This is a genomic window from Mangrovimicrobium sediminis, from assembly GCF_004745945.1.
Taxonomy (GTDB): domain Bacteria; phylum Pseudomonadota; class Gammaproteobacteria; order Pseudomonadales; family Halieaceae; genus Mangrovimicrobium; species Mangrovimicrobium sediminis.
Map to the genome: position 1 here is coordinate 229,753 of NZ_SRLE01000005.1, position 56,907 is coordinate 286,659.

General features: G+C 67.5%; 49 protein-coding genes (2 of these 49 cut by a window edge). 22 read left to right on the forward strand and 27 right to left on the reverse strand.

Going from position 1 to position 56,907, the window contains the following annotated elements; genetic code table 11:
- Positions 1-1,268, forward strand: the 3' portion of a protein-coding gene (locus E4634_RS05960) for a methyl-accepting chemotaxis protein (RefSeq protein ID WP_135441796.1). Its footprint begins 403 nt before the window's first position; 1,268 of the gene's 1,671 nt are visible here — the last part of the coding sequence; its start codon lies off the left edge, out of view; the stop codon is at positions 1,266-1,268.
- On the opposite strand, the gene E4634_RS05965 is transcribed toward E4634_RS05960, so the two are convergent.
- From E4634_RS05965 to E4634_RS05990, 6 genes are all read right to left on the reverse strand, one after another.
- A complete protein-coding gene (locus E4634_RS05965; RefSeq protein ID WP_135441798.1) occupies positions 1,265-4,312 on the reverse strand; it encodes an efflux RND transporter permease subunit in 3,048 nt (1,015 codons plus the stop codon). The two genes, E4634_RS05960 and E4634_RS05965, sit on opposite strands and share 4 nt — an antisense overlap.
- Positions 4,312-5,538, reverse strand: a complete 1,227-nt coding sequence (locus E4634_RS05970) for an efflux RND transporter periplasmic adaptor subunit (RefSeq protein ID WP_135441800.1) — start codon at positions 5,536-5,538, stop codon at positions 4,312-4,314. Before E4634_RS05970 ends, E4634_RS05965 begins: the two co-directional genes overlap by 1 nt.
- A 158-nt stretch (positions 5,539-5,696) precedes the next feature.
- Positions 5,697-6,764, reverse strand: a complete 1,068-nt coding sequence (locus E4634_RS05975; RefSeq protein ID WP_135441802.1) for a D-2-hydroxyacid dehydrogenase — start codon at positions 6,762-6,764, stop codon at positions 5,697-5,699.
- 7 nt (positions 6,765-6,771) lie between these two features.
- The gene (locus E4634_RS05980; RefSeq protein WP_135441804.1) at positions 6,772-7,269 is read right to left on the reverse strand and encodes a nitroreductase family deazaflavin-dependent oxidoreductase; all 498 of its coding nucleotides are present in this window, start codon (positions 7,267-7,269) and stop codon (positions 6,772-6,774) included.
- A 253-nt stretch (positions 7,270-7,522) separates the two neighbouring features.
- The gene (locus E4634_RS05985; RefSeq protein ID WP_135441806.1) at positions 7,523-9,493 is read right to left on the reverse strand and encodes an ankyrin repeat domain-containing protein; all 1,971 of its coding nucleotides are present in this window, start codon (positions 9,491-9,493) and stop codon (positions 7,523-7,525) included.
- Positions 9,490-10,794, reverse strand: coding sequence for an NAD(P)-binding domain-containing protein (locus E4634_RS05990; protein ID WP_206046811.1), 1,305 nt, complete (start codon positions 10,792-10,794; stop codon positions 9,490-9,492). The genes E4634_RS05985 and E4634_RS05990 overlap by 4 nt, the downstream gene beginning before the upstream one ends.
- A 172-nt stretch (positions 10,795-10,966) precedes the next feature.
- Here E4634_RS05990 and E4634_RS05995 point away from each other — a divergent pair, with 172 nt between their 5' ends.
- The 5 genes from E4634_RS05995 to E4634_RS06015 all read left to right on the forward strand — a co-directional run bounded on the left by E4634_RS05995 (position 10,967) and on the right by E4634_RS06015 (position 18,093).
- A complete protein-coding gene (locus E4634_RS05995) occupies positions 10,967-11,800 on the forward strand; it encodes a hypothetical protein (RefSeq protein ID WP_135441810.1) in 834 nt (277 codons plus the stop codon).
- 4 nt (positions 11,801-11,804) lie between these two features.
- Positions 11,805-13,367, forward strand: coding sequence for a cytochrome c3 family protein (locus E4634_RS06000; protein WP_135441812.1), 1,563 nt, complete (start codon positions 11,805-11,807; stop codon positions 13,365-13,367).
- On the forward strand, positions 13,355-15,538 hold the full coding sequence (locus E4634_RS06005) for a cytochrome C (protein WP_135441814.1): 2,184 nt from the start codon (positions 13,355-13,357) through the stop codon (positions 15,536-15,538). Before E4634_RS06000 ends, E4634_RS06005 begins: the two co-directional genes overlap by 13 nt.
- The gene (locus E4634_RS06010) at positions 15,531-17,270 is read left to right on the forward strand and encodes a tol-pal system YbgF family protein (RefSeq protein ID WP_135441816.1); all 1,740 of its coding nucleotides are present in this window, start codon (positions 15,531-15,533) and stop codon (positions 17,268-17,270) included. The genes E4634_RS06005 and E4634_RS06010 overlap by 8 nt, the downstream gene beginning before the upstream one ends.
- Before the next feature lie 100 nt (positions 17,271-17,370).
- Positions 17,371-18,093 carry an FHA domain-containing protein gene (locus tag E4634_RS06015; RefSeq protein ID WP_135441818.1) on the forward strand — a complete coding sequence of 241 codons (723 nt, stop codon included), beginning with the start codon at positions 17,371-17,373 and terminating at the stop codon, positions 18,091-18,093.
- 51 nt (positions 18,094-18,144) lie between these two features.
- Here the strand turns inward: E4634_RS06015 and E4634_RS06020 are convergent, their stop codons facing one another.
- Positions 18,145-19,002: a PP2C family protein-serine/threonine phosphatase gene (locus E4634_RS06020; protein ID WP_135441820.1), complete on the reverse strand. Its 858-nt coding sequence runs from the start codon at positions 19,000-19,002 to the stop codon at positions 18,145-18,147.
- 155 nt (positions 19,003-19,157) lie between these two features.
- Here E4634_RS06020 and E4634_RS06025 point away from each other — a divergent pair, with 155 nt between their 5' ends.
- Both E4634_RS06025 and E4634_RS06030 read left to right on the forward strand, forming a co-directional pair.
- Positions 19,158-21,686 carry a protein kinase domain-containing protein gene (locus tag E4634_RS06025; RefSeq protein ID WP_135441822.1) on the forward strand — a complete coding sequence of 843 codons (2,529 nt, stop codon included), beginning with the start codon at positions 19,158-19,160 and terminating at the stop codon, positions 21,684-21,686.
- Between the two features lie 61 nt (positions 21,687-21,747).
- Entirely contained in the window at positions 21,748-22,833 is a 1,086-nt protein-coding gene (locus E4634_RS06030; RefSeq protein ID WP_167854790.1) for an energy transducer TonB family protein, read from the forward strand.
- Between the two features lie 24 nt (positions 22,834-22,857).
- Here E4634_RS06030 and E4634_RS06035 read toward each other — a convergent pair whose 3' ends face one another.
- The 7 genes from E4634_RS06035 to E4634_RS06065 all read right to left on the reverse strand — a co-directional run bounded on the left by E4634_RS06035 (position 22,858) and on the right by E4634_RS06065 (position 30,717).
- On the reverse strand, positions 22,858-23,667 hold the full coding sequence (locus tag E4634_RS06035) for a LytR/AlgR family response regulator transcription factor (RefSeq protein ID WP_135441826.1): 810 nt from the start codon (positions 23,665-23,667) through the stop codon (positions 22,858-22,860).
- Positions 23,664-24,749: a sensor histidine kinase gene (locus tag E4634_RS06040; protein WP_240725103.1), complete on the reverse strand. Its 1,086-nt coding sequence runs from the start codon at positions 24,747-24,749 to the stop codon at positions 23,664-23,666. Before E4634_RS06040 ends, E4634_RS06035 begins: the two co-directional genes overlap by 4 nt.
- An 81-nt stretch (positions 24,750-24,830) precedes the next feature.
- Positions 24,831-26,642: an ABCB family ABC transporter ATP-binding protein/permease gene (locus E4634_RS06045; RefSeq protein WP_135441830.1), complete on the reverse strand. Its 1,812-nt coding sequence runs from the start codon at positions 26,640-26,642 to the stop codon at positions 24,831-24,833.
- A gap of 80 nt (positions 26,643-26,722) precedes the next feature.
- Entirely contained in the window at positions 26,723-27,160 is a 438-nt protein-coding gene (locus E4634_RS06050) for a hypothetical protein (protein ID WP_135441832.1), read from the reverse strand.
- A gap of 119 nt (positions 27,161-27,279) precedes the next feature.
- Positions 27,280-28,020: a fumarate reductase iron-sulfur subunit gene (locus E4634_RS06055; protein WP_135441834.1), complete on the reverse strand. Its 741-nt coding sequence runs from the start codon at positions 28,018-28,020 to the stop codon at positions 27,280-27,282.
- A complete protein-coding gene (locus tag E4634_RS06060; RefSeq protein WP_135441836.1) occupies positions 28,017-29,996 on the reverse strand; it encodes a fumarate reductase flavoprotein subunit in 1,980 nt (659 codons plus the stop codon). Before E4634_RS06060 ends, E4634_RS06055 begins: the two co-directional genes overlap by 4 nt.
- Before the next feature lies 1 nt (position 29,997).
- Positions 29,998-30,717, reverse strand: coding sequence for a fumarate reductase cytochrome b subunit (locus E4634_RS06065; RefSeq protein ID WP_135441838.1), 720 nt, complete (start codon positions 30,715-30,717; stop codon positions 29,998-30,000).
- Positions 30,718-30,867: 150 nt separating this feature from the next.
- Here E4634_RS06065 and lipA point away from each other — a divergent pair, with 150 nt between their 5' ends.
- From lipA to E4634_RS06080, 3 genes are all read left to right on the forward strand, one after another.
- Positions 30,868-31,860, forward strand: coding sequence for a lipoyl synthase (lipA, locus tag E4634_RS06070; protein WP_135441839.1), 993 nt, complete (start codon positions 30,868-30,870; stop codon positions 31,858-31,860).
- Positions 31,861-31,938: 78 nt separating this feature from the next.
- Entirely contained in the window at positions 31,939-32,805 is an 867-nt protein-coding gene (locus E4634_RS06075) for a DUF2971 domain-containing protein (protein ID WP_135441841.1), read from the forward strand.
- Positions 32,778-33,695 (forward strand): 1-aminocyclopropane-1-carboxylate deaminase/D-cysteine desulfhydrase, encoded by a 918-nt coding sequence (locus E4634_RS06080; RefSeq protein ID WP_167854791.1) that lies wholly within the window; start codon positions 32,778-32,780, stop codon positions 33,693-33,695. Before E4634_RS06075 ends, E4634_RS06080 begins: the two co-directional genes overlap by 28 nt.
- Before the next feature lie 65 nt (positions 33,696-33,760).
- On the opposite strand, the gene E4634_RS06085 is transcribed toward E4634_RS06080, so the two are convergent.
- The 3 genes from E4634_RS06085 to E4634_RS06095 form a co-directional block, all read right to left on the reverse strand.
- Positions 33,761-34,639 (reverse strand): zinc metalloprotease, encoded by an 879-nt coding sequence (locus tag E4634_RS06085; protein WP_135441846.1) that lies wholly within the window; start codon positions 34,637-34,639, stop codon positions 33,761-33,763.
- A 169-nt stretch (positions 34,640-34,808) separates the two neighbouring features.
- A complete protein-coding gene (locus tag E4634_RS06090) occupies positions 34,809-35,486 on the reverse strand; it encodes an IPTL-CTERM sorting domain-containing protein (RefSeq protein WP_135441848.1) in 678 nt (225 codons plus the stop codon).
- Between the two features lie 166 nt (positions 35,487-35,652).
- Positions 35,653-36,549, reverse strand: coding sequence for a DUF1853 family protein (locus tag E4634_RS06095; RefSeq protein ID WP_135441850.1), 897 nt, complete (start codon positions 36,547-36,549; stop codon positions 35,653-35,655).
- 40 nt (positions 36,550-36,589) lie between these two features.
- On the opposite strand from E4634_RS06095, the gene E4634_RS06100 reads away from it, so the two are divergent.
- Both E4634_RS06100 and E4634_RS06105 read left to right on the forward strand, forming a co-directional pair.
- Positions 36,590-37,474 (forward strand): NAD(+) kinase, encoded by an 885-nt coding sequence (locus tag E4634_RS06100; protein WP_135441852.1) that lies wholly within the window; start codon positions 36,590-36,592, stop codon positions 37,472-37,474.
- Complete coding sequence (locus E4634_RS06105; protein ID WP_135441853.1) at positions 37,474-38,334, forward strand: rhomboid family intramembrane serine protease; 861 nt, start codon at positions 37,474-37,476, stop codon at positions 38,332-38,334. The genes E4634_RS06100 and E4634_RS06105 overlap by 1 nt, the downstream gene beginning before the upstream one ends.
- A 27-nt stretch (positions 38,335-38,361) precedes the next feature.
- On the opposite strand, the gene E4634_RS06110 is transcribed toward E4634_RS06105, so the two are convergent.
- Positions 38,362-38,961, reverse strand: coding sequence for a TetR/AcrR family transcriptional regulator (locus E4634_RS06110; RefSeq protein WP_135441855.1), 600 nt, complete (start codon positions 38,959-38,961; stop codon positions 38,362-38,364).
- Positions 38,962-39,118: 157 nt separating this feature from the next.
- Between E4634_RS06110 and E4634_RS06115 the strand changes: the two genes are divergently transcribed.
- Complete coding sequence (locus E4634_RS06115; protein WP_135441856.1) at positions 39,119-40,318, forward strand: aromatic ring-hydroxylating oxygenase subunit alpha; 1,200 nt, start codon at positions 39,119-39,121, stop codon at positions 40,316-40,318.
- Complete coding sequence (locus E4634_RS06120) at positions 40,315-40,668, forward strand: hypothetical protein (RefSeq protein WP_135441858.1); 354 nt, start codon at positions 40,315-40,317, stop codon at positions 40,666-40,668. The genes E4634_RS06115 and E4634_RS06120 overlap by 4 nt, the downstream gene beginning before the upstream one ends.
- 111 nt (positions 40,669-40,779) lie before the next feature.
- Here the strand turns inward: E4634_RS06120 and E4634_RS06125 are convergent, their stop codons facing one another.
- Together E4634_RS06125 and E4634_RS06130 are read right to left on the reverse strand one after the other, a co-directional pair.
- Entirely contained in the window at positions 40,780-41,061 is a 282-nt protein-coding gene (locus E4634_RS06125) for an addiction module antidote protein (protein WP_135441860.1), read from the reverse strand.
- 54 nt (positions 41,062-41,115) lie between these two features.
- Entirely contained in the window at positions 41,116-41,367 is a 252-nt protein-coding gene (locus E4634_RS06130) for a type II toxin-antitoxin system RelE/ParE family toxin (RefSeq protein ID WP_135441862.1), read from the reverse strand.
- Positions 41,368-41,531: 164 nt separating this feature from the next.
- Between E4634_RS06130 and E4634_RS06135 the strand changes: the two genes are divergently transcribed.
- The 3 genes from E4634_RS06135 to E4634_RS06145 all read left to right on the forward strand — a co-directional run bounded on the left by E4634_RS06135 (position 41,532) and on the right by E4634_RS06145 (position 43,258).
- Complete coding sequence (locus E4634_RS06135; RefSeq protein ID WP_135441864.1) at positions 41,532-42,341, forward strand: SDR family NAD(P)-dependent oxidoreductase; 810 nt, start codon at positions 41,532-41,534, stop codon at positions 42,339-42,341.
- A 29-nt stretch (positions 42,342-42,370) separates the two neighbouring features.
- Positions 42,371-42,766 carry a nuclear transport factor 2 family protein gene (locus tag E4634_RS06140; RefSeq protein ID WP_135441866.1) on the forward strand — a complete coding sequence of 132 codons (396 nt, stop codon included), beginning with the start codon at positions 42,371-42,373 and terminating at the stop codon, positions 42,764-42,766.
- 81 nt (positions 42,767-42,847) lie between these two features.
- Positions 42,848-43,258 (forward strand): zf-TFIIB domain-containing protein, encoded by a 411-nt coding sequence (locus tag E4634_RS06145; protein ID WP_240725104.1) that lies wholly within the window; start codon positions 42,848-42,850, stop codon positions 43,256-43,258.
- A 92-nt stretch (positions 43,259-43,350) separates the two neighbouring features.
- On the opposite strand, the gene E4634_RS06150 is transcribed toward E4634_RS06145, so the two are convergent.
- Complete coding sequence (locus E4634_RS06150) at positions 43,351-43,773, reverse strand: MarR family winged helix-turn-helix transcriptional regulator (RefSeq protein ID WP_167854792.1); 423 nt, start codon at positions 43,771-43,773, stop codon at positions 43,351-43,353.
- A 239-nt stretch (positions 43,774-44,012) separates the two neighbouring features.
- Here E4634_RS06150 and E4634_RS06155 point away from each other — a divergent pair, with 239 nt between their 5' ends.
- Genes E4634_RS06155 through pepN form a run of 3 tightly spaced genes read left to right on the forward strand, consistent with a single transcriptional unit; the run spans position 44,013 to position 47,781 of the window.
- Complete coding sequence (locus E4634_RS06155; RefSeq protein WP_135441870.1) at positions 44,013-44,276, forward strand: YeaC family protein; 264 nt, start codon at positions 44,013-44,015, stop codon at positions 44,274-44,276.
- Complete coding sequence (locus E4634_RS06160; protein ID WP_135441872.1) at positions 44,273-45,109, forward strand: DUF2797 domain-containing protein; 837 nt, start codon at positions 44,273-44,275, stop codon at positions 45,107-45,109. The genes E4634_RS06155 and E4634_RS06160 overlap by 4 nt, the downstream gene beginning before the upstream one ends.
- An 8-nt stretch (positions 45,110-45,117) precedes the next feature.
- Entirely contained in the window at positions 45,118-47,781 is a 2,664-nt protein-coding gene (pepN, locus tag E4634_RS06165) for an aminopeptidase N (protein WP_135441874.1), read from the forward strand.
- Between the two features lie 86 nt (positions 47,782-47,867).
- Here pepN and E4634_RS06170 read toward each other — a convergent pair whose 3' ends face one another.
- Genes E4634_RS06170 through E4634_RS06195 form a run of 6 tightly spaced genes read right to left on the reverse strand, consistent with a single transcriptional unit; the run spans position 47,868 to position 54,832 of the window.
- Positions 47,868-49,562 carry a BatD family protein gene (locus E4634_RS06170; protein ID WP_135441876.1) on the reverse strand — a complete coding sequence of 565 codons (1,695 nt, stop codon included), beginning with the start codon at positions 49,560-49,562 and terminating at the stop codon, positions 47,868-47,870.
- Entirely contained in the window at positions 49,543-51,414 is a 1,872-nt protein-coding gene (locus tag E4634_RS06175; RefSeq protein ID WP_240725105.1) for a VWA domain-containing protein, read from the reverse strand. Before E4634_RS06175 ends, E4634_RS06170 begins: the two co-directional genes overlap by 20 nt.
- Positions 51,411-52,445 (reverse strand): vWA domain-containing protein, encoded by a 1,035-nt coding sequence (locus E4634_RS06180; protein ID WP_135441878.1) that lies wholly within the window; start codon positions 52,443-52,445, stop codon positions 51,411-51,413. Before E4634_RS06180 ends, E4634_RS06175 begins: the two co-directional genes overlap by 4 nt.
- Positions 52,442-52,924, reverse strand: coding sequence for a DUF4381 domain-containing protein (locus tag E4634_RS06185; RefSeq protein WP_135441880.1), 483 nt, complete (start codon positions 52,922-52,924; stop codon positions 52,442-52,444). Before E4634_RS06185 ends, E4634_RS06180 begins: the two co-directional genes overlap by 4 nt.
- Positions 52,921-53,862, reverse strand: a complete 942-nt coding sequence (locus E4634_RS06190) for a DUF58 domain-containing protein (protein ID WP_135441881.1) — start codon at positions 53,860-53,862, stop codon at positions 52,921-52,923. The genes E4634_RS06185 and E4634_RS06190 overlap by 4 nt, the downstream gene beginning before the upstream one ends.
- A gap of 13 nt (positions 53,863-53,875) precedes the next feature.
- Entirely contained in the window at positions 53,876-54,832 is a 957-nt protein-coding gene (locus E4634_RS06195; protein WP_135441882.1) for an AAA family ATPase, read from the reverse strand.
- A 206-nt stretch (positions 54,833-55,038) separates the two neighbouring features.
- Here E4634_RS06195 and E4634_RS06200 point away from each other — a divergent pair, with 206 nt between their 5' ends.
- Positions 55,039-56,907, forward strand: the start of a protein-coding gene (locus tag E4634_RS06200; protein ID WP_135441883.1) for an NAD-glutamate dehydrogenase. The gene runs 2,991 nt beyond the window's last position; 1,869 of the gene's 4,860 nt are visible here — the first part of the coding sequence; it begins with the start codon at positions 55,039-55,041; its stop codon lies off the right edge, out of view.

The following is a 56,907-nucleotide window of genomic DNA, read 5'->3' on the forward strand; positions in this document are numbered from 1 at the left end:
AGGCGGCGGATGTCGTGGCGCGCCACGGTGAGGGCACGGTGTTCTACATGTGGCCGCTGCCCGGTGAGGAGAAGCCCACCGAGAAGGTTTCCTACGTCAAGGAATTCGCGCCCTGGGGATGGATCATCGGTTCCGGCGTGTACATGGTCGACGTCAACCAGGCATTTCGCAGCGCGATCATCCTGCCCCTGTTAATCAGCGTGTTCGTGGTTGCGCTGGTCTGCGTACTGACGGTCCTGCTCGGGCGCTCGATCGTCCGTCCCCTGGTCAAAACCAGCGAGGCGATGGACGATATCGCCACCGGCGAGGGCGATCTCACCCTGCGCCTCGAAGTGGACGACGACTGTCACGACGAACTGGCGACCATGTCCCACAGCTTCAACCTGTTCGTCGCCAAGATCGAGGACATTATCATCCGCGTCACCGGGGCCACCGCACAACTGACCGCGGCGGTTGCGGAACTGCGCCACAACGCGGAGGAGAACGCCGCGGCGGTGAACGAGCAGACCCAGGAGTCGCACACCATCGCCTCGGCGGTGACCCAGATGTCCTACGCCGCGGCGGAAATCGCGCGCAACTCCGAGGGCGCCGCGGCCTCCGCATCGCAGGCCAACGGCGAGGCCGACCACGGCAAGGAAGTCGTGTCCGCGGCGATGGACTCCATCAACACGCTGGCGCGGGAAATCCGCAGCACGGCGGAAGTCATCAACCAACTGAACGCCAGCAGCGAGTCGATCTCCTCGGTGCTCGACGTCATCCGCGAGGTCGCCGAACAGACCAACCTGCTGGCGCTGAACGCCACCATCGAGGCGGCGCGGGCCGGGGAGCACGGCCGCGGTTTCGTCGTGGTCGCCGATGAAGTGCGCACCCTGGCGGCGGAAACCCGCGCGGCGACGGAGGAAATCCGCCTGAAGATCGAGGCGCTGCAGGGCAGCAGCGCCCAGGTGGTCAAGGCGATGAGCGCCGGTGAAGTCGCGGTGGAGGATTCGGTGTCGCGCTCGTCCCAGGCCAGCATGTCGCTGGAACAGATTGTCGGCGCGATCAACTCGATCACCGAGATGAACGTGCAGATTGCCAGCGCCGCGGAGGAGCAGTCCGCGGTGGCGCAGGACATCGACCGCGGTGTGGTGCGCATCAGCGAACTGATCTCGCGCTCGTCCACGGAGATCGAACGCACCTCCGTGTTCACCCGCGACCTCGAGGAACTCAGCCAGTCACTCTCCGGGCTGGTCACCCAGTTCAAGGTGCGCGAGGAGCAACCCGCCTAGTCGGCCGCCAGCATGCCCTGCGGGTTGCGCCGCCTGGCCACCAGCGTGTAGACCACGGGTAGCACGAACAGGGTGAACAGGGTGCCGATGCTCATGCCGGCGGTGATCACCAGGCCGATGTGGTAGCGGCTCACCGCCCCGGGGCCCGAGGCGATCAGCAGCGGCACCACCGCCATGACGATGGCCGCGGTGGTCATCAGGATGGGCCGCAGGCGCACCGAGGCGGCCTCGATGATCGCCTCCTCGAAAGCCACGCCCTGTTCCTGCAGGCGCCGTGCAAAGTCCACCATGAGGATGCCGTGCTTGCTGATCAGCCCGACCAGGGTGATCAGCCCGACCTGGCTGAACAGGCTCAGGGTGGCGAAATCCAGGCACAGGAAAATCAGCGCGCCGCACAGCGACATGGGCACCGTGACCATGACCACCAGCGGGTCGCGCAGGCTCTCGTACTGCGCCACCAGGAACAGGTAGATGGTCAGCAGTGACAGGGCGAAGGCGATCAGCAGGGTATTGCCCGACTGCAGGAAGGCCCGCGACTTGCCCGCGTAGTCGATGCTGTAGCCGGGCGGCAGGGTGCGCGCGGCGGTCTCGTCGAGGAAGTCGATGGCCTCCTGCATGGAAACCCCCGGAAACATCACCAGCGACAGGGTCGCCGCATTCAGGCCGTTGAACTGCTTGCGCGAGGCCGGCTGGCTGGTCAGCCGCGTCTCGACCAGGGCGCTCAGCGGGATCAGTTCGCCGCTGCCCGCGCGCACGTAGTAGCGTTCCAGCCAGCTGCGGTCCAGGCGCTGCCCGGGTACGGCCTGGGGCACCACGTCGTAGCTCTCGCCCTGGTAGCTGAAGCGGTTGATATAGCCCTCGCCCAGCAGCACCGAAAGCGTGGTGGCGATCTGCGCCATGGTCACGCCCAGTTCGCCCGCCTTGTCGCGGTCGATGTCCACCTGCACCCGGGGCTGCGCATATTTCAGGTCGCTGGCGGCGAAGATGAACTTGCCGCTGTCGCGGACCTCGGACAGGAAACGGTCGGTGACCAGGGCCAGGTGGCGGTAGTCGTCGGTGGTCTGGATGGCCATCTGTACCGGCAGCGAGGCGTTGTGGCCGGCGGGTGAGATGTCGATGATGAAGACGTTGGTCTCCATGCCCGTGAGTTTGTTGACCTTCTCCTGCAGTACCGGCACCAGGTCGAGGATGCTCACATCGCGCTGTTCCCAGGGCTTGAACTCGGCCACCGCGACCGAGGCGCCGTTGCCCAACATGCCCTCCAGGCGCAGCGAGCCCTGGTAGCCCGGCAGTTCCCGCATCACCCCTTCGAGCTGCTGCGCGACCTGCGAGTTGTAGTCCTCATTGAGATGGCGCGGGGTGGAGAACGCCATGTGCAGGTAGCCGGTGTCCTCGGAGGGCACCAGCTCCTGCTCCGAGAGCAGGAACAGGGCCGGAATGCTGCAGAACACCGCCAGCGCCACCAGCAGCCACACCGGGCGATAGCGCAGGGTGGAGCGCAATGTTCGTGCGTAGAGTCCGCGCAGGCTGTCGAAGCGCTCGTCCAGCCAGTGGGCGAGACCGCTCTCATGCTGTTTGTCGAGCATGCGCGAGCAGAGCATCGGCGACAGGGTCAGGGCGATGATTCCCGAGATCGCCACGGAACCCGCCAGGGTGAACACGAACTCGGCGATCAGCGCGCCGGAAAGCCCCTGCATGAAACCCACCGGCAGGAACACCGCGACCAGCGTCAGGCTCATGGCGATGACTGGCGTCATCACCTCGCGCGCCCCGGTGATGGCCGCCTGCATCGGCGTCAGCCCGTGCTCGATGTAACGGTGGATGTTCTCCACCACCACGATGGTGTCGTCCACCACCAGCCCGATGGCGATCACCAGGGCCAGCAGGGTGAACAGGTTGAGCGAGTAGTCCAGCATCCACATGATGAGGAAGGTGCCGACCAGGGACAGCGGGATGCTGATCAGCATGATCAGGATGGAGCGCAGGTTGCCGAAGAACAGCAGCGTGATCACCGCGACGATGGCCAGCGCCTCGAACAGGGTGCGCGTGAGTTCGCGCAGGGAACTGGCGACGAACTGCCCGAGATCGAAAAACACCTCGGCGCTGGTGGTGTCCGGCAACTTGTTCTGCAGTTTCGCGGTGGCGGCGCGCACGTTGCGGCTCAGCGACAGCGGGTTGGAGTCCGGGGTCATGGAGACGCCGATCAGCAGGCCCGGGTCGCCGTTCACCCAGCCCTTTTGCCGCTGCGGCTCCGAGGCCAGCTCCACCGTGGCCACGTCGCGCAGGCGCACCAGGGCGTTGTCGGTCTCGCGGATGACGATATCGGCGAAGGCGCTGGCGGAGCTGATGTCGGTCTGCGCGCGCACCGGCTGCACCGCCCAGGTGTCGCGCACCTCGCCGGCCTCGCTGATGAAGTTGTTGGCGCGCACCGCGGCCTCGATGTCGCCGGCGGTCACATCCACCGCGGCCATGCGCACCGGGTCCAGCCACAGGCGCATGGCGAAGGGGCGGGCACCGATCACCTTGAGGCCCGCGGCGCCCTCCACGGTGAGTAGTTCCGGGCGCATCACCCGGTTGAAGAATTCGGTGATCTGCTCCGGGCTCATCACCGGGTCCAGCACCCGCACCCAGACTGTCGGTGTGGCGCCGGACAATTTGCTGACCACCGGCTCCAGCGCGTTGTCCGGCAGTTCACCGCGCACCGAGGCGACCTTGCCGATCAACTCGGTCATGACCTGGTCGGTGTCGTAGCCGCTGGCCACGTAGATGGTGATGGTGGACTGGCCGTCGGCGGTGCTGGATTCGTAGTAATCGATACCCTCGGCGCCGAGGATCGCCCGCTGCAGGGGGCCGGTGATAAAGCCCTGTACCACGTCGGCGGCGGCGCCGGGGTAGGAGGTGCTGATGGTGATCTGCGCGCTCTCCACATCTGGGTAGGGGCGCAGGTCCAGGTAGCTGAAGGCGACGATACCGAACAGCAGGATCAGCGAATTGAGCACCCAGGCCAGCAGTGGCCGGCGGATAAACACTTCGGTGAAATGCATCAGGGCTGCTCCGGCGCCGCGTCGCTGGTCGCGGGCGTATCGTCGCTCGCCAGTGGTTGCCCGGTGCCGTTGTCGTCCGGCGCGGCTTGTGGAGCAGCTTCCGCTTCGGTGGCGTCGTCTGCCGCCGGAGTCCCGATCGCGTCGAGGTTGGCGATCACCACCGGGCTGCCCTCGAGCAGGCGGTTCTGCGTGTCCAGCGCCACCCAGGCGCCGGCGTCGATGCCGGTCAGTGCCAGGCGCCCGTCGCGCAACTCGCCGCTTTGCACCGGGCGGCGGCGCGCTACCCAGCGCGCCTGGCCATCGGCGCCCTTGCCCGCGGCCTCCAGCAGGTAGGCGGTCTCGCCATAAAGCGAGAACGCGACCGCCTCGCGCGGCAGGGTGACCACGTCGCTGGCCTCGTCGAGCACGATGCTGGCCTTGGCGAACATCCCCGGCAGCAGGGCGTGCTCGCGGTTGTCGACCTCCGCGCGCAGCAGCACGTTGCGGGTCGAGGACTGCACGCGCACGTCGACGTAGCGCAGGGTGCCGGTGAACACCTGGTCACCGTGGGTGGGCACGGTGAATTCCACGCGCTGGCCGGGGTGCAGGCGCTCGAGTTCGTTCTCCGGCAGGTTGATGTCCAGGTACAGGGTATCCAGCGCCTGCAGGGTGAGCAGTTCATCGCCCTGGTCCAGGTACTGGCCCTCGTTCAGGTTGTGGATGCCCACGGTGCCGGCGAAGGGTGCGCGAATGGTTTTCTTGTCGATGATGCCCTGGGTCTCCTCGACCAGCGCCTGGGCGTTTTCGAATTCGCTGCGGGTGTTGTCGAACTGCTCTTCCGAGATCAGCGAGCGCTCGAACAGGGCGGAGTCGCGCTGGAAATCGGTGCGCGCTTTTTCCAGGCGCACCCTGGCGCTTTTCAGCGTCGCCCGGTCCACGGTGTCGTCCAGTTCCACCAGCACGTCCCCGGCGGCGACGCTTTCACGCGAGCCCACATGCAGTTTGCGGATCAGGCCGCTGACCTCGCTGCGGATCTCGATGCCCTGGCGCGCGCGCAGGCTACCGATGGCGTCCAGGCGCTGCTGCCAGGTCTCGGCGCGGGCCAGCGTGGCGTTGAGGTAGACCGGCGGCGTGTCGCGGTTGGCGAGGTACTCGCGGATTTTTGCCTGCTTGAACAGCTTGAAGCCGATAACGCCGCCAAACAGCAGCGCGAGGGCCAGCACGGCAATAATGATGCGTTTCAACATGCGCGGATTGTTTCCCCGGGTGAACGCCGGCCATAGCAAACGACCCTGTAGGATCGCTGGCCGACATTATGAAGTTGCCTATCGTAACCTATCCTGCTCTTCGTATACGCAAGTGCCGTGCCGTGGATGGTTACAAAACCGTAATTGTCGGCCGCGGCTCAGCCGGCGTGTTCCTCGCGGCGGTTACTGCACTGGTTGCGCATCGGCTCGCCGGCCAGGTAGCGGCGCATGTTGTCCAGGAACAGTTCCCAGGCGCGGTCGAAAAAGTGGTCCAGTGAGCCCGCGCTGTGCGGCGAGATGTGCAGGTTGGGTGTGTCCCACAGCGGGCTGTTCGCGGGCAGCGGTTCCGCCACAGTCACGTCGATGCTGGCGCCGCCGAGGTGGCCGCTGCACAGGGCCTCGCGCAGGGCGTCCTCGTCCACCAGTGAACCGCGCGACACATTGCAGAAATAGCTGCCCGGGCGCATCGCAGCGAATGCCTCGCGATCGAACAGGCGGTAGGTCTGCGCGGTTTCCGCGGCGCACAGCACCACGGCGTCCGCCGCCCCCAGCAGTTCCGGCAGTTGCGCCGGGCGGTACAGTGCCTCCACCGAGGGAGGCGCGCCGGACGCCGGGTCGCGGCGGGTGGCGATCACCCGCATGCCCAGGGCGTGGGCGCGCTGCGCGGTGGCCTCGCCGATGGCGCCCAGCCCGACGATACCCAGCACACTGCCGGCCAGGCTGTGCCCGTAGACGGTCTCCCAGCGGTGCTCCGCCTGCATCTGCGCGTAGCGGTCGAACAGTTTCCAGTGGGCGAGGATGCGCGCGATGACGAACTCGGCGATGGCCGGGGAGGCGATGCCTGCGCCGCTGGTCAGGGCTGCGCCGAGGCGGTCCAGGCCGCAGCTTTGCAACTGGCCGATACCGGCGCCGATGGATTGCACCCAGCGCAGGCGCGGCGCCAGCTCGTGCATGTCGAAGGGCAGGTCGATGGCGAAGGCGATGTCCGCTTCGCGCAGCGCATCGCGCAGGGCGGGCGCTGGCGGCGGCAATAACTCGCGCGCGCGGGCATAGTCCGGCTGGCCGCGCAGCGCGCGTATCTCCGGCGGGTCGCTGTAGGCGGCGTAGGTGAAGCGCAGGCGCGGTTCCAGTGCCTGAAAAGCGCGCTCGGTCGCCGCGTGTTCTGCGGCCGTGCGCGTGTCGCTGTCCAGTGGCACGCAGACGCAGACGTTGATCGTATCGCCCATCGCGGAGTCAGTCCGCCGCGCCGAGGACCGGCGCCTCGTGCTCCGCGCGCAGCAGGACCACAGGGATGCTGCGTGCGCCGGCAGAGACCTGGTAGTCGCGGTAGGGTGGGTAGTGGCGCTGCATGTAATCCCACAGCCAGGCGCGCTCCTCCCCCTCGGCGACCCGCGCGGTGCCGCTGAAGGCCTGGGTGCCGACCTGGAACACCACCTGCGGTTCGGCGGCCAGGTTGAGGTACCAGGCCGGGTGTTCCGGCGCGCCACCCTTGGAGGCGATCACCACCCACTCGCCGCCGACGCAGCCGTAGATCAGCGGTACCGTGCGCGCCTGGCCGCTGTGACGGCCGCGGGTTTGCAACAGCAGCGTGGGCAGCGGGTAGGGCACGCCGACGTGGGACATGTCCATGATATGGCCGCGGGTGCCGCCAGAACTGAGGTAGGTCTGCAGGTGTTCGTTGACGAAGGCGATGGTGCGCGCGAGTAGTTCGTCCGGGTTTTCCTGGCTCATGGGCGTGTGGGTCCTGTCGCTGTTGACGTTATGTCAGGTGGGCCGGGGGCGGGACATCCCCGGCGCAACGCCGGGTCACATTAGCACAGCACTCGTCGGTACCGCACAGCCCGATGCTTGTGACCCGTCTGATGCGACTGGTTGCAGTGCGACTGGTTGCAAGGCGATAGGGTGCAGCGCGGCCGGACTCGGCGCGATCCGCTTCGCAGCGACCCGGCCGGGAACAGGCCGGGACGCGGACTCGCGAAACACGTCAGAACGGCAGGAAATCCAGCTTGCCGTGTTCCTTGATCAGCCGGTAGAGCGCCGGCTGTTGTTGCTCGGCGAGACTCGCGGCGGACTCGCCGCGCTCGTTGCGGCGATAGGGGTCCGCATCGTGCTCCAGCAGCGCCTGCACCAGCGGCTCGGAGCCGGCCTCGACAGCGTAGATGAGTGCCGTGTCGCGGCTGCTGTTGCGCGCGTCCACCGCGGCGCCGGCCTGCAGCAGGGCGAGGGCGGCGGCTTCCTGCCGGTTGCGAATCGCCAGCATCAACGGCGTATTACCGCGTTTCGTGGCCGTGTCGATGTCGGCGCCGGCGCGTAGCAGTACCGGCAGTGCCGCTGCGCAGCCCTCGGCGGCGGCGATGTGCAGGGGGGTGCGCCCGCTGTCGTCAGCGACATCCGCGGCGCCGCCGCTGGCCAGGGGTGCCAGCAGGGCTTCGCTGCAGTCGCGGGCGGCGTACCACAGGGCGGCGCGGCCGCGCTTGTCTGCCAGGTCCGCGCGGGCGCCGCGGCGCAACAGGTCCTGCGCCAGTTCGGTATCCTCCTCGATGGTGGCCAGCACCAGGTAGCTCTGGCCCTGCTGGTCCTGCCGGTCGAGGTCGCCGGCCCCGCGCAGCAACTGCCGCGCCATGTTGTGCTGGCCGGCCGCCAGCGCCAGGTGGATCGCATCGCGGCCGGCCTTGTCCCGCGCCGTGAGTTGTGCGCCACCGTCGATCAGCGCGCTGGCCACATCCCCGGCGCCGCGCTGTGCCGCCAGCATAAGCGCGGTCTGCCCGGCGCTGTTGGCCAGGTCCGGGTTGGCGCCGGCGGCGATCAGTTCGCCGATCACCCCGGCGCTGCGCGCCTCTGCGGCGTACATCAACAGGCTGCGATCCTGGCTGTCGATACGGTCGAGGAAGTCGGCACCGCGCTCGCCGAGCAGGGCGGCCAGCACGTCGCGCTCGTCCTGCAGCACGGCCTGGCGCGCCAGCTGCCAGGGGACGGCACCGCCGGGCGTGTTGCCGAGATGGCCGGCGATGGCGCTGCCCGAGGTGTCGCCGCGCGCGCGCCAGTCGGGCCCGTGCTGTGCGCCGGCGCTGGCCAGCAGCTGCGCGGCGCGGGTGTCGCCGGTCAACTCGGCCAGGTCCAGGGCGGTCTGGCCCTGGCGATTCTGTGCGTTCAACTGCGGGCGCTGTTCCAGCAGGGCGCCGAGCAGCGCGTGGTCGTGGTTGCGCACGGCGATATGCAGCGGTCGCTCGCCGCCGCTGCCGCCGCCGTCGGGGTCGGCACCACCGGCCAGCAGGCGCCGGGCGCTGGCCTGGTTGCCGCGCCTGACCGCGAGGAGCAGCGGGGTTTCACCGTCGGCATCGGCCTGGTCCGGATCGGCGTCGTGCGCCAGCAGCAGGTCGATACCCTCGACGCTGTCGCAGGCCACCAGGTAATACAGTGCGCTGCGCCCATGGCTGTCCCGCGCGTTGACCGCGGCGCCGTCCGCCAGCAGCCGGCGCAATTGCTCCGTGTCGCAGGCGACCGCGGCGCGCACCCAGCGCTGGCCGATATCAGCGCCGCCGGTGGCTTTTACCGTCGTGGTAGCAGCGGCTGCCGGCGCCTCGAGTTCGGCGCGCGCCCGGGCGTTGCCGCCGGCGGCCGCGCGTTCCAGCATCTGCCGGGCGGCGTCGGCGTCACCGCGCTCGCGCAACAGGCCGGCCAGCGAGTATTGCGCGTCTGCGGAGCCCTGGGCGGCGGCCTGCTGCAGCCAGTGTTGCGCCTTGTCCCCATCGCGGGGCACGCCGCGGCCGACCAGGTACAGGCGACCGAGCTGGTACTGGGCCTCCGCGGAACCCTCCTGGGCGGCGGCGGAGAACACCCGCGCGGCCTCGTCAAAGGCACCCAGGCGCATGGCGGTATAGCCTGCGGCGAGGTCCTCGTCGGCGCTGCCGGGCAGGGCGATGAGTAACAGCACAAGCGTGAGGAGGGCTCTCATACGGCGGTTCCGTAGTGGGTCTCGACGGTCACGCCGATGGATTCGAGGAAGGCGTTGGGCAGGATGCCGCCGGCGCAGACAATAATGTGGTCGTTGGGCAATTGCAGCTCCGCGCCGTCCTGGTTCAGGTACACCGCGTCGGGCGTGATCTCGCGCACCGTGGACTGCAGGCGCAGGTCCAGCTGGCCGGCATCCACTGCAGCCGCCAGTCGCTGCCGGTTCTTGCTTTTCACCCGGTTGAAGGCTGTGCCTCGGTAGGACAGGACGACCTCGGTGCCGGGCTCTTCGGCGAGGCTGATGGCCGCCTCCAGCGCGCTGTCGCCGCCGCCCACCACCAGAACCCGGGTGCCGCGGTACTGCTGCGGGTCCACCAGCCGGTAGACCACCTTGCCCAGCGCCTCCCCGGGCACGCCGAGGGTGCGCGGCGTGCCGCGCCGGCCGATCGCCAGCAGCACGTTGCTGGCGGCGTGTCGCTCGGCCGCTTCTACCGCGAAGCCGCCGTCGATGGGGTCCACCGCGGATACCCGGGTTCCGGTGCGCACCGCCAGCTCGGCCTTGGCCACCACGCCGGTCCAGAACTCCATCAGGTGCTCCTTGCTGGTCTCGCGGAACTGGAACTCGCCGAGCAGGGGCAGCTGCGCCGGGGCGGTCATCACCACCTTGCCCCGCGGGTAGTGGGAAATCGTGCCGCCGATCGAGTCCTGCTCCAGCACCAGGTAGGACAGGCCCGCCTCGCGCGCCGCCAGCGCGGCGCTGATCCCGGCCGGGCCGGCACCGACGATCACCACATCCAGCAGCCCCGGCCGGTTGACCCGGCCGCTGTCGCGGATCGCCGCCACCGCCTGCCGGCCCTGCTCGATGGCGTTGCGGATCAGGCCCATGCCGCCGAGTTCGCCGGCGATATAAATGCCGGGGACGTTGGTCTGAAAATCGGCGCCGACGTGGGGGATGTCGACCCCGCGGGTGGCGGTGCCGAACACCAGGTCGATGGCGTTGGTGGGACAGGCGGTGCGGCAGGCGCCGTGGCCAATACAGGAGGCCGGCGAGATCAGTCGCACCTGGTTGTCGATGACGCCGAGCACGTCCTTCTCCGGACAGGCGTCGACGCAGGTGGCGCAGCCCAGGCAGCGGCTGTAGTCGATGGTCGGGTGCAGCGATGCGGGTTCCACCAGGCCCGACTCCATGGACTCCCGGTAGACCTCCAGCGCGCGCCCGCTGCGGCGCCCCTGCAGGTACAGGTAGAGCCAGATCACGATGACGGCGGGGGTGCCATACACCGCGACAACAATCACTTCAGCCACGCCGGATCCAGGTAGGTGCAAATTTCCTGCGTATTTTGAAGGGAATGTTTGTTTCATGACAAATGATACCGGTACAATTCGTAAGGTATTGGGGGCGGGATAGCTTAAGGCCACCTTAAGGCTCGGTCGGCAAGCTTCCACAATGACGAATAACAATGACGTGTGAAGACCTGTGCAGGACGTGGTTGACAGCCCGGCGGTAGAGCGTCGCTACGCCAGACATTCCCCGCGCATCGCGTTCCGGGTGTTCGCCGCCGCGGTAGCGGCGCTGATGCTCTGGGCGTGGTGGATTCGCGACCACCGTTACCTCGAGGCGGAATCCGGCCTCGGCTACCTGCTGGGTATCATCGGCGTCAGCCTCATGCTGCTCCTGCTCCTCTACCCATTGCGCAAGCGCCTGGCAGCTATGCGCAGCTGGGGCAGGCTGGCCAGCTGGTTTCGCCTGCACATGGTGCTCGGCGTGATGGGGCCGCTGTGTATCCTCCTGCACTGCAACTTCCAGCTCGGTTCCACCAACAGCAGCGTCGCCCTGGGCTGTATGCTGCTGGTCGCCGGCAGCGGCCTGATCGGGCGTTACCTCTACGGCAAGTTCCACTTCGGCCTTTACGGTCAGCAGGTCGAGTTGCGCCAGGTGCGCAGCGACCTCGAGTTCATCTACAACCAGATGCAGCAGGGCGACCCGGACCCGGCCCGGCGCGAGGCCGCGCGCAACCTGTTCGAGGGGTGTACCGATATCATCGACAGCCAGCGCGGCGGCGTGTCCCTGCGCCAGTTGCTGCGCCAGCGCAACTGGCTGCGCAAGACCGCGAAACAGATCCGCCAGGCGGGCGGGACGGACGACACCCTGCGCAAGCGGCAGCGCGCCCTGGCCAGCCTGCTCGACAAGCTGGCCGGCCTGCGCCTGTTCGAGCGCCTGTTCGGCTTCTGGCACGTGGCCCACATCCCGGTCTTCCTGTTGATGGTGGTGACGGCCATCATCCACGTGGTCGTGGTGCATTGGTACTGATGCAATGTGCGCGTGCAGATGCCTTGTCGTCCTCCTGTTCGCACTGGCCTGCCTGGCCGGGCCGGCGCAGGCGCGCCTCGACCTCAAGTCCATGGTGCTCATGCCCGGCCCCCTCAGCGCCGCGCACGCCGACGAGGAGGAGAACTGCGACGCCTGCCACCGCGGTTTCGACAAGGCGGGCCAGGATGAACTGTGCCTGGACTGTCACGAGGCGGTGGCCGCCGACATCGCCGGCAAGAGTGGCTTCCACGGCCGCTCGCCAGCGGTTGCGGCGAGTATCTGCAAGGGATGCCATGTCGATCACAAGGGCCGCGACTTCGACATCGTCGCCCTGGACCGCGACACCTTCGATCACCGGCTCACCGATTTCGAACTCACCGGCGGCCACCAGGGCGTGGCCTGCGACGGCTGCCACGCCGCGGACACGCCGTTCCGCGACACCGGTTCCGACTGCGCCGGCTGCCACCGCGAGGACGACCGTCACCGCGGCGAACTCGGCGAGGACTGCGGCGGCTGCCACAGCACCGAGGCCTGGGCCATGACTGCCGCGTTCGACCACGCGGAGACTGGCTTTACCCTGCGCGGCGCCCACCAGGAGGCCGCCTGCGGCACCTGCCACGCGGGCGAGCGCTACAGTTTCGACGACACCGCCTGCGTCGCCTGCCACCAGCTCAAGGATGTTCACCTGGGGCGCTATGGCGAGGATTGCGCGCGCTGCCACAGCGAGCGCGAGTGGAGCACGCCGAGCTTCGACCATGCCGGCGAGACCGATTTTGCCCTGCTCGGCGCCCACGCCGAGACACCCTGCCGGGCCTGTCACTTCGACGACGTGGCGGGCACGCCGCCGGCCACTGACTGCGCCGGCTGCCACCGCGAGGACGATGTCCACGCCGGTCGCCACGGCAGCGATTGCAGCCAGTGCCACGACAACCAGCAGTGGCGCAAGACGCGCTTCGACCACGCCCGTGAGGCCGACTGGCCGCTGCGCGGTGCCCATGCCGACCTAGCCTGCCTGCAGTGCCACCAGGGCGCGCTGGACGACCCGCTGGAGACCCGCTGCGTGGCTTGCCACCAGAGCGACGACGTGCACCGCTCCGCGGCCATGCAGGAGTGCGACACCTGCCATGGCACCGAAGCCTGGTCCGGCGTCAGCGGCTTCGACCACGAGCTCACCCGCTTCCCGCTCGAGGGCATGCACGCCATCGCCGCCTGCGGCGACTGCCATGCCGGCCATGAATTCACCCAGGCCAGCGACGCCTGTATCGACTGCCACCGGGCCGAGGATGCGCATTCGGGTTCCCTGGGCGGCGAATGCCACCAGTGCCACACGCCCAACGGCTGGAGCCTGTGGCAATTCGATCACGCGGCGCAAACCGGCTTTGAACTTGCCGGCGCCCACCGGGGACTCACGTGCGACAGCTGTCACCGCGGCGAGAGCGCCAGCGATGTGGCCCACGAGTGCGCGGGTTGTCACGCGCAGCAGGACCGGCACGACGGGCGCTTCGGCGGCGACTGTGGCCGCTGTCACAGCGATGCATCCTTTGGAGATATTCAATGGCACAGGTAATTCAACGCGCCACCGGCCTGGTCCAGCTGGCGTTGCTGCTGCTGGCCTGCGCCTTCCTGGCCGGGCCCTTCCTGGCCGGGTCCGCCCAGGCCCGGGAGGCAGCGCCCACGCAACCCGCGTTCGACCATTTCACCACCGGCTTCGAACTGCGCGGCGCGCACCGCGACCTGCAGTGTGAGGAGTGCCACCAGGAGGGGCGTTTCGTCGGCACGCCGCGCGAATGCCAGATCTGCCACAGCCCGAACAGTTTCCTCGACGCCTCGTTTGCACCGCAGGACCACATTCCGACCACCGCCACCTGCGACAGCTGCCACACCACCTTCAACTGGCAGGAGGTGGTGCGCGTCGACCACAGCCAGCTGCCATCCAGCTGCGCCCTGTGCCACAACGGCCGCCTGGCCGAGGGCAAACCGGCGGATCATGTGCCCTCCGGCCCCCAGTGCCTGGACTGTCACTCGACCATGGCCTGGCTGCCTGCGGGCTTTGATCACAGCGGCATTACCGGCAATTGCCAGAGCTGCCACAACGGGACCTTCGCGGATGGCAAGCCGGCGCTGCACATCCCGACCAACCAGGACTGCGCGGACTGCCACGCGACCTTCGCCTGGCTGCCGGCCACATTCAGCCACGCCGGGGTGACCGGCAACTGCACCCAGTGCCACAACAACACCCTGGTTGAGGGCAAGCCCGCGGACCACCTGCCGACCAGCCAGGATTGCGTGGCGTGTCACTCGACCATGGCCTGGCTGCCGGCGACCTTCGATCACGCCGGCATCACCGGCAACTGCCAGAGCTGCCACAACGGCACAACCGCCGAGGGCAAGGCGGCGGACCATATTCCCACCAGCCAGGACTGCGTGGTGTGTCACTCGACCATGGCCTGGGTGCCGTCGAACTTCACCCACCAGGGCATCACCGGCAACTGCCAGAGCTGTCACAACGGTAACTTTGCCGAGGGCAAGGACGCGGGCCACATTCCCACCAGCCAGGACTGCGCCGTGTGCCACTCGTCTGTCGCCTGGGTGCCGGCGAACTTCACCCACCAGGGTATTACCGGCAACTGCCAGAGCTGTCACAACGGTAACTTTGCCGAGGGCAAGACTGCCGACCACCTGCCGACCAGCCAGGATTGCGCCGTGTGCCACTCGACCATGGCCTGGGAGCCGGCGAACTTCACCCACCAGGGCATTACCGGCAACTGCCGCAGCTGCCACAACGGCGACTTCGCCGACGGCAAGCCGGCCGACCACCTGCCGACCACCCAGGACTGCGCCGCCTGCCACTCGACCATGGCCTGGCTGCCGGCGACATTCGACCACCGCGGGATTACCGGCAATTGCCAGAGCTGCCACAACGGCAATGACGCCGAGGGCAAGCCGGCGGACCACCTGCCGACTACCCAGGACTGTGTTGCCTGTCACTCGACCATGGCCTGGCTGCCGGCGGGCTTCGACCACACTGGCATCACCGGCAACTGCCAGAGTTGCCACAACGGCAACGAGGCCGAGGGCAAGCCCGGCGACCACATCCCGACCACCGCGGACTGCGTCGCCTGTCACTCGACCATGGCCTGGCTGCCGGCGAGCTTTACCCACGACGGCATCACCGGCGGCTGTACCAGCTGCCACAACGGCACCACCGCCGAGGGCAAGCCAGGTGATCACCTGCCCACTACCCAGGAGTGCAACGTCTGCCACTCCACCATCGCCTGGGAACCGGCCAACTTCACCCACCAGGGCATCACCGGCAACTGCCAGAGCTGCCACAACGGCACCACGGCGGAGGGCAAGGACCCGGGGCACTTCCAGACCACCCGCGACTGCGGCTACTGCCACACGACCATGGCCTGGGAGCCGGATATCTTCAGCCATACCACGCCCAACTACCCGGGCGAGCACGCCCGCAACCTGGGCTGCACGGACTGCCACACCACCAACGCCGAGCTGATCCCGTGGCGCTTCGCCGCCTACCAGCCGGACTGCGCCGGCTGTCATGCCAATGACTACGAGCAGGACGAGCACAAGAAGCACGAGAATCCCGACCGCGACTACACCGTGTCGGAGCTGCGCGACTGCACCGGCGCCTGCCATATCTACACCGACGCGACGCTTACCCGTATCAAGGAAACGCGCTTCGGTGAACACCGTGTGGGGGACAGGGACTTTGACTAGCCAGCCTGCCGGCGGGAACTGCGCCCGCACTACCCTGGCCGCACTGCTGTGCTGCCTGCCCATGGCCCTGCTACTACCGGCCGCGGCCCGCGCCCAGGCGCCCGCCGCTGCAGCGGAAGCCGCCTGGGACAGCGAACGTGTCGACAGCGAGATGAAGCGCGCCGCCCAGTTGTACAGCGCGCGCGACTTCGCCGGCGCCTCGCAAATCTACTGGGAAGTCAGCCAGAACGCGCCGGCGGACCAGGCGGCCTGGGCCCTTGAGTTGTACGCGGTGTGCCAGGAGAAGCAGGGCCAGCGCGAGCAGGCGGTGGCGACCTACGACCTGTGGCTGCAGCGTTACGCCGGCAGCGAGGGCGAAGTGCGCGTGCAGCAGCGGCGCACTGCGCTGGTTACCGCGACTGCGGCGCCGCGTGCCAGCGGCCGTCGCGCCGAAAATCGCGATGAGCGCCAGCTCTACGGCAGCGCCTCGCTCATGTACCGCGGCCTGCGCCGCGAGATCGAGGACGGCGAGAGCGATACCCCGATGTCGTCGCTGTCCGGCGATGCCGACGTCTACCTGCGCGCCTCGACCGGCGGCTTCCTGTGGCGCGGCCGCGCCAGCGGCGGCTACCTCGCGGACGGCGCCGATGACGGTGATTCCCAGGGGCGTGTGCGCAACCTTTACGTCGGCGTGCAGCACGCGGACAGCGGCGCGGAACTGGTGCTCGGCCGTCAGCGCACCAGCGACAACGGAATCTACGGCTACCTCGACGGCGTCGAGATCAGCTACCCGGTACTGGACAACCTGACCCTGCGCCTGCTCGGCGGCGGCCTGGTTGGCAGCAGCCAGGATGCGCCGAGCAGCGACCACAAGGTATACAGCCTGGCGGCGGAGTACGAGCTCGTCGACCCGCGTATCAAGTTCACCGTCTACGGTATGGAGCAGACCTTCGAAGGGGTGACCGAGCGGCGCGCCCTGGGCGGCGAGTTCTCCTGGTTCAACGAGCGCTCCTACTACCTGCTCATCGCCGACTACGATATCGAGTTCCAGGAAGCCAATAACCTGATGTTCAACGGCAACTGGACCTTCGGCACCGCGACCAACGTGGCCCTGTCGCTGGGTTACCAGCGCAGCCCCTTCCTCAGCGCCAGCAACGCGCTGATCGGCCAGTACGAACTGGACCTCGACCAGGTGCTGGAGCGGCTGGGCCCGAACCAGGATATCTACGATGCAGCGCTCGAGCGCACCGCGCTGAGCCGCTACGCCTCGCTGGTGATCAACCAGCCGCTGGGCGAGGGGCTGCGTATGATCGGCGAGATCTTCCACTACGAACTCAGCGAACTGCCGCAATACGACCCGGCCTTTGAGGCGCCGGACAGCGACGCCAATACCACCTACGGCCTGCAGTTCATCAACGAGAAGACGCTGTTCGATAACGACGTGCTCAGCATCGGCGCTCGCTACACGGTCGGCGACTTCGCCGACAGCAGCGTGTTGTACCTCGACGAGAAGCTGCGCTTCGGCAACGGCGTCGACCTCACCCTGCGCCTGACCGCCGCCCAGCGCTCCCCCGAAGGTGGCGATCGCGATTCGTTCAATATCCGCCCGGGCCTGCGCCTGGACTGGTACCTGTCGCGGGACCTGTTGCTGGACTTCGAAGCCGGCTACGAGTACATGCAGCAGGATTTCGAGGTCATGGACTTCAAGGTGCACCAGGGCTACGTACTGATGGGCGTGCACCAGCGCTTCTGATGGCCGGGGGGCCCGGTCGGGCACCCCGCATTCACTTCCCGTGAATAACTGAGTTATAGTTCCCCCCGACGACAATCAGAACTATCCAGTCGGGTCGAGTATGGAAGATGGGGGCAAGCCGCGCCGTTCGTTCCTGAATGAGCTGCGCCGGCGCAAGGTGATCCGCACCTGTGTGCTGTACATCCTGCTGTGCTGGGGTGCATTGCAGGTGATCGACATCGTCGGTCCTGCGCTGGGCTTCGACGAGGACCTCATCTCCCGCTACCTGCTCTACGCCTCCGTGCTGGGTTTTCCCGTCACCTTCGCGCTGGCCTGGTTTTTCCAGGTGTCCTCCCGCGGTATCGTGCGTACCCGCAGCTTCGAGGAGCGACGCATCCTGAACAATGTCCCGCCGATCAACGACCGCCGCAGCCAGGGTGTCTCGGGCTTCCTCAAGCGCGGCGATGACGGCGAGGTGCAGTGGGTGATTTCCGCCGAGACCGGGCCGCTCAGCGGCCTGAGCTATGCGGTGCGCGATTCACTGGTGCTGGGGCGCGCGCTGGAGTGCGACCTGGCCATCGTCACGCCGCATGTGTCGCGCCAGCATGCGCGCATCGATGCCGACGACGGTCGGCTGTTTATCGAGGACCTCGGTTCCTCCAACGGCACCATGGTCAACGGCAAGCGGGCCGGCGGTCGGCAGCAGTTGCGCCACGACGATGAAATTCGCCTGCACGATATTATCTTCCGGGTGACCGAGCGCCTGTCGAAACCGCACAGTGAGCGCCAGGCCAGCGACCAGACGACGTTTATTCACGCGGCAGATCTCGAACGCGGCGACTGAACGGTTGGCCTTCCCCCGCTGTGCCGGCCGCGGCCTGGCGCAGCAACCGGACTAGCGCAGCATCCAGAACAGCGCGCCAACCACCATGATGGTCAGCATGACCCACACCAGGCGGTCGTGGCGTTTGCTGGTGCGCGCGCTTTCCTCGCTGAACTGTGCGTCTTCGCCGGGTTGCAGTGCGGGGAATGACTGCGCGTGGCCCGGGGCGGAAGCGGAGGCGCCGACGATAACAACCGTCACGTTATCGCGGCCGCCGGCATCCAGCGCCGCCTTGACCAGTGCCTGGCCCTGCGCCTGCGGCGTGGCGTGTTCGCGCAGCAACTGGGTGATCTGCGCATCCGACAATTCGTCGGTGAGCCCGTCGCTGCACAGCAGGATCTGTTCGCCGCGGTGCATCTCGCCGCGCACCCGTTCGGGGTTGACCTGGATGCTGTCGGAAACACCCAGCGACTGGCTCAGCACGTTGCGCTCCGGGTGCTGCGCCGCCTGTTCCGGGGTGATTGCGCCGCGCGCGAGCATTTCGCTGACCGGGTTGTGGTCGCGGGTCAGCTGGCGCAGCTTCTCGCCGTCGAACAGGTAGGCGCGACTGTCGCCGACCCAGGCGATCTCGAAGTCGTTGTCCTCGAGGTGCATGGCGACCACGGTGGAGCCCATATTGCTCGACGGGCGCTTGGCGATTTCGTTGAGGATTTCCTGGTGGGAATGACGGATGGCATCGACCAGCAACTCGCCGGCGGCGAGGTCGCGCACCAGGGTGTCGCGGACGATGGCCGATGCGATTTCACCGTTGGCGTGACCGCCGACGCCATCGGCGACCAGCCACAGGCCACGATCAGCGTCTGCCTCGAAGCTGTCTTCGTTGTGGCTGCGTTTGTGTCCGGGGTGGCTGTCAGCGAAGAATGCGGTCATTCAATATTCTGGTTTTGATCGCGGGCAAATCCGTCTGAGTCTGAGTTTATACCAAGTTAACGCACTGTATCGCGACTTTTTCACAGCCTGCCCGTAATTGAGTGTAAGATGCGATCTGACTATGCTAGGGGGCGCTGGCTTAAGTCGAAAACACAATGGCGGACTTCGAACTACCTGGATACGAGCTGTACGAGCGTTTGGGGCGCGGTGGTATGGCCACCGTGTACCGCGCCCTGCACCTCAATCTCGACCGCGAAGTGGCGATCAAGGTAATGGATCCCGCCATGAACGCCGACGAGACGTTTTCCGAGCGCTTCATTCGCGAAGCGCGCATCTCCGCGCGCCTGATCCACCCGCACATCCTGCAGATCTACGACGTCAACACCCACAACGGCCTCAACTACATTGCCATGGAGTTGTTGCCCGGCGGTGAACTGGCGGACTTCATCCACGGCGAAATGCCGCAGCGGCAGATCTATACCCTGCTGCGGCAGATGACCGAGGCGCTCGATTACGCCGCCGGCCGCGGCTATGTACACCGCGACATCAAGCCCAGCAACATCATGCTGCGCAGTGCCGAGGAATTCGTGCTGGCGGACTTCGGTATCGCCCGCGCGGCGAATTCCGGCACGCAGATGACGCAGACCGGGCTGATGGTCGGCACGCCCAGCTACATGAGTCCGGAGCAGGCCAAGGGCGAGGAAGTCGACGGTCGCTCGGACCTCTACGCGCTGGGCGTGCTCACCTACGAGATGCTCACCAAGGAACTGCCCTACGAGTCCGACTCCGCGGTCACCACCGCGGTGAAGCACCTCACCGAGGCCATTCCTACGCTGCCCGAGTCGTTGTCTGCCTACCAGCCGTTTATCGACAAGGCGCTGGCGAAAGCTGCGGAGGAGCGCTTCCAGACTGGCGCCGAGTTTTACCGCGCGTTCATGGAAGCCAGCGCGGACTTCGACGACGACCAGGTACTGACGCCCGCGGCGCCGCCCAAACCACAGCGCAATTCGCGCGCCAGCGAGAGCGTCGCCGAACGCACTTCGCTGGCGGGCGCGGATTCCACGCGTCTCAGCCAGTCGTCATCGCCGGCGCTGTCGGGATCCTCGCGCCCCTACCGCCTGGAGAACAGCCAGCAGGGTGAGGGCCCGGGCAGCAGCCAGCAGCGCGAGCGCCTGGTCAGCGGCACCTTCGAGCGCGGGGGGCGCAAGGCGCGCAAGTCCTCAAGTGCATGGGTGGCGATTGTCATCATACTGGTGGCGGCGGGCGGCGGCGGACTGTTCTGGTGGCAGACGCAGCGCGATTCCGCGTCCAGCGCGGTTGAAAACCAGCGCGCCATTACCTCGGAACTGGCGCAGGCCTACAGCGCCATGAACCGCGATGAACTGGTGGCTGCCGCCAACGCCTTCCAACTGGTGTTGTCCATGGACGCGCAGAACAGCGCGGCCCAGCAGGGCATGGCGGAAATCGAACGTCTGTTCCCCGGCGTCATCGAGGCGGCACTGGCCAGCGGCGACACCGCGGCGGCGGGGCGCCTGGTGGACGAGTTCAGCGATTATTTCGCAGGTTCTGCCGAGTTGGAGCGCCTGCGTTCCGAGTTCGGCCTGGCGACTGAAGAAAACAAACTGGCGGCGGCGCGCGAGGAACGCCTGCGGCAGCAACTGGCCGCTGCGGACCAGCACCTGGAGGCGGGCGACCTCGACCAGGCCGACGATCTGCTGCAGCAGGCCGCTGCCCTCGACCCGCAGGCCCCCGGCCTCGCCGAGCGCCAGCAGGCGCTGGCGGATGCGCGCGCACGCAGCTCTGCCTATGAAGAGCGTTGGGCCGGTTACAGCGATGAACAGCGCATCGCGTTCGTCGCGGCCATCGAGCGCGCTGACAGCGCGCTGGACGCCGGCGAACTGGATGCCGCGTCCCGGGCGCTGGCAGATGCCGCCGCCATCGCCCCGGACATGCCCGAGGCCGCGCCGCGCCAGGAACGGCTGGATGCAGCGCTCGCCGCGCATGACGCTGCGTTGGCGGAACAGCGTTCACAGCTCGACACGCAGTTGGACCAGGCCGAGGCCGCCGTGGCCAGTAACCCCGGCCGGGCCGCAGAGCTGTTCCGCGAGATCGCCGCCGAGCACCCGGACGAGCCGCGTGTGGCCCGCGGATTCGCGGCCATCGCCGGCCAGTCGCTGGAGCAGGCTCGCAGCGCCGCCGCCCAGGGTGATTTCGACGCGGCGCGCAGCGCCCTGGCGCGCGGCGAGGAACTGGTGCCCGGCAACGCGGACCTCGCTGCCTATGCGCAGAAACTACCCGGGCTGGAGAGCGCCTGGCAGCAGCGCGAAGCGGCCCTGGCCGCGGAACGCGAGGCGCTCAAGGCCGCGCTGCAGGAAGTAGAAGACGCGGTGAGTTCGGCGCAGCGCGCGGTCAGCGACGGCGACCTGGTGCAGGCGCAGTCCGCCTTCGACGAATTGAAGAACAGTAATCCCGACCTGCCCTCGCTGCAGTCGCTGGGCGAGGACCTGCGCGCGGCCTATGCCAGCTCGGCGCGCGCGCAGGCCGCCGAGAACGAGTTCGAGGATGCGGTCAAGCTGGTCGACCTCGGCGCCGAGCACTTCCCCGACGATCCGCGCTGGAGCGCCCTGCGCAGCGAGATCGAGGACGCCCGGGCCAGCGCGCGCCGGCGCCTGGGCGTGTACTGAAACACGCGCAAGCGGCGCGCGCTCTGGTAGACTGCCGCTATGTTGTCCCCACGGAGCTGACATGACCATCACCGCGACTGCCCGGCCGCTGCGCCCGCTGTACCGGCTTTTCCTGCTCGTGCTCGGCGCGCTGCTGCCACTGGCCCAGGCGCAGGCGCAGTTTACGCCGCCGCAGAATCTGGACCCCGCCAGCGGCGTTATCCGCCTGGGCAGCAGTTACCAGAGCGACGCCTGGCTGGTCTACACCTACGACATCGACGCCAGCGGCGTACCGGCAGACGTGGTCATCCAGAGCTCCAACGGTGTCCTCGAAGTGGAGCAGGCGGTGCTGGAACAGGTCAACGCGATGCGCTTCAAGCCGGCCATGCGCGGCGGGCAGCCGGTGCGGGTCAGCGCCGACCCGGTGGTGTTCACCTGGATTCTCGACAAGCCGCGCGAGATGAGCCCGCGCTTCGACGAGCTGTACCGCCAGGCCTGGGATTTCTACGCGCAGGAGGACTACGACGCCGCCTTTGATATCGCGGTGCAGCTGAAGAACTATCCCGGGCGCAACGCGCTGGAGGAAGTGAAGTTCCAGATTCTCGCTGCCTCCCTGGCCAGTCGCTGGAAGGACGAGGCCGCGGAAATGCAGCACCTGTCGCGGGTGGTGGAACTGCAGTCGCTGGCCCTGGACAACAACTTCCGCAACACCTATGTGCCGGATGACCAGTACCTGAAGATCCTCAACCGTATTCTCGAGCTGCAACTGGCGCGCATGATGCTTGCCGATGCCGGGAACACCCTGGACGATATGCAGACGCTGGGGCGCGGCACGCCGATCGTGCAGGAGGCGAGCGCGCACTACCAGCAGGTGGAGCAGGCTTTCCACGCCCGCGACGATGTGGTCGTGGCCGGTGAGCTGGTGCCCCTGTACCGCGACGGCCCGGGTTCCTGGAAGAGCGGGCTGAGCCGTGCGCAGTTCTCGATTTCCGACGTGCGCGGGCAGATCAGTTCAGTGTTCCTGGTGTGCGCCGAGTACGAGCGCTCCCTGCGCTATCCCGCCCGCGAGCCGTGGCAGATTCCCGCCGGCTGGACGCAGTGCAAGATCGATGTGGCGGGGAAGGCGGGTACGCGTTTCCGGCTGCACCAGCACGCGCCGTCGAACTAGGCGCGCGGCGCAGCCGGGCGCTATTCAGGCGCTCAACAGCTCGCGCACGCGCTCGCGGAAGCCGCGGCTGACTTTCAACTGGGCGCCGCCCTCCAGGGAGAGCATGAACTCGCCGTTGCCCAGGGTCTGGGCGCCGCTGATGAAGTCCTTGTTGACGATGGTCGAGCGGTGGATGCGCAGGAACTGGCTGGGGTTCAGCATCTTCTCCAGCTCCTTCATGGTGATGCGCATGATGTGGGTCTCGCCGCCGGCGTGGATGCACATGTAGTCGCCGGCCGCGTCCACCCAATGGATGTCGGCGGTGCGAATCAGGTGAATGTCGCTGCCGTCCTTGATCACCAGCTTGTCCGGCCAGCCGCTGGCCGGCGTTCCGTTCTGCACCATCTCCTCGATGGTGCTGGCGCTGGCTCCGGTCATGCCCATCATCAGTTCCATCAGCCGCTGCTTGGCGCGCTCGGATTCCTCCTGGCGGTGGTGGGCGACCGCGCGCTCGATGGCCTCGTGCAGGCGGTCGTCGTCGATCGGCTTGAGCACGTAGTCCACCGCGTGCACCTTGAAGGCGTCCACCGCGTACTGGTCGAAGGCGGTGACGAAGATCACCATGGGCATGTGATCGGCCTGCAGCTTGCGCACCACCTCGAAGCCGTCGATCCCCGGCATCTGGATATCCAGGAACACCAGGTCCGGCGAGTGCTCGGCGATGGCGTCCAGCGCCTGCTGGCCATTGGCACACTCGGCGATCACGTCCACGCCGGGGATCTGCTGCAGGCGCAGTGCCAGGCCGCGGCGCGCGAGGGATTCGTCGTCGACAATAATAGTCTTCATACGGTTCATGACAGATTGCTGTCGGTTTCCAGGGGTATGCATATGGTTATAGTCAATCCGTGGGGATCTGTATCGCTGAGTTCAAAGGTCTGTTTGTCGCCGTAGAGCACCTGCAGGCGGTCGCGACAGTTGGCCAGGCCCACGCTGCCGCCCTTGCGTGACAGGCCGAGGTTGAGGTCGATACCCGGGCCGTCGTCGATCACGTTCAGGCACAGGACCCCGTCCTTGCGCGCGCAGGCACGGATGGTAATGGTGCCGCCGTTGATCGCCTTGGCGATGGCGTACTTGATCGAGTTCTCCACCAGCGGTTGCAGCAGGAGGCTGGGCATCAGGGCGTCGCGTGCGGTGTCGTCGATCTCGAAGTTGAGCTTGAGGCGGTCGTCGAAGCGCACCTTCTCGATGTCCAGGTACAGGCGCAGGGCCTCGACTTCCTCCGCCACGCTGACCTTGGCCATGGGGTCGTTGTCCAGCGTGTAGCGCAGGAAACGGCTCAGCCGGGTGACCATGACATTGGCCAGCTGGTTGTCCTTGTCCAGGATCAGCGTGGAAATGGCATTGAGCGTGTTGAACAGGAAGTGCGGGTTGAGCTGGTAGCGCAGCATCTTCAGCTGCGCCTCGTGGGCCATGGACAGGGCCGCCAGGCTGCGCTGCTTCTCCTCCTGCACCAGCATGTAGTTCTTGATGCCGAAGTACAGGGTGCTCCACACGAACATCACCCAGAAGGCGGAGATCGCCCCCTCGAAGTGGGACAGCAGCATGGAGACGCCTTCCGCGCCCTTGTCGCGGACCTCGTCCGGGAACACGGTGGAGAACACCGTGCCGCGAATCGACATCCACACCAGGCCAGCGGCGTAGGAACCGGCGACGATGGCGGCGATGCGCCGCGGCAGCGACATATCGCACATGTGCCGGTAGAGCATGCGCAGGGCCAGGGTCAGCAGCATGCCGATGGTGGCGATGAACGGCGGGTACCAGGTGTAGTTGTCGGGCGGGCTCGCCCACATGATCACGCCGAGGTAGAACGACATCGCCCACGCGCTCCAGCCCGCAAACTGCAGGGCCCAGAACAGGTGGCGCTTGTCTTTGAGCATTTCTTGCATATCCATCGAACTATTATACGGATAAGTTGCATTGCGCCGCGCCCATTCGTCGCGGCGGGCGTGCAGTTGGTCTCAGACGGGGCTTATGGCGGGACTTTTTTCGCGGCGCTGCTGGGCCTGCCACAGCCCGGCGTAGGCGCCGTCCAGCGCCAGCAGTTCCGGGTGGGTGCCGCTCTCGACGACGCGGCCGGCGTCCAGCACCACGATGCGGTCGGCGTCGACCACCGTGGACAGGCGGTGGGCGATGACCAGCGAGGTGTGGCCGCGGGAGATCTCGCGCAGGGCCTGCAAAATGGCCTGTTCCGCGTGGCTGTCCAGGGACGAGGTGGCCTCGTCGAAGACCATGATCGGCGGGCGCTTGAGGATGGTACGGGCGATCGACACGCGCTGCTTCTCGCCGCCGGAGAGCTTCAGGCCGCGCTCGCCGACCAGGGTGTCGCCGCCGCGGGGCAGGGCGGCGATGAACTGGTCCAGGTGGGCCAGGCGGATGGCCTCGGCGACGTCGTCGTCACTGGCCTGCGGGTTGCCGTAGCGCACGTTCTCGGTGATCGTGTCGTTGAACAGCACCGTGTCCTGGGGGACGATGCCGATGGCGCCGCGCAGGCTGGCCTGGTTAACCCCGGCGATGTCCTGGCCGTCGATCTCGATACGTCCCGCCTGCGGGTCATAGAAGCGGAACAGCAGCTTGACCAGGGTCGACTTGCCCGAGCCGCTGGCGCCGACCACCGCGACTTTCTCGCCGGGGCGCAGCTCCAGGCTAACCCCATGCAGGATCTGCCGCTCCGGCGAGTAGCCGAAATCCACGTCGACAAAGCGAATACCGCCCCCGCGCATGACCAGGTCCGGCGCGCCCGGGCGATCCACCACCTGCGGGCGTACCGCCATCAACTCGAACATCTTCTCGATATTGGCCATCGAGCCCTTGATCTCGCGGAACACGAAACCGAGGAAGCCCAGCGGCAGGAATAGCTGGATCATGAACTGGTTGATCAGGATGAAGTCGCCGAGGGTGATCTCGCCGTCCTTCACCTGCCAGGCGGCGAGGCCGATCATGGCGGTCTGGGCGAGGGCGATGATCAGTGCCTGGCCACCGTTGAGGGCGAACAGCGACAGCCGGTTGCGCCGCCGCGCCAGCTCCCAGCGCTCCAGTTCGTGGTCGTAGCGGCGCGCCTCGAAGTCCTCATTGGTGAAGTATTTCACCGTCTCGAAATTGAGCAGGCTATCCACCGCGCGGGTGTTGCTGGCGGAGTCCGCCTCGTTCATCTCGCGCACGAACTGGGTGCGCCACTCGGTGGCGCGCAGGGAGAACAGGCCGTAGGCGAGCACCGCGGCCAGGGTGATCACGGCGAAGGACGGTCCGTAGTTGAACAGCAAAATGCCCACCACCATGCTGATCTCGAACAGGGTGGGCGCGATGTTGAACACGAAAAAGCGCAGCAGGAAGCTGATGCCGGTGACGCCGCGCTCGATATCCCGCGCCAGGCCGCCGGTGCGCCTCCCGAGGTGGTATTCCAGGTCCAGGGCGTGCACGTGACGGAACACCTGCAGGCCGACCCGGCGCATGGCGCGCTCGGTGACACGGCCGAAGATCGTGTCGCGCAGCTCGCCGAAAAACACGTTGGCGAAACGCGCGGCGCCGTAGGCCAGCACCAGCCCCAACAGCAGCGCAGGTGCCAGCTCGGCCAGTGCCGCCCCGTCCAGTGAGTCCACCAGGTGCTTGAGCAGGAACGGGATGAGCAGCACCGCCGCCTTGGCCGCCACCAGGCAGGCCAGTGCCAGCAGTACCCGGTAGGGCGACTCCAGCAGGTAGGGAACGAGGTGTTTGAGAATCCGCCAGTTGATCCTGGCGTCGGGGTCGGTCACGGAGTGGGGATGTGGGCGCATCGGCGAATTCTACGCCTTTGCGCCGCGGCGGTCAGTTCACGATGTGACCCTTGCCGCCGTGACAACCCCCCGGAGCCTGTTCAGAAGCTGACCACGCTGCTGCCTGTACAGATCGTGTTGACGTAAGTACCGCCGGAGGGTTCGCGCACGATGGCGGTGAACCCCACGCTGCCGCCGGGCAGCAGTCCGCCCAGGGTATCCGGGTACAGGGAGTAGGGGGGCAGCAGGGTCGCGTCCAGGCGGATCACGCCCATCTTGGGCACCGTGCGCTGCTCGCGCTGGCTGTAGGCCCAGCCGGCATTGGTCGGGTAGTCGACCTTGAGGATCAGCGTCGGGCTGAACCAGCCGCCGGGGTAGCCGGGCACACGGCTCACCCGGACGTCGAAGGGCTGGCCGGGAGTCACGGTATCCGGTGTGAAAATCGTACATTCCGCGGCCTGGGTGGAGGGTGCGAGCAGTGCGGCCGCCAGGGCCAGTGGGGCGAGGCGTGCTGGTGGAAACAGGTGTCTGGTTGTCATGGGAGTACCCTGCGATTGGATAGGCAGGGCTACGGTAGCGCGACTAGCTTAAGCGCGGGTTAACGCGCACATTGGTTGTAGATGACCGCGGATGGGCCGGTGCCTGGCCAGTCCCCGGGTCAGGCGCGCGCCATCTTGCGCCGCAAAAAGGCGATCTGCGCCGCCAGCGGCAGGTCCTTTGGGCACAGGTCCTCGCAGCCGAGCAGGGTCATGCAGCCGAACACGCCGTCCTCGTCGCCGACCAGTTCGTAGTAGTCCGCGTCCTCGCGGGTGTCGCGTGGGTCCAGGCGGAAGCGGGCCACCTGGTTCAGGCCCACGGCGCCGACGAAGTTCTCGCGCATCTGCGCCGTGCCGCAGGCGGCGATACAGCAGCCGCACTCGATACAGCGCTCCAGTTCGTAGATCTCCCGGGCCAGTGCCGGGTCCATCGGCGCCTCGACCTGTGCCAGATTGTGATCCGCCAGGCCGGCGTCGTGCACCCAGGTCTCCAGCCGCTCGGACATGCCGCGCATCCACTTGCCGGTGTTTACCGACAGGTCGGCGATCAGCTCGAAACCCGGCAGCGGCGCCAGGGTGATGGTGTCCGGCAGGTCGCGGGTGAGGGTGCGGCAGGCCAGGCCCGGGCGGCCGTTGATCAGCATGCCGCAGCTGCCGCAGATGCCGGCGCGGCAGACGAAATCGAAGCTCAGCGAGGCGTCCTGCTCCTCGCGCAGCAGGCTGAGGGCGACGAACAGGGTCATCGCCTCCGCCTCCTCGAGGCGGAAGTCCTGCCACTCGGGGGTCTGCTCCGGTTCGGCCGGGTTGCAGCGCAGCACGCGGATGGTCAGTTCGCGCACCGCGCGCGTCGGAATCTCGCTCACGGGGCGTCTCCCAGGCGTTGGTTGCGCGCCTGCAGCCCGGCGGGCAGCAGGTGCAGGAAGGGCATCAGCAGTTGCTGGCGGGCGTGGCGGTCCAGTTCGCCCGCGGCGGCCAGGGCCTGCTCCAGCTGCGCCTGGCGCGTGGCGGTGTCCGGGTGCTCGATAAAGTCGCGGGCGCCGTAGCCGCGCCAGCCCGGGGGCAGTTCCATGCCCATCACGTCCAGCGCTTCGTAGTCGAGCTGCGGCGTTTCGGCGTCATCGCCGGGCCAGCGCGCCAGGGTGCGGCACAGCCATTTCTGGTCGTCGCGCCGCGGGAAGTCATCGCGGTAGTGGGCACCGCGGCTCTCCTCGCGGGCCAGGGCGCCGCTGGCGACGCACAGGGCCAGCTTGAGCATGCGCGGCAGGCGATAGGCGGCGACCAGTTCCGGGTTGGGGCCGCGTGCCTGGCTGCGCAGACCGACATTGGCCGAGCGCTGCAGCAGGTCGCGCAGGGTATTCACCGCCTGCTGCAGCTTGTCGCCGTGACGGAAGATGCCGACGTTGGCGGTCATGGTCTCCTGCATCAGCCGCGTGAGTTCCACCGCGCTCTCGCCGCCGCTGTTGCCGGCGATGGCGGCCAGCTTGTTCGCCTCGCGCCGGTGGAATTCCTCCGCCAGGGTGGTGGATACGGTCAGCGCCCCCTCGGGCGAGGCGCAGAAATCGGCGATCGCCTCGCCGGCGATCATCCCGGCCACCACGGTCTCCGCCACCGAGTTGCCGCCCAGGCGGTTGAAGCCGTGCATGTCCCAGCAGGCCGCCTCGCCCACCGCGAACAGGCCGCGCAGGGTGGGGCTGTGGCAGTGCGGGTCGGTGCGCACGCCGCCCATCGAGTAGTGCTGCGCCGGGCGCACCGGGATCAGCTCGCGCGCCGGGTCGATGCCGAGGAAGTACTGGCAGATCTCCTGCACCTCGCGCAGTTGGGTGTTGATATGCGCCTCGCCCAGCAGGCGGATATCCAGCCACAGGTGTTCGCCGAAGCGACTACTGGCTGCGTGGCCGGCGGCGATGTGCTCCTCCATGCGCCGGCTGACCACGTCGCGCGAGGCCAGCTCGGCCTTTTCCGGCTCGTAGCCGGGCATGAAGCGCTCGCCGGCGCCGTCCAGCAGCAGGCCGCCATCGCCGCGACAGCCCTCGGTGACCAGGATGCCGGCGGGGAAGATCCCGGTGGGGTGGAACTGCACGGCCTCCATGTTGCCCAGCGCCGCGCGCCCGGTCTCCAGGGCGATGGCCGCGCCCATGCCCTCATTGATGATGGCGTTGGTGGAGACCCGGTAGATGCGGCCGAAGCCGCCAGTGGCAATACAGGTGGCCCGCGCCAGGTAGGCGACCAGCTCGCCGCTCATCAGGTTGCGCACGATGGCGCCGCAGCAGCGCTCGCCGTCGTGGATCAGGGCCACGGCCTCCATGCGCTCGTGCACCGGGATGCCGGCGGCGATGGCCTGGTTGCTCATGGTGTAGAGCATGGCGTGGCCGGTGCCGTCGGAAACGTAGCAGGCGCGCCACTTGGCGGTGCCGCCGAAGTTGCGGCTGGTGATCAGGCCGTGGGCGGCGTCCGCCTCGCTCACTGTCTGTTTCTGGCCGTTGACGGTGATGCTGTGCTCGCCGCGCTCGACCCGGCTCCAGGGCACGCCCCAGGCGGCGAGTTCGCGGATCGCCTTGGGCGCGGTGTGGGCGAACATGCGCACCACCTGCTGGTCCGCGCCCCAGTCCGAGCCGCGCACGGTGTCGGCGAAGTGCAGGTCCTCGTTGTCGCCCTGCGCGCCGCGGCAGTTGCCGAGGCTGGCCTGCATGCCGCCCTGGGCGGCGGCCGAGTGCGAACGCTTGGCCGGCACCAGGCTGATGATCGTCACTTCCAGGCCGCGCCGGCGCGCGCCGATGGCCGCGCGTTGCCCGGCGAGGCCGCCGCCGATCACCAGAACATCGGTGTGCAAGATACGCATGTCACTCCCTCTCCCAGCTCGGCGTGTAGCGCTCGCCCTTGTAGGGCGCGTGTTCGGCGCCCAGGCGCATGTAGGTGACCAGCGACGCGGTGCCCAGGCACAGGAAGAAAGCCAGCGCGCTGACCATGAGCAGGCGGGCGCGGCCGCGCCAGCGGTCGGTGGTCGCGGCGCTGAACGGACCCCATTTCATGGCCAGGCGGTACACGCCGATCGCCGCGTGCAGGTGCACGGTGAGCAGCAGCGGGGCGTACAGCAGCCAGTAGTGGTCGCTCCAGATACGGTCGGCGGAGGCGTAGGGGCCGATGTCCTCGGGCTGCAGCATCATCTGCGACAGGTGTGCGGCTGCGAGGAAGAACAGGAAGAAGCCGGTGATTACCTGCACGTACCACAGGGTGCTGTCCCAGTGGCGCATGCGGCCCAGGTGACCGTGCAATTCGCGGTACTGGCGCCAGGTGGCGGGGAACTTGCGCAGGGCGAGCAGGGCGTGCAGCGCGATCAGCATGAGTACCGTGCCGCCGGCGATGCTGACCAGTTCCGGGTGGGGTTCGCTGAGCAGGGGCTGGCCCTCAAACGCCTTCGCCACCAGGTACATGGCGTCGTGGCCGAGCAGGATGCTCGACTCGAAGAACATGTGTCCCCAGATGAACAGAACGAGCAACAGGCCGCTTGCGCTTTGCAATACGTCCACGCGCGCAGGCCAGCGATTGACGGAAGGTCGCATAGGGTAGGTTTCCACCGGGATGACTTTCAGTGTAGCCGAAGCCCGGCCGGCTGGACCATACCCGAATCGTGGCGGCGCGCGCATCGCGGTGAGCGGCGGGCTTGGGTATAATCCTGGGTCGTTTTAGCCACCGCGCACAGGGTGCAGTGCATGTCCGACCAGGATCTGATTCCAGTTCGCCAGGTCTCCAGCGGCGAGAAATTCGTCAACGACCGCGGTATCACCGCCATCAAGGACGGCATCAAGGCCAGCTCCGCGGGCGCCGCGGGCCTGCGCAAGCCCGAGTGGCTGCGCGTGCGCATCAAGGGCGGTGAAACCTTCGAGAAGGTCAACGCCATCGTCCACGAGCACCGCCTCGCCACGGTCTGCGAGGAAGCCAAGTGCCCGAACATGAGCGAGTGCTGGAGCTCGGGCACCGCGACCATCATGCTGATGGGCGACGTCTGCACCCGCGCCTGCCGCTTCTGCGCCGTCAACACCGGCAACCCCAGGGGCTGGCTGGACGCCGAGGAACCCGCAAACACCGCCCGCTCGGTGGAGCTCATGGGCCTCAAGTACGTGGTGCTGACCTCGGTCAACCGCGACGACCTGCCCGACGGCGGCGCCGGCCACTACGCGAGCTGTGTGCGCGAGGTAAAGGCGCGCAACCCGCAGACCGCGGTGGAAGCGCTGACCCCGGATTTCCTCGGTGTACTGACGGACGTGGAAACCGTGGTGGATTCGGGTATCGAGGTGTTTGCGCAGAACGTGGAGACGGTGCGCCGCCTGACCCACCCGGTGCGCGACCCGCGCGCCTCCTACGAACAGACCCTCGACGTGCTGGCCCACGCCAAGCGCTACCGCCCTGATGTCCTGACCAAGACCAGCCTGATGCTGGGCCTGGGTGAGACGGAGGACGAGATCGTCGAGTGCATGGATGACCTGTGCGCGGCGAACGTCGATATCCTCACCTTCGGCCAGTACCTGCAGCCGACCCGGCACCACTACCCCATCGACCGCTACGTCACCCCCGAGGAGTTCGACAAATACCGCCGCTGGGGCCTGGACAAGGGTTTCCTGGAAGTGGTCTCGGGTGTGTTCGTGCGCTCGAGCTACCGTGCCGAGCAGGTCCTGCAGAAGAACAATGTCGGCCTCGGCGAGTAGAAAGAAAAAGGGGTCAGAGGCTCTGACCCCTTTTTCTTTTTTCTCCGTTCGGTAACGCTGGGCGGGTAATCTGCCACCATGATCGCCGATATCACCCGCGCACTGTTCGCCCAGGCCCCGCAGGAAACCCTCTACCACTACACTTCGCTCAGCGGCCTGCTGGGGATTGTCGGTAGCGGCGAGTTGCGCGCCTCCGACATCCGCTACATGAACGACTCTGCCGAGCTGCGCCACACCCTGGACCTCGTCGCCAGCCACCTGTCGCAGCGCATTCTCGCCGGGGTCGACAACCCGACCCTGCTCAACCAGTTGCTGGAGTGGCTCACCCACCGTATTGCCAGTGGGCCGATGATCTTCGGCGCCTCGTTTCGCGCCAACGGCAACCTGCTCAGCCAGTGGCGTGGTTACAGTGTGCACGGGAAGGGCGTCAGTTTGGGCTTTGCCCCGGGGTTTATCGCAGAGCGCGCTGCCAGCCAGGGCTTCCAGGTGGGGCGCTGCCTGTACGGTGAGGACGAGCAGCGGCAGTTGATCGAGCGCGTGGTCGACGCCATCGAGGCGCTCGCCGCGCAGATGCCGGAAGCGGCGCAACACCGCGATTGGTCGCCGGTGTTCGAGCGCGCGGAGGAGGACCTGCTGCGCATGGCGGCGGTGCTCAAGCACCCGTCCTTCGAGGAGGAGCAGGAGTGGCGCATCGTCTCGCCCGCCATCGAGGATTGCGGCGAGGCCCCGGTGAGCTTCCGCGAGGGGCGCTCGTCCCTGGTGCCCTTCTTCCGCTTCGACCTGCGCTCGCCGGGACGCGGGCAACTCGAACTCGAGCATGTCTACCTCGGGCCCACCGGCAACCACGAGTTGTCGCTGAAATCCCTGGACCTCTACCTGCAGTGCGAGGGTGCCGCGCCGCGCCGCGGCATCGACTATTGCCAGATTCCCTACCGCCAGCGCTGATCCAGGCGCTGCCCGACGTGCCGGTGCTGGGCCAGTCCCTCGCCGGGGTCAGCGTGCTGCGCCTGGACCGCCTGGGCGGCGCCGCACCGGGCAACAAGGCGTTCAAGCTGCGCTACATCCTCGCCCGGGCACAGGCCCAAGGGCTGCGCAGGGTGCTCAGCTTTGGCGGCGCCTGGTCCAACCACCTGCACGCCCTGGCCGCGGTGGGTGCCGAACTGGGGCTGGAGACCATCGGTGTCGTGCGCGGCGGCGAGACCCCCACGGCCATGCTGGACGACGCCCAGGGTTGGGGAATGCAGCTTCTCCCGGTTTCGCGCGAGGACTACCGGCGCCGTCACGATGTCGCCTACCAGCGGGAACTGGCGCAAATGCACGGCCCCTGCCTGGTAATTCCCGAAGGTGGCGCCAGCGCCGAGGGGGTGCTGGGCTGCCGCGAGATCGCCGCGCTGCCCGGCGTCGATGATCCCCGCTGGCGTCGAGTGGTGGTCGCCGTGGGTACCGGCACCACCCTGGCGGGTCTGGCGGCGGGCCTTTCCCGGGTGGGCGAGGTGGTCGGTGTCGCGGCGATCAGGGGCGGGGACGATCTCGCACCGCGCGTGCGAGAGGCACTGGCGGCCATAGCCGCACAGGCCGGTGTACCCTGGCACATCGAACACGGTTTTCACTGCGGTGGTTTCGCGCGTGCGGACGCGCAGTTACGGGCTTTTATTCCCGCCTTCGAACACGCCACGGGGGTGCCGCTGGAGCCGGTCTACACCGGCAAGTTGCTGCTGGCGATTCACGCACAGCTCGCCGCCGGGCACTGGTCACCCGGCGACGAGATTCTGGCGATACACAGCGGTGGGTTGCAGGGCCGGCGCGGCTATGCCTGGCTCGACCCCTGGCCCTGATTCAAACCCCGATGGCCGGGCCGCGGCAGGATTGCGGAGCGGCCGCGGCCGGCGGGGGTCGGCCCTCAGTCGAACAGCGAGGGCCGGAAGCGGCTGGCCAGGGCCGGCATGCGCGCGTGCTGGATCTCGGTGAACTCGATCATGCAGGAGTCGATCGAGTAATCCATAAAGTTGAACACCGGGTCGTTGCCGGGGCGGGTGGGGCAGGTGTCGTTGCCCACCGGGCAGCCGCTGGAGGGCGAGCGCTGGGCCGGGGTGTCGCGCACGATGTCGCCCAGTCCCTGGCAGCCGCCCTGGAAGGTGTGGTACAGGCCCAGGTAGTGGCCGACCTCGTGGGTGGCGGTATCGCCCAGGTTGTAGGGCACCGCGCTGCCGCCGGGCAGTGATTCGTTCAGCACCACCACACCGTGGCGGTAGTCGTCCTCCGGGTAGTACCAGGGGAAGGTCGCCCAGCCGAGCAGGCCGCCGGACAGGCGTGTGGCGTACATGTTGAAGACGTTGGCCGGGTCCACCGCCAGGGCCTGTTTCATCTGCTGCTCGGCGACCGAGCCATTGCCGATGTTGTACCAGCTGTCGTTGCTCACGCGGTTGACGCTGGACAGGGCGAATTGGATGCCCGAGGGGGCGAAGGCCGCGTTCAGCACATCGATCTGGTCGTCGATCTGGCCGTCGCTGACGAAACCGGCGCCGAGGGAGGAGGTGATGACGTGGAATACCACGGGGATCGTGGTCACCGCGGCCTGGCTGACGCGGCCACGGGTCTGCTCCAGCACCTCGTAGTACTCCCTGGGCGCCGGACCGTCCGCCACGCCGCAACGCCGGCCTTCCACCTGTCGGCCGTCGATGTCGGTAAAGGTAATGCGCTCGTCGGCGCCGGCCAGCGATGGTGCAAGAACAGCGGATACAGCCATTGCGCAGGCAAGGGCCCGAAGGGGTGTCTTCATGGGGTGATTCCTTCTGGTTGTAAAGCGTTGTCGTGGTGCCCGGACGGGCGCCCGCTATTGATCGGGAATCAAAAGTATAGCAACGGGGATTGTGGCTGCCAGAAATTTGCACTGGCGGAGGGGAGAATCACCCACCGGCGCGCGGTGTCGCCGGTGGGGAGCAGGGAAATCAGGCGCGGCGCCTGCCCAGGCGGCGACCGCCGAACAGGGCCAGCAGGCCGCTCATTGCACCCAGTGCCCACAGCGGCAGGGCGGGGACTTCCTGCGCGACGGGTTCGTCGAGCACGATGTTGTCCAGGCCGACATAGCTGTCGCCCCAGGCGAAGGTGACGTCGGTGAGGTCCACCCAGTTGGCCGGCAGGGAAAAGGTGTTCCAGACCGCGGTCGGGCTGGCCGCCGCCAGCGGGAATGTCGCGACAAGCGTGCCGCCGCCGGAGAGAGTGCCGGTCACGGTGAGGTCGCCCGCCGGGTCGCCGTAGATGGCCGCGGCGCTGAAGCTCTGCAGGGAAAACGTCGGGGCGCTGGCGGTGATTTCGACCGAGGGTGAGCCACCCTCGAAGGTGAAGAAATCGGTGCCGTCAGGCGGGACGTTGTCCGTGTCATACAGTGGGTCGAGCAGGAAGATGCTGGTGCTCGGGCCGGCCGTAAAGGTGTAGCCGGAGAGGGTATAACTGGGCGTCACATTTGGTGCGTCACCCGACGGCGCCAGATCGTTGAAAGTGAGCGTGATGGCGCTCGCCGCCTGCGCGGTGAGCAGGGTGCAGCCCAACAGGGCAGCCGTGGTGAAATGACGGGTGCGGCGGGAACGTGCCTGGACGCCCACCCCGGTGTTGGTGCAGTTGAACATGATTGTTTCCCCTGAGCCTGAGTTTGTTCTTTTTAAACCAGTTATAAACCGGCAAGCATCGCCGCTGGTAATGGCATAACTGTACGATAATGATACAAGGTTGTACAAGTCACGGCGGGCGACAAGGGTGTGTTCCTGCGGTTTTTTTGGCCTTCCGGTGCCCTGGTCAGGCGCGGTCTGCCTGCTGCGGCCACTGAGGCGGAACCAGTATCACCCGCTGGTACTCGTGCCCACCGCCATCCAGCGCGGCGAACTGCTGCGGACGATCGAGGGCTGCCGGCAACGGTGTCACCTCGCGCATTGCACTGATCGGTGCCAGCCAGTCGCTGCGCTGCAGGGCTGCCCACCGCGTATCGCCCGCCAGCAGCGCCCGCTGCGCCGGGTAGAGCCAGTGGCAGGGGTATGCGCCGGGACCCGCGGCGGGCGCTGTATCCGCGGCCTCGCCCAGGTGGTGGAACAGGCGACCGCGGACCATCAACTCGCGGGTGACCTCTCCCGCGCCGAGCGCCTCCAGTGCGGCGCGTCCCGGCACGGTGTCCGCCATGCGCAACTGGTGCTCGCGCAAGCGCTCGAGTTTCAGGTCCAGCCGGTCGCGGCTGTTCGGTCCCAGCCAGTTCGCCCAGCCGGCGTCGGTTGTGCCCGGGCGCAGCAGGTAGAACTTCAGCGCCAGCTCCAGGTGGACGTGTTCCTGCCTGCGGTGGCAGTAGTAGATGACATCGAACTCGCCCAGTGTGCGCCTGCCCTCGCGCAGGGGGAGGTTGTGCGCCAGCAGTGTGGTGTGTGGGTCGGTGTCGAGAAAGAAATGCCAGAGCTTTTCGAAGTACAGGCCGAGGCGATCCTTGCGCGCCTCGCCCAGCGCGCCCAGCAACGGCGCGGGGTCCGCATCGAGTGCAGCGAGCCACTGCCGGCGCTCTTCATCCAGCGCGAAGCCGGCATTTTCCAGGGGGTAGTCCGCACCCAACTGCGTCGCATCGATCAGCGGCGCGCCGAGGCAGGCCCAGGCGAGGTCGCGGACCTCGGGCGTACGGCAGGGCAGGGTGTTGTTTTCGGCGCGGGCTTCCACGTGGTTATAATACGGTTCTTTCGTGTTTCAGGCGTGGGGAATGCCGGGGTCCTTCAAGATTATCGGCCTGGTGGGTCGCAGCCAGCAGGACGGTCTCGATACCGTGCTGCAGGAGTTGCTCGCCTTGCTGTGCGAGCGCGGCCACCAGGTCATCCTCGAGGACCGGCTCGCCGAGCTGGTGCCGGATAGCGAGGTGCGCCTGGGCACCCGCGACGAGATCGGCCAGCAGTCGGACCTGGTCATCGTCGCCGGCGGCGACGGCAGCCTGCTGTCCGCGGCGCGCACCCTGGCCAAGTACGACACCCCGGTGCTGGGGGTCAACCGCGGCCGCCTGGGCTTCCTCACCGACATCACCCCGGACCAGATCGCGAAGGAAGTGCCGGCGGTACTGGACGGCAACTACACGCTGGAAAACCGCTTCCTGCTCGAGGCCCACGTGGTGCGCCGGGGCGAGGCCATCGCCCGCGCCGACGCGCTGAACGACGTGGTGGTCAACTCCGGCACCTCGGCCAACATGATTGAGCTGGAACTTTATATTGACGATACCTTCGTCTACCGCCAGCGCGCCGACGGCCTGATCGCCTCCACGCCCACCGGCTCCACCGCCTACTCGCTGTCCGGCGGCGGCCCGATCATGCACCCCATGCTCAACGCCATCGTGCTGGTGCCGATGTTCCCGCACGCCCTGAGCAGCCGGCCCATCGTGGTCGACGGCGACTCGGAGATCCGCATGGATATCCTCGAGCGCAACCGCATCCACCCGCCGGTCACCTGCGACGGGCAGGTCAACATGACGGCCCGCCCAGGGGATTCCGTGGTGATCCGCAAGAACCCCTACCAGCTCACCCTGCTGCACCCGCTGGGTCACAGCTTCTACGCCAGCTGCCGCGACAAGCTGCGCTGGGGCAACGCCCTGGTCGATTGATGACACAACTGCATATTGTTCTGACCACCTCGCTGGAGGAGGACCTGCTGCCTTTGGCCACCCTGTTGCGCAGCCGCGGCCTGCCGCACAAGGTGTACGAGGAGGATGGGCAGCAGGTACTGGCGGTCTACGACGCCGCCCACGTGGCCCCGGTGCGCGAACTCTACCGCGCCTGGCGCGCCGGCGAGGTGCGTATCGAGATGCGCGGTGAGCGCGCGGTGGACCGCCGCCCCCTGGTGCAGTGGCGGCAGGCGCGACAGGCGCCGGTCACCGCCGCGGTCATCGCCCTGTGCGTCGCCGTGTACGTGGCGACCCTGTTCCTGCCCTGGCTGCGGCCGCAGCTCACCTTCCTGCCCTACCACCTGCAGCCCGGCGGCGTGTCCTTCGGCAGCATGAACGGCGAGTACTGGCGCCTGGTCACCCCAGTGCTGCTGCATTTCGGGCTGCTGCATATCGCCTTCAACCTGCTCTGGTTCTGGGTGTTCGGCGCGCCGCTGGAACGTGTGCTGGGCAAGTTCAATTACCTCGGCGTACTGCTGGTGATCGCCGTGAGCAGCAACTTCAGCCAGTTCCTGGCCAGCGGCCCCGGTCCCTTCGGTGGCATGTCCGGCGTGGTATACGGGGTGCTCGGTTTCGCCGCGGTGGCGCCGGTACTGCAGCCGGCCTGGCCGATCCGCGTGCCGACCACGGTGGTGGTGTTCATGCTCGGCTGGCTGCTGGTGTGCATGACCGGGGTGCTGGAGGTGCTGGGGTTTGGCGCCATCGCCAACGCCGCCCACTTCAGCGGCCTGGTGGCCGGTGCATTGCTCGGCGCAGTGTTTGGCGGCCTGTCCCGCCTGGAGCGCAGCGCCGGGGGTTGATTGCCCCACGCCCGCCGCCGCGGGCCGCTAGTCCGGCTCGACCAACGCCAGCGCGTGCAGGGTGCGCAGGCTCTCCGCCTTGAAGCGTTCCACCACCTCGTCGATGTCCGCCTCCGGGTGCACGCTGTTCTTGAATACCAGCGGCCCGATGAAGGCGCTGGTCAGCAGGTTCACGCAGTACACCTCGGCGTCGATGCCCGCGGTCGCCTCGCTGGCCGCGAAGCGCGCCGCGGTCCCGGCCACCAGGTCGTCCCAGTTGCGGTACAGGGTGCGGATGTCGCCCACCGCGAGGTAGTCGTCGATCCACATCTTGAGCAGTTCGGGGTTGCCGAGCACGAAGCGGTAGATGTGCTCGATACGCGCCTGCAGCGGGCGGTCCTGGCTGAAGGCCTCACCGAGCTGGTTGGATGACCACGCCTTGACCTCGCGGATCAGCGTTTCGCGGCTGTCGAAATGGTAGTAGACGGTGGTGCGGTTGATGCCCACTTCGCGCGCCAGCGCCGCGATGGACAGCGACTCCACGCCCTTGCCCGCAATCAGGCGCACCGCCGCCTCGATGAGCTGGTTGTGGGTCTCCTCGAACGCCCGGTTGCGGCGCTGTTGCTTGGCAGGCTTGGGTGCTGGCATCGCCCGAGTGTCCCCGGTTCCCGTCCGCAGTTCAACAGGTGTGTTGTAATTTCGACACATGTGTTGTAATTTTGCCTCATAATTCATGAACCGGCCCCGCCGCCCGCCATGCGCAGTTGGCATGAGCAGTTGGCCACGGGCCAGCGAGGCAAGGCCGATGACCGCAGAACCCCAGCGCTTCCAGCCCGTACCCAGGGAGGCCCACGCCGACCTCGGCACAGGCCCCATCCCGGCGCAGCCCTATTACACGCGCGAGTATTTCGAGCTCGAGCGCGAGGCGATCTTCAAGCGCAGCTGGCTGCAGATCGGCCATGTCTGCGAGATCCCCGAGCCCGGCGACTTCCTGGTGCGCCCGGTGGAGGTCGCCGACGCCTCGATCCTCATCACCCGCGACGCCGAGGGCGAGTTGCACGCCTTCCACAACGTGTGTACCCACCGCGGCACGCAACTGGTGGACGCCAGCTGCGGCAAGCGCAGCCGCTTCAGCTGCCCCTACCACATGTGGACTTTCTCCAACCGCGGCGACCTGGTCTCGGCCCCGGACTTCGAGAATTTCTATGTCGACCAGGCCAGCTGCGCGCTGCCGCGGGTTGCGGTGGACGTGTGCGCCGGGCAGATATTCATCAACCTGGACAAGTCGCCGCGCCAGGGCCTGCGTGAATTCCTCGGGCCGCTGGCCGAGCAGATGGAGCGCCTGCCCATGGCGCGCGCCACGGCGATCAGCGAGTACGTGTACGAGGTCGACGCCAACTGGAAGCTGACCTACGACAACTTCCAGGAAAACTACCACCTGCGCTTCATCCACCCGCGTTCCGGCGAGATGGCGGGTGGCCCGCAGAACCCCTTCGGCTACCCCGAGCGCTACGCCTTCCACGGGCCGCACCGCACCCAGACCATCTGGAGCAACCCGGATGCGCGGCCCCTGCCGTTCCAGCTGCTGGCGTTTACCAAGGTCGCCCAGTTCGCCATGCAGGACCAGCTGGACATGCAGATTCGCGATTACTTCGGCGTGTTCCCCAACCTGTTCGTGCTGGGCACAGCGACCACGCATTTTTCCCAGAGCATCATGCCGATCGCCGAGAACCGCACGCGCAGCGTGATCCGCCTGTACTGGATCGGCGAGGACGACTGCGCCTCGCGGCGGTTCGCTCGCGAGTTCAACATGACCACCGCGCTGGACATCCACTCCGAGGATCGCGCGGTGATCGAGGCGGGGCACCGCGGCCTGGCCAGTGGCGCGCTGTCGCATATCCACTTTCAGTCCCAGGAGGTGCTGTGCCGTCACCTGTTCAACGAGGTCGACCGGCGCGTGCAGGACTACCGGGCGGAACTGGCTGCCGCGGGAGGTGTGCAATGAGCGGGAATCTGCTGCCTGCGGGTTTTCAGGCGCTCGAGCCGTTTGTCGAGGGCTGGGCGATCGAGGGTTCGGAGAACCGCCTGCGCCGCCGCTTGCAGAGTACGCCCGAAGAGCGCGAGGCCTTCTTCGAGGCCGCCATGCCGCTGGTGCAACCGGCGCTGGCGCAGCTGGATAAAAAGCGGCTGACGGAATTCGACGCCGCCGAGCAGCGCCTGATGAACCTGATGCTGAGCATGGCCCACGTCGCCCACGCGGTAGAAGTGCAGCGCGAGGATGAACCGTTCCACGCCGAGGGTGCCCGGCATATCACCATTACCCGCTCCAGCGCGGACAGTAACCCCGGGCTTTAGCCCTGGCGGGCTGCAGTCCATGGCGTTGTGCCGGTTTTCGCGGTATAGCCGAAATTCCCGTATCGCCGCCAACAAGGGCGCGCTTTAAGCGCGTCCCGCTGTTTGGACATGTTACGCGGCTGATACTTTGATTTTGACGCCAAGAGAATGAAGAACTTTTTGGACTGTTTCGTACCTCGGTTTTGCCCCGGGAGCAAACGCCTTGTAGAGACTCTCCCGTCCCAAACCCGACTCTTGCGCGATAGCAGACATGCCTCGTGCCTTCGCGACATGCCCAATAGCGGCAAGAAATACACTGGGGTCATCATCCTCGAGCGCAGCAGAAAGATACTCTGCAATAGTTTCCTCGCTATCGAGGTAGGCACTTGGATCAAATTCTGAGACTTTAACCATGTCAGTTACTCCGCTCTCAATTCGGACAAGAGATCCCGAGCGCGAGCTATATCCTTAGCTTTGGCTCGACTTATCTCCTCCACACAGGAGAAGAACCACCAGCCCAGCTTTACGGGCGAAATAAACCCGGTAGCCTGGCCCAAAATGTATTCTGAGTTCATGCAGGCCGGAACCCAGGGACTTCGAATCGCCAGTATTGCCTTGGCGCAGTGATTCGATCCGAACCAGTATTCTCGCAATGGCCTGCCGATCCCTTAGCTTCGAGAGCCATTTCGAGAAAACGTCTGTCTGCTGAACTTGATACATCCATCAAATGTATCCAAGTGGATACATTTGTGCAACTGGCGGGACGCTTGCTGAGGCCGCGTATCCGCTGGTTTCGCCGCCCGATACTTTAATCGCCGCGGCGCCGGCCGCTATACTCGAGCGCTGTAGACTCCCGCACACTATTCGAATAACGGAGCACCGCCATGTCTTTTCTCGACAAGTACGGCCCCTGGGCGCTGATCGCCGGCGCCTCGGAGGGCACCGGCCGCGCATTCGCCGAGCGCCTGGCCGGGGAGGGGCTGCACTGTATTCTTGTCGCGCGACGCGCGGCGCCACTGCAAGCACTGGCTGACGAACTGGGCGCCAGGCACGGTGTCGAGTGTGTCACCGCGAGCATCGATCTGGCCGCCGAGGACGCCGTGGCGCAACTGCTGGCCGCGGTCGGTGAGCGCGAGGTGGGTCTGTACATCAGCAACGCCGGCGCCGATACCACCAACAGCCAGTTTCTCGACGTGCCCTTCGAGGCCTGGCAGTCGCAGGTCAATCGCAGCGTCGTCAACGTGACCCACTGCTGCCACCACTTCGGTGGCTTGATGCGCGAGCGCGGGCGCGGCGGCATCCTGCTGGTCGGTTCCGGCAGTTGTTACGGGGGCGCCAGCTACATGGCGATTTACGCCGCCTGCAAGGCCTTCGACCTGTGCTTCGGCGAGGGGCTGTGGGCAGAGTTGAAGCCCCACGGCGTGGACGTGCTCAACCTGATCCTCGGCCAGACCGACACCCCGGCCTTCCGCGAAAGCCTGGCGCGCAGCGGACGGCCGGTGCCGCCGGGCCTGGCTTCGCCGGCGGACGTGGCCGAGCGCGGTTTGGCGCGCCTGCCCTTCGGCCCGGTGCACAACTGGGGCCAGGAGGACGACGTCGCCGCGATCATGCCGAGCGCCGCCGAGCGCCGCCAGCGCGTGGAATTCATCAGCGAGGTGATGGCGGGCATGTTCGCCCCCGCTGAGCCGGACTGAGCATTGTCGACAATAACAGAGACCGATACATGACCGATCCCATGCAACTCATGCAGGCCTGGCTGGAACACTTCCCCGCCGGTGACTTCGATGCCTTTCCCGGCGCCATCGCCGAGGACTTCGTGCTGCGCCTGCCGTTCATGCCGCCCGGCGTGGATGGCGAGTTCCGCGGCCGCGAGCACGCCCGGGCGGTGCTCGAGGCCAGTGCCCAGGGCCGCTCTGCACTGGTGTTCAGCGACGTGAAAGTCCTGCGCACGGAAGACCCGGAACTGTTCCTCACCACTGCCCGCGGCGCGGCGACCATGGCCGACGGCACGCCCTACCGCAACGAGTACATCATGCTCACCCGGCTGCGCGATGGGGTGGTGCTGGAACACGTGGAATACCTCAACCCGCTGGCAGTGATGGCGTCGATGGGGGAATAAGGCCGGCGCGCGGGCGCGTTTTACTGCCGCCCGGGCCGGTTTATACTGCGCAAAACTGACAACGATAAATCGAGGCGCTCCGTGATCTACGACCCGCAAGTACACAGCCTGAAGTGCCCCAAGTGCCACCACGGTATGGACGAACTGGCAGTCGGCGATATTCTCATCGACCGCTGCAGCCACTGCCACGGCTTGTGGTTCGACGCGGACGAGGCTCACCAGCTGAAGAGCATGCCGCAGAGCGCGCAGCTCGATACCGGCGATGCCGAGGTCGGCGTCGGCTGGGACAGCCACGCCGAGGTCGACTGCCCGCGCTGCGGCAAGGCCATGGAACCCGCCTCGGATGCCAAGCAAAAACACATCTGGTACGAGCGCTGCCCGGATCACGGCATGTTCATGGACGCCGGCGAGTTCCGCGACTTTCGCGAGGAAACCCTGCTCGACTGGTTTAAGGGCGTGATCAAGGGCGACCGCGCTACTGTCTGCCCCTGAGGTTCACTCCGGTTATCCCGGCGCGGTGATGCCGCGCCGGAACAATTCCGCCCCGGCTTCCCGGGTCGGTTCAAGGTAGCACTGGTCCATCGCTACACCACCTTGCCCAGCAGTTGCGCGAGGCGCTCCTGCTGGCTGGCGCTGAGCGGAGCGAGCAGGTCCTCGCAGGCATCGGCGAAGCCGGGCTGCGCCTCACCGAACACCCGCTTGCCGGCTGCTGAGAGGCACACCAGGCTCTGCCGCGCGTCGCGCGGATTGCGCTCGCTCTCGACCAGGCCGATCTTCTGCAGCGGGGCCAGCATGCGGGTGACGCCGGAGGCGCTCATGCCCAGGTGCTCGGCGAGCGCGATCCGCGGCAGCGCGGCGTCCGGCGTCGCGGCCAGGCACTGCAATACCAGGTATTCGCTCAGGCTGATCCCGTGCGGGCTCAGTTTGCCGCTGAGTTTTTTCCCCAGGCGCGCGGCGAGCAGGGCGTTGTCCACCACGATGGTGTAACTGTGGCTTTTGGGCGTCACGATTTTATCCTTGCATAATAATTGAGTACGCAAGTATATAGTGAGTTGGCGGTGCTGGCCAGGATTCCGTGAGCCGATGCTTGGGCTGCGAGTGGCTTAGTGATTTCAGTGTCTGTTCTGGCGGCCCGGCGCATCGCTAGACCACCCGGTTGCCGCGGGTAAATTGCCCGCCACCCCTCAAAACCCGCGGCCAAGCGGAGTATACTTTGGCGCTTTTACACGGGTCGTGGAAACAAGCGATGGACTACGAGCAGATGATCGCGTCGATGACGCCGGAGCTCTACCGCAGCCTGCGCCGGGCGCTGGAACTGGGCAAGTGGCCGGACGGCAGCCGCATGAGCGCGGAGCAGCGCGAGCACGCCATGCAGGCGGTGATCGCCTGGGGCGCACAACACCTGCCGGAGAGCGAGCGGGTGGGTTATATCGACCGCGGCCACAAGGCCGGTGAAGTATGCGACGACCCGGAAGTAACACCGCTCAACTGGCAGCAGGACGCGCCATGAGCGAGGCGCTCGGCAGTGGCGCGGTGCGCAAGATGGTGACCGCGCTGGAAGACCCGGTGAGCTACGCGCTGCCGCTGGGTGACACCGAGGTGGCGATGAACGCGCTGCTCGGCCAGTCGCTGCAGCTGCGCTTCGAGGGCCAGATCAACTGCGTCGCCTGCGGGCGCAAGACCAGCAAGAGCTTCAACCAGGGTTACTGCTTTCCCTGTTTCAAGTCGCTGGCCCAGTGCGACAGTTGCATCGTCTCACCGGAGAAATGTCACTACCACCAGGGCACCTGCCGCGAGCCGGCCTGGGGTGAAACCCACTGCATGATCGAGCACGTGGTCTACCTGGCCAATACCTCCGGCCTCAAGGTCGGCATCACCCGCCACAGCCAGGTACCGACGCGCTGGATGGACCAGGGCGCGACCCAGGCCCAGCCGATCTTCCGCGTGGATACGCGCCTGCACTCCGGCGTGGTGGAGCATTTGTTCAAGGACCACGTGGCGGACAAGACCAGCTGGCAGGCCATGCTCAAGGGCGACGCAGAGGCGCTGGACCTGGAGGCCGAACGCACGCGGCTGATGGAAGCCTGCGCACCGGGGGTGGAGCGCCTGCGCGAGGAGTACGGTGTCCAGGCAATCACCGAACTGGCCGCCGCGCCCGAGACGCGCATCAGCTACCCGGTACTGGAATACCCAGTCAAAGTGAAATCCTTCAACCTGGACAAGACACCGCTGGTGGAAGGCACGCTGCTCGGCATCAAGGGCCAGTACCTGATCTTCGACACCGGTGTCATCAACATGCGCAAGTACGGCGGCTACGCGCTGTCGGCCAGTCGCAGCAACTGAGGCCCATCATGCGAGAAGCCAACCCCGGCACGATCTACCTCAAGGACTACAGCGCGCCCGCGTTCCTGATCAACCGCACCGAACTGCATTTCGAGCTCGGCGAGGAGCACACCATCGTGCACTCGCGCCTGCACCTGCTGCGCTCACCCGAGCACGCCGGGGAGCCGCCGCTGGTATTGCAGGGGCAGGAGCTGGAACTGCTGGAGGTGGCCATCGACCGCGACGTGCTGGTGGAGGACGCCTACAGTGTCGACGAAGACACGCTGGTCATCGACAAGCTGCCCGAGCAGTGCGTGCTCTCGGTGAAGACCCGCATCCGCCCCCAGGACAACAGTTCGCTGGAAGGCCTGTACAAGTCGCACACCATGTTCTGCACCCAATGCGAAGCGGAGGGCTTCCGTAAAATCACCTATTACCTGGACCGGCCCGATGTCATGTCCGTGTTTACGGTGACGATCACTGCCGACCCGGTGCGCTACCCGGTGCTGCTGTCCAACGGCAACCTGCTGGAGGATCGCACCCTCGACGACGGCCGCCGCCAGGTGCTGTGGCACGACCCCTTCCCCAAGCCCTGTTACCTGTTTGCGCTGGTGGCCGGCGACCTCGAGTGCGTCGAGGACCAGTTCACCACCGCCAGCGGCCGCGAGGTGTGCCTGCGCCTGTACGTGGAGGCCAAGGACCTGGGCAAGTGCGAGCATGCCATGGGCTCGCTGCAACGCTCCATGCGCTGGGACGAGGAAGTCTACGGACGCATGTACGACCTGGACATCTTCAACATCGTCGCCGTTGACGACTTCAACATGGGCGCGATGGAGAACAAGAGCCTCAACATCTTCAACACTTCGTGCGTGCTGTGCGACCCGAACATCACCACGGACCGCGGCTACCAGCGCGTGGAGGCGATCGTCGCCCACGAATATTTCCACAACTGGAGCGGCAACCGCGTGACCTGCCGCGACTGGTTCCAGCTCAGCCTGAAGGAGGGCTTCACCGTGTTTCGCGACGCGGAGTTCTCCGCCGATGTCGGCTCGCGCACGGTCAAGCGCGTGGAGGACGTCACCCTGTTGCGCACCGCCCAGTTCGCCGAGGACGCCGGCCCCATGGCGCACCCGGTGCGGCCCGAGGCGTACATCGAGATCAACAATTTCTACACGCTGACGGTGTACGAGAAGGGCGCGGAAGTCGTGCGCATGATCCACACGCTGCTCGGTGCCGAGGACTTCCGTCGCGGTTCCGACCTGTATTTCCAGCGTCACGACGGCCAGGCGGTGACCTGCGAGGACTTCGTGCGCGCCATGGAGGACGCCAGCGGCGTCGACCTCGGCCAGTTCCGGCGCTGGTACTCCCAGGCCGGCACGCCGCTGCTGCGGGTGCGCGACAGTTACGACGAGGACGCCCAGACCTACGTGCTCGAGGTCAGCCAGAGCTGTCCGCCGACCCCCGGCCAGCCGGGCAAGCAGCCGTTCGTGATCCCGCTGGCCATGGGCCTGCTCGGCGACGCCGGCAACCTGCCCCTGCGCCTGGCCGGCGAGGAGCCGGACGCCGAGACCGCAGATAACACCCACCGCGTGCTGGTGGTCGATCAGGCGCAGCAGCGCTTCGAGTTCGTCGGTGTCGGCGAGCGGCCGGTGCCCTCCCTGCTGCGCGGCTTCTCCGCGCCGGTGCGCCTGGACTACCCCTTCTCGCGAGTCGCGCTGTGCCAGTTGATGAGCCGCGACGACGACGGTTTCGTACGCTGGGACAGCGCCCAGGCCCTGGCTACCCAGGTGATCGGTGACGTCCAGGCGCAGCTCGCCGCCGGCGAGGCGCCGCAGGTCGATGCGCTGCTGCTGGAGGCCTGTGCCAGCCTGCTCGAGGACGAGTCCCTGGAGCACGCGATGGTGGCGGAGATGCTCACCCTGCCCGGCGAGAACTACCTGGCTGAGCTGTGCGAGGAGGGCGTGGCCGATGTGGACCTGATCCACGCCGCCCGCGCCGCGGTACAGGCCGCCCTCGGCGTCGGCTGCCGCGAGCTGCTGCTGCGCCGCTACCAGGCCCTGTCCAGCGCGCGACCCTATGTTGCCGAAGGTGACGAGATCGGCCGGCGCGCCCTGCGCAACCTGTGCCTGGATTACCTGGCCTGCGCGGATGCCGCGCACCTGGACATGGCGCGCGCCCAGTACCAGGCCGCGGACAACCTCACCGAGCGCCTGGCCGCGCTGCGTTGCCTGGCCTGCTACGGTGGTGAAGGCGATTGGGCAGCGCCCCTGCAGGCGTTCTACGAGGACTGGCAGGACGAGACCCTGGCGATCAACCACTGGCTCACACTGCAGGCGACCATGCCCGACGCCGGCGTACTGGATCGGGTGCGCACGCTGATGGCACACCCGGCCTTCGACCTGCGCAACCCGAACAAGGTGCGTGCACTTGTCGGCGCTTTCGCCGGCCAGAACCCGGTGCATTTCCACCGCGAGGACGGTGCCGGTTACGCCCTGCTCGGCGAGGTGGTGGAAAAGCTCAACGCGAGCAACCCGCAGATCGCCGCCCGTCTGCTCACGCCGCTGACCCGCTGGCGGCGCTATCGCGGCCGCGGCGAGGCGATGTGTGCGGAACTGGAGCGCCTTGCGGCGCTGCCCGGGCTGTCGCCGGACGTCTACGAACTGGTCAGCAAGTCGCTGTCGCAGTCGGCCTGACCGGAGCAGCCGGACCTTTTCCGCCGGTCCAATTCTGGTCGGCCTGATTCAGGTTGAAACAGCCGGGCAACTGGCGCCCGGTTGCCCTATCGCCGCGGGTACAACGCGAGATCTTCCTCGTCCAGTCCCGCGGTTTCCTTCCCGGCCTGTCTGTGCAGGCGCTCCACTGCAGCGCGCAGTGAATCGCCATGCCAGGTGTCCCCGCCGGCGCCGTAGAGCGAGGCCTCCAGCGCATCCAGCGCCGCATCCAGTTCGCTGTCGTTGAACAGTGCCCTAACCTCGGCCAGCGAGGTCACCGGGCCGGCGCCGGGCCGGTAGCCGGCCCAGGTGATCAGCGCGCTGCGCGCCTGGGTCGCGGCGCCCGAGGTGCAGGCGGCGAGCAAATTGCGATAGGCCGCGCGGCTGCCGGGCTTCACTGTTTGCGCCGTGCTGAGCGGCGGCCCCGCCTGGCGCGGGCGACGCAGCAACAGGAACAGGGTGAGCGCCCAGCCCAGTGCGCAGAACGCGGCCAGGGCCGGCCACAGGTAGCCAGGCCCTGTCTGGTCGTCCGCGGTACTGCCCGCTAACGGCGCGGCCGGCGCCAGACCGGTCTGTTGCGCGTTACCGGGCGCGGCGGCACCGGCACTGCCGGCCGCGCCGACGTGGACCGTGCGCGCGGGCAGGATTGCGGTTTTCAGGCTGTCGCTCTCGATATCCCACCAGGGGATTTCCACCGCCGGCAGCTCCAGCGTACCGGTGCGTGTGGGGACGATGGCGACGCTGTCCTCGCGCACTCCCAGCAGGCCGCTGCCTATTTCCCGGTCCTCGATGTTCGGCTGGTCGGGATAGAACTTCACGCCGTCCTGCGGGCGGTAGAGCACCGGCGGCAGCTGCGCACCCTGCAGGCCCTCGCCGCGCAGGCGGATGGTGCGGGTGACGGATTCCCCGACGCGCAGCTGGTCCGGGTCGCTGGACCACCCCTCCTCGATCTGCAGGTCGCGAGCCGGCAGCCAGTCGCCGCCGTTGAAGGCCAGCGGCCGCGGCAGTACCTCCACCTGCAGCGGACCGGCACTGCGCCGCACCAGGCGGCCGCGCGGTGTCGGGTCGAACAGGCTGCGGTGGCCGCTGCTCTCGCGCGCGGTGAACTCCTGCTCGGGAATGACCAGGGTGCCGCTGTGTTCCGGGAACAGCGCGTAACGCACTTCCTGCACCAGCCACAGCCGGCCGCGAATGCGGCGCTGGAAAGACTTCTGCTCCAACTGCACGACGAAGGCGTCGTCGATCTTCAGTTCGCTGATCGCGGGGCGGTCCAGGTTGATCGACTGCTGGATACGCAGGGTCAGCAGCACCTGGCCCTGCACGTAAACCTGTTTTCGGTCGACCTCTGCGCTGAACAGCACGGTCTCCGAACCGGGGTCCATCTGCGGCGCGTCGCGCACCTGGATGCGCAGCGCCTGGGTGCGCTGGCCGCTGATGCTGAACGGCGGGATGGCCAGTACGCCGGTGCGGCGCGGGGCGATCTCCAGGGTCAGCTCGCGTTTTTCCGTGCGCGTGCCGTTGATGATGCTGATGCTGCTGCGCGTGTTGCTCGACAGTATTTCGAAGTCGGCGGCCAGGTGGCTGGTGTCCACGCCCTGCAGGTTCTCGTCCGCGGTGGCGGTCAGGGTCAGCACCAGGGTGTCCCCCAGGGCCACGTTGTTGCGATCCACCGCGGCGTTGACCGCGGCGCGCGCCGCCGGACCGAGCAGCAGCAGCGCGAGCGCGATGCAGTAGCACAGGGCCCTACCAGTTGCTGTCGTCATTCTCGCTGTTTCCCTGTTGTTGCCGTTGCCGGCTCTCGTACCGGAATTTCTCGCGCAGCAGGCCGGCGGGATCGTCGGGCACGCGGCGCAGCCACTGTTCCAGGGCCTGGTCGCGCTCGCTGCCCTCGGTGCCGGCCTCGGTAGCGGCGCTCACATCGCGTTGCTCGCCGTCGCCATCCCCGTCGCTTTCCTGTGCTGATTGCGCCTGCTGCCCCGTGTCCTCGCCCTCGGGCTGTTGTGCCTGGCCGGCCCCGTCCGCCGGGTCCTCGCCATCCGGCGTCTGCTTGTCCTGGCCGGGGGATTGCGCCGGCTCCTGGCGTGAACCGTCCTGCCCGCTGGCGTCGGATTGGCCGCTTTCGGACGGGGACTGTTCGCCCTGCTCCTGGTTGTCAGAGTCCTGGCCGCTGGAGTCGCCCTGCTGTTGGTCGCCGGACTCACCCTGCTGTTGCTGGTCCTGGTCGCCGCCCTTGTCCTGTTGCTGTTGTTGCTCCTGCTGTTGTTTGAGCAGGTCTTCCACTACTTGCCGGTTGGCCTGGGCATCGGCTCGCTCCGGGTCGCGCTCCAGTGATGCGTCGTAGGCGTCCAGCGCTTCTTCGAGCTTGCCCTGGCGGGCCAGCGCGTTGCCCCGGTTGTACCAGTCGTCGGCACTGTCGCCGCGGGCGAAGTCCTGCTCCGCCGCGGCGTAGTCGCCGCCCTGGTAGGCGGCGGCGCCGGCGCGCGCCGGGTCCTCGAACAGCTTTGCAGCGCTCTCGTAGTCCTGCGCCTGCAGGGCCTGCTGGCCCTGCTGGTCGCGGGTCAGCCAGAGGTCGTCCCAGGCGTCGGCGCGCGCGGCCTGCGGCGCCGGCAGCAGGAGCAAGGGCAGCAGGCAGGCGATCCAGCCGCGGCGGAACAGGGCCAGTACCGCGGGCAGCAGGCACAACACCAGCAGGTAGCCCTGGTCTTCCCAGGTGTCCGCGGTACGCGCCAGGGCCTGGGTATCGCCGCTGCCCGGGAGCGTGTCTTCGGCGAGCAGGTAGCGCAGGTCGCTGTCGTCGAGCTGCATGCGCTGGTAGCGCCCATCCGCCTGCGCGGCGGTGCGGCGCAGTTGGTCCTCGTCGAGTCCGGGCATGACGATGGCGCCGCGCTGATCTTTCAGGAAGCCCCCGTCGGGTAGCGGCAGCGGCGCGCCTTCGGCGGTGCCGATACCGAGTATCGACAGCGACACGCCGCTGCCGCGCAACAGGTCGACCAGCGCGTCGCGGTCGGCATCGTCGATGCCGTCGGTGAGCAACAACAGGCGGCCGCCGCGGGCGCCGGCGGAATGCAGTAGTTCCAGCGCCAGCTGCGCCGCCTCGGCGGGTTGCGAGCCCGGCACCGGCATGATCGACGGCTCCAGTGCCGGCAGCAGGTTGGCGATGGTCGGCGTGTCGTCGGTGAGCGGCGTGACCACGTGTGCATCACCGGCGTAGGCGACCAGGGCGGTCTGCCCCTCGCGGCGCTGCTCCAGCAGGTCGCGCAGCTTCTGCCGCGCGCGGTCGATGCGTGTCGGGGCCAGGTCGCCGGCGGTCATCGAGTAGCTGAGGTCCAGCAGCACCACCAGCGCGTCGCGCTTCTCGTGCAGCGGTTGCGGGATCTTGCGCATGCTGGGCCCGGCGAGGGCGAGAATCGCGACACACCACAGGGCGAGCAACCAGGGCGTGAGGTTGCGCCGCCGGCCACCGGTTTCGCCGACCAGCAGGTGCTGCAACAGGGCGGGGTCGACCACGTCCTGCCACTGGCCGCTGCTGCGGTTGCCGCGCCACAGGGCCAGGGCGAACAGGGCGGCCGGCAGCAGTACCCACAGCCACTCGGGCCGGATCAGGTGCAGGTTCATTCCACGGCCCCCTGACGCCACGCCGCGCGCAACGCACCGCGCTGCCACAGTCGTTGCGCGGCGAGGGCAAAACTCAGCGCCAGCGCCAGTGCCAGCGGCAGGTAGCCCAGCGCGCGCCGCGGGCGGTAGCTCGCGCTGTCCAGTTCGATCGGCTCCAGTTCGTCGAGCAGCTGGTAGATGCCGGCCAGTTCCTGCGGGTTGCGCGCGCGGAAATACTTGCCGCCGGTCATGGTTGCGATGCGCGACAGGCTGTCCTCGTCGAGGTCCGCCGAGGGGTTCACCTGGCGCGAGCCGAACGCCGAGCCGAACACGCCGGGCATGACCATGCGGTCGGCGCCGATGCCGATGGTGTAAATTCGGATGCCGAGGTCGGCGGCCAGTTGCGCGGCGTCCAGCGGCTGCACCGAGCTGGCCGTGTCGCGTCCGTCGCTGAGCAGGATCAGCACGCGCTGGTCGGCGGGGCGGTCCTTGAGGCGCTTGACCGCCAGGCCGATAGCGTCGCCGATGGCGGTGTCCTGGCCGGCGAAGCCGATCTGCGACTCGTCAAGGAAACGCTTCACTGTGGCGGTGTCGAAGGATAGCGGCGACTGCACGTAGGCCCGGCTGCCGAACAGGATCAGCCCGAGGCGGTCGCCCTGGCGTTCGGCGATAAACTGTCCGCCCAGTTGCTTCACCGCCAGCATGCGGCTGACCATGCGCTGGCCGGCCTTCATGTCCTCGACCTGCATGGAGCCGGAGATGTCCACGGCCAGCATCAGGTCGCGGCCGCTCTCGGGAATTTCCTGCACTTCGCCGATCCACTGCGGGCGCGCCGCCGCCAGCAGCAGCAGTATCCACACCGCCCACAGCGCGAGCAGGGACAGGCCGCCGCGCGTGGGGGTGCCGCGCTGCTCCTGTGCCAGTTGCGACCATTGAGAGTAGAACGGCGCGCGGATAGCCGGCTGCTCGCCGCCGGCCGGCGGCGCCAACCGGCGCCACAGCCAGGGCAGCGGCGCCAGCAACAGCATCCACGGCCACAGCCACTCGATCATGCGGCCTCCCGGTGGCGGCGAATCCAGCGTTCGGCCAGTTGCAGGTGGCGGTGCACGTCGCCGGCGGGCGGTTCCGGCCGGTACTGGGCCACCAGCATGTCGGCGCTGAAGCCGGCGTCCTCGCCGAGGCTTTCATCGAGGAAGCGGCACCACTGCTCGCCGCTGCGCGAGGCGACCTCGCGCTGCGGGTAGGCGCGCAGGGCGACGGCCTTGAGCAGGCTGTTGGTCGCCGCGAGGCAGGCGCTGGCGTCGGTGTCCTCGGCATAACTGGCGCGAATGCGCCCGAGCGCCGCCAGGGCGATACGACGATAGGCGCGCCGCTGCCGGCGCTTCAGCAACCAGCGCAGCAACAGGCCGAGGCCGAGCAGCAGCAGGCCGGCGAGCAGCCACCAGCCGGGCGCCAGCGGCCACCAGCCGACCGGGTCGGGCATGCGCAGGGGCTGCAACTGCGCCAGCGGATCGGGGCCTGCGGGCGTCATCGGCGCGGTGCCCCGTAGTAGGTCTGCAGCAGGCGGAACGGCGAGTCGTCCGTGCGCGCCTGCAGTACGGGGATACCCAGGCGCCCCATGCGCTGCTGCAGCAGGGACTGGTGTTGCGCGCGCTCATCCTCGAAGCGCCGGCGCAGGCCGCGGTCGGCGGTGTCCAGTACGCTGCGCGCGCTGCCGTCGCTGACCGCATAGGTACCGGCGCGCGGCAGCTGCTGCTCCAGCGCATCGCTGCAGGCCACCGCGGTGACCTGGGAGTGCCGCGCCAGCTGGTACAGGTGCTTGTCGGCCTCGTCGCCGGTTACGCCGCGGAAATCGCTGACCAGGTACACGCTGCTGCCCGGGCGCGCCACCCGGCGCAGGGTGCCGAGCATCTGCGCGAAGCCCTGTTCATCGCTGCGCCCGCTGCCGGGCAGGCCGTGATTGTAACTGTCGATGGTCGAGAGCAGGGACAGCACCGTGCGCCGGGAGCGGCGCGGGCGCAGTTCGCGGTGGCTCTCGCCGTTGAAGACCAGCCCGCCGACGCGGTCGCCGCCCTCCAGGGCGGCCCAGCCGAGCAGCGCCGCGAGGTGTGCTGCGAGTACGCTTTTAAAACAGTGGCGCGAGCCGAAGAACATGTCCGGGCGCTGGTCCACCACCACCAGCACCGGGCGTTCGCGCTCCTCGCGGAACAGCTTGGTATGCGCCTCGCCGCTGCGCGCGGTAACCCGCCAGTCGATGCTGCGCACATCGTCGCCGGCCTGGTACATGCGCACTTCGTCGAAGTCGATACCGCGGCCGCGGAAGTTGGACTTGTTGGCGCCGGCCAGCGTCGCCAGCGCACGGCTGCGCCGCGCCGGCTGCAGCTGGCGCGCGGGAAAGCGCAGGGCGATCAGCGCCTCGAGATCGGTGTAGGCGCCGCGCGCGGGGGCGTCGACCAGTTCCGCTTGCATGGTCCGGCGGTGCTCAGCCCACCGGCACCAGGGCCAGGAGTTCGCGGGTCACCTGGTCCGGCGTGACGCCGGCGGCCTCCGCCTCGAAGCTCAGCAGCAGGCGGTGGCGCAGGGCGTCCGCGGCAACCGCCTGTACATCGTCCGGGCCGACGAAGTCGCGGCCGGCGAGCCAGGCGTGGGCGCGTGCGCAGCGGTCCAGTGCGATGGTCGCCCGCGGGCTGCCGCCGTACTCGATCCATTGGGCCAGTTGCACGCTGTAGGCCCCGGGTTCGCGGGTGGCCATGATCAGCTGCACGATGTACTCCTCGACCGCCGGCGACATGTGCAGGCCGAGCACCTCGCGGCGGGCGGCAAAAATCGTCGACTGGGGCAGGGGGGGCGGGCGCTGGGCGCTGCCGCCACCGGCCTCGTTGCGCGTCAGGCGCAGGATCTGTGCCTCGGCCTGGGCATCGGGGTAGCCGACGTTGACGTGCAGCAGGAAGCGGTCGAGCTGCGCTTCGGGCAGCGGATAGGTGCCCTCCTGCTCGATCGGGTTCTGCGTGGCCATGACCAGGAACAGCTGCGGCAGCTCGTAGGTGCGCGAGCCGACGCTCACCTGGCGCTCGGCCATTGCCTCGAGCAGCGCGGACTGCACCTTGGCCGGGGCGCGGTTGATCTCGTCCGCCAGCACCATGTTGTGGAAGATCGGCCCGGGCTGGAACTCGAAATTGCCCAGTTGCGGCCGGAAGATATCGGTGCCGGTGACATCGCCGGGCAGCAGGTCCGGGGTGAACTGGATGCGCTGGAAATTGCCTTCGATGCCGTCTGCCAGGCTCTTCACGGCGCGCGTCTTGGCCAGGCCTGGCGCGCCCTCGACCAGCAGGTGGCCGTCTGCCAGCAGGGCGATGATGAGTCGTTGAACGAGGTGGGACTGGCCGATGATCTGGCCGCTGAGCCACTCTTGCAGGGCTCGCAATTCTGCGCTGCTCACACGTACTCCTGTTCTGAACTGGGTGTTCGGAGGGCGGCATTGTAACCCACCGCATCGGCGGATACAGGCCCTCGCCCGGTGCGGGCGCAGCTGTGACTTGTGCCGACTGCAAAAGTTCACGGATTGCCGGGTGGCGATTGCGTTAGACTTGGAGCGGGGCGCAGGACCCGCAAGCCGGCGCCCGCGACAAGAAAAGGAACCTGGCCATGATCTGGGAAATTTCCAAGCAGCAACTGCTCGCCGACCTCGGCGCGCGTATCGAAAGCCACGCCGAGCCCGGTGACCGCGAATCCCTGCGCAACCTCGCCGAAACCCTGTTCGGCCGCTTCAGCCTGGAAGACCTGCGCGGTCGTTCGGTGGAGAACCTCTACGGCTGCCTGTATTCCATCCTGCGTTTCATGCGCCGCTGGGACAGCGCGACGCCGCGTGTGGAATTTTTCAATCCCGGCGTGCAGTCCCACGGCTGGGACAGCGCGAATACGGTGATGCTCATCCTGTGCCGCGGCATCCCGTTCATCACTGCCTCGGTGCGCGGTGAGATCAACCGTCGCAACCTGCCTATCCACATTGTCACCAGTTCCAACCTCGCCGTGCGTCGCGGCGCCGACGGCGAGTTGCAGGCGGTGCTCGGCCACAGCGAGGAGTGCGATGAGGACTGCCCGGAGGAGGCGCTGGTCTACTTCGAGATCGCGCGCCACTCGCACCCGGAAAAGCTGGAGGAACTGCGCCAGACCCTGCTCGAGATCATCCACGAGGTGGAACTGGTGGTGGACGATTTCGCGCCGATGTCTGAGCGGCTGGAGGGGGTGGCCGAGGAGGTCATGCAGTTCGCCTGCGTCGAGGCGGCGCAGCGCGAGGAGGCGCGCGATTTCCTCGTCTGGCTGCGGCAGCAGCACATGACCCTGCTCGGCTACGAGTACCTGGAGGTCGACAACAGCGGCCCGCACCCGGTGGTCAGCGTGCGCGAGGACAGCCGCCTCGGCCTGCTGCGCCTGCGCAGTACCCGCGGTGTCGCGGACCTCGAGGCGGACCTCGCGCACATGGACAGGCCGGCGCTGTACCGCGACCAGCTGAGTTTTTCCAAGTCCCGCTGCCGCTCCCGCGTGCACCGCCTGAGCTATCCGGACTACGTCGGCGCCCGGGTATTCGACGCCGACGGCGAGCTCATCGGCCAGCACCGCTTCATCGGCCTGTACACCTCGTCGGTGTACACCATGCACCCGCGCTACATTCCCATCGTGCGGCGCAAGGTGCAGCAGGTGATGGAGATGTCCAACACCGACTGGGCCGAGCACGAGACCCGCGAACTGTCGCGTGTGCTGGAGCTGTATCCCCGCGATGAACTGTTCCAGAGCAGCGTGCAGGAGCTGTATTCCACGGTCAACGCGATCAACCGTATCCAGGAACGGCGCCAGACCCGCCTGTTCGTGCGCAGCGATACCCACGGCAAGTTCGTCAATTGCATTGTCTACGTGCCGCGCGATCGCTACACCACGGAGCTGCGCGAGAAGATCGAGAACATCCTCTCCAACGCGTTCAAGGCCGAGGAGTCCGAGTTCACCACGCTGTTCACCGAATCCATCCTGGTGCGCGTTTACTTCGTGCTGCGCGTCAACCCGGCGCTGCCGCTGGACTACGACGTGGCGCAGTTGCAGGAAGACGTGGTGCAGGCGGCGCTGGTCTGGGAGGACCGCCTGCGTATCCGCCTGGTGGAGGAGTTCGGCGAGGAACTGGGCCACGAGTACGACGCGCTGCTCGGCCGCGGCTTTCCCGCCGGCTACCGCGACGATTTCGACCCGCGGATGGCAGTGGCGGACATCCGCAAGCTGCTCACCTTGCGCAACGGCGAGCAACTGGCGATGTCGCTGTACCGCCAGCCGGAGGACAGCGACCAGATGCTGCGCCTGCGCCTGTACCACGCGGGCAGCAGCCTGCCGCTGTCCGATGTGCTGCCGATCCTGGAAAACCTCGGCCTGCGCGTGGTCTCCGAACGCCCCTACGGTATTCGCACCAGTGACGGCGATGCCTACTGGGTGCAGGAATTTTCCATGCTCTACTGCCTGTCCCAGGAGATC

What these genes read in the sequence shown, in the direction of transcription:
- E4634_RS05965 (WP_135441798.1), bottom strand. Translation starts at nt 4,312, where the DNA reads ATGCATTTCACCGAAGTGTTTATCCGCCGGCCACTGCTGGCCTGGGTG.
- E4634_RS05970 (WP_135441800.1), bottom strand. Translation starts at nt 5,538, where the DNA reads ATGTTGAAACGCATCATTATTGCCGTGCTGGCCCTCGCGCTGCTGTTT.
- E4634_RS05975 (WP_135441802.1), bottom strand. Translation starts at nt 6,764, where the DNA reads ATGGGCGATACGATCAACGTCTGCGTCTGCGTGCCACTGGACAGCGAC.
- E4634_RS05980 (WP_135441804.1), bottom strand. Translation starts at nt 7,269, where the DNA reads ATGAGCCAGGAAAACCCGGACGAACTACTCGCGCGCACCATCGCCTTC.
- E4634_RS05985 (WP_135441806.1), bottom strand. Translation starts at nt 9,493, where the DNA reads ATGAGAGCCCTCCTCACGCTTGTGCTGTTACTCATCGCCCTGCCCGGC.
- E4634_RS06000 (WP_135441812.1), top strand. Translation starts at nt 11,805, where the DNA reads ATGTGCGCGTGCAGATGCCTTGTCGTCCTCCTGTTCGCACTGGCCTGC.
- E4634_RS06005 (WP_135441814.1), top strand. Translation starts at nt 13,355, where the DNA reads ATGGCACAGGTAATTCAACGCGCCACCGGCCTGGTCCAGCTGGCGTTG.
- E4634_RS06015 (WP_135441818.1), top strand. Translation starts at nt 17,371, where the DNA reads ATGGAAGATGGGGGCAAGCCGCGCCGTTCGTTCCTGAATGAGCTGCGC.
- E4634_RS06020 (WP_135441820.1), bottom strand. Translation starts at nt 19,002, where the DNA reads ATGACCGCATTCTTCGCTGACAGCCACCCCGGACACAAACGCAGCCAC.
- E4634_RS06025 (WP_135441822.1), top strand. Translation starts at nt 19,158, where the DNA reads ATGGCGGACTTCGAACTACCTGGATACGAGCTGTACGAGCGTTTGGGG.
- E4634_RS06030 (WP_167854790.1), top strand. Translation starts at nt 21,748, where the DNA reads ATGACCATCACCGCGACTGCCCGGCCGCTGCGCCCGCTGTACCGGCTT.
- E4634_RS06035 (WP_135441826.1), bottom strand. Translation starts at nt 23,667, where the DNA reads ATGAACCGTATGAAGACTATTATTGTCGACGACGAATCCCTCGCGCGC.
- E4634_RS06040 (WP_240725103.1), bottom strand. Translation starts at nt 24,749, where the DNA reads ATGCTCAAAGACAAGCGCCACCTGTTCTGGGCCCTGCAGTTTGCGGGC.
- E4634_RS06045 (WP_135441830.1), bottom strand. Translation starts at nt 26,642, where the DNA reads ATGCGCCCACATCCCCACTCCGTGACCGACCCCGACGCCAGGATCAAC.
- E4634_RS06050 (WP_135441832.1), bottom strand. Translation starts at nt 27,160, where the DNA reads ATGACAACCAGACACCTGTTTCCACCAGCACGCCTCGCCCCACTGGCC.
- E4634_RS06060 (WP_135441836.1), bottom strand. Translation starts at nt 29,996, where the DNA reads ATGCGTATCTTGCACACCGATGTTCTGGTGATCGGCGGCGGCCTCGCC.
- E4634_RS06065 (WP_135441838.1), bottom strand. Translation starts at nt 30,717, where the DNA reads ATGCGACCTTCCGTCAATCGCTGGCCTGCGCGCGTGGACGTATTGCAA.
- lipA (WP_135441839.1), top strand. Translation starts at nt 30,868, where the DNA reads ATGTCCGACCAGGATCTGATTCCAGTTCGCCAGGTCTCCAGCGGCGAG.
- E4634_RS06075 (WP_135441841.1), top strand. Translation starts at nt 31,939, where the DNA reads ATGATCGCCGATATCACCCGCGCACTGTTCGCCCAGGCCCCGCAGGAA.
- E4634_RS06085 (WP_135441846.1), bottom strand. Translation starts at nt 34,639, where the DNA reads ATGAAGACACCCCTTCGGGCCCTTGCCTGCGCAATGGCTGTATCCGCT.
- E4634_RS06090 (WP_135441848.1), bottom strand. Translation starts at nt 35,486, where the DNA reads ATGTTCAACTGCACCAACACCGGGGTGGGCGTCCAGGCACGTTCCCGC.
- E4634_RS06100 (WP_135441852.1), top strand. Translation starts at nt 36,590, where the DNA reads ATGCCGGGGTCCTTCAAGATTATCGGCCTGGTGGGTCGCAGCCAGCAG.
- E4634_RS06105 (WP_135441853.1), top strand. Translation starts at nt 37,474, where the DNA reads ATGACACAACTGCATATTGTTCTGACCACCTCGCTGGAGGAGGACCTG.
- E4634_RS06110 (WP_135441855.1), bottom strand. Translation starts at nt 38,961, where the DNA reads ATGCCAGCACCCAAGCCTGCCAAGCAACAGCGCCGCAACCGGGCGTTC.
- E4634_RS06115 (WP_135441856.1), top strand. Translation starts at nt 39,119, where the DNA reads ATGACCGCAGAACCCCAGCGCTTCCAGCCCGTACCCAGGGAGGCCCAC.
- E4634_RS06120 (WP_135441858.1), top strand. Translation starts at nt 40,315, where the DNA reads ATGAGCGGGAATCTGCTGCCTGCGGGTTTTCAGGCGCTCGAGCCGTTT.
- E4634_RS06125 (WP_135441860.1), bottom strand. Translation starts at nt 41,061, where the DNA reads ATGGTTAAAGTCTCAGAATTTGATCCAAGTGCCTACCTCGATAGCGAG.
- E4634_RS06130 (WP_135441862.1), bottom strand. Translation starts at nt 41,367, where the DNA reads ATGTATCAAGTTCAGCAGACAGACGTTTTCTCGAAATGGCTCTCGAAG.
- E4634_RS06135 (WP_135441864.1), top strand. Translation starts at nt 41,532, where the DNA reads ATGTCTTTTCTCGACAAGTACGGCCCCTGGGCGCTGATCGCCGGCGCC.
- E4634_RS06140 (WP_135441866.1), top strand. Translation starts at nt 42,371, where the DNA reads ATGACCGATCCCATGCAACTCATGCAGGCCTGGCTGGAACACTTCCCC.
- E4634_RS06155 (WP_135441870.1), top strand. Translation starts at nt 44,013, where the DNA reads ATGGACTACGAGCAGATGATCGCGTCGATGACGCCGGAGCTCTACCGC.
- E4634_RS06160 (WP_135441872.1), top strand. Translation starts at nt 44,273, where the DNA reads ATGAGCGAGGCGCTCGGCAGTGGCGCGGTGCGCAAGATGGTGACCGCG.
- pepN (WP_135441874.1), top strand. Translation starts at nt 45,118, where the DNA reads ATGCGAGAAGCCAACCCCGGCACGATCTACCTCAAGGACTACAGCGCG.
- E4634_RS06170 (WP_135441876.1), bottom strand. Translation starts at nt 49,562, where the DNA reads ATGACGACAGCAACTGGTAGGGCCCTGTGCTACTGCATCGCGCTCGCG.
- E4634_RS06175 (WP_240725105.1), bottom strand. Translation starts at nt 51,414, where the DNA reads ATGAACCTGCACCTGATCCGGCCCGAGTGGCTGTGGGTACTGCTGCCG.
- E4634_RS06180 (WP_135441878.1), bottom strand. Translation starts at nt 52,445, where the DNA reads ATGATCGAGTGGCTGTGGCCGTGGATGCTGTTGCTGGCGCCGCTGCCC.
- E4634_RS06185 (WP_135441880.1), bottom strand. Translation starts at nt 52,924, where the DNA reads ATGACGCCCGCAGGCCCCGATCCGCTGGCGCAGTTGCAGCCCCTGCGC.
- E4634_RS06190 (WP_135441881.1), bottom strand. Translation starts at nt 53,862, where the DNA reads ATGCAAGCGGAACTGGTCGACGCCCCCGCGCGCGGCGCCTACACCGAT.